Source organism: Pararhodobacter zhoushanensis (genome assembly GCF_003990445.1).
Taxonomy (GTDB): domain Bacteria; phylum Pseudomonadota; class Alphaproteobacteria; order Rhodobacterales; family Rhodobacteraceae; genus Pararhodobacter; species Pararhodobacter zhoushanensis.
In genome coordinates, this window is the sequence record NZ_REEZ01000013.1 from 55,172 (window position 1) to 112,093 (window position 56,922).

Below are 56,922 nucleotides of genomic sequence, written 5' to 3' on the forward strand. Positions count from 1 at the left end.
AGGGATTCTGATCACCACGAACATAGGGGCCAAAGCGGAATTGTTCGACCAGCATGACGGTGTCGCGAACCGGGTCATAGGGCATAACGGTCACGGCGTCGGCCATGACAAAGCCTGCCCGGTTGATCGGATCGCTGAGCGTGCCGTCAAACCGACGGTACTGCATGTCCGCTTCCTCAACGCCGAAAAACCACGTGTAGGGCGCATGATAGCGCGCGATCTTCACGTCATCAGGATGCGATGCGCGCCGCAGGGTCGCTTCGGGCGGCGTCGCCTTTGCCCGCCTGCGGCTCGCGACCCGAGCGGCGAGCATGCTGAAATGGTGGCGCACCTGAGCGGGCGACGCTTCGCGCAGCAAATCCATCACATCCGCCGCAATATCAGTTGTGAGCGCGCCGTGCTTCGCGGCCCAGCGATCCAGCGACCAGCCTTCACCCGCCGAAAAGCGACCGGGATGTGCCTGATAGATCAGCGCCTCAACCATGCCGGACCCCGTCGCAACGCGGATTGCCGAGGGTACATAGTCGAAAAGCTGCTCATACGCATCCAGCCGCGCGCGGGCGGCGGCATCCGGGCGGACCAACAGCCCTTTGGTCACCTGACCGGGCTGTGCCACGCACAGCGGAAACACCTGCACGTCGCTATGCGCGTCAACGGCATGTCGCACTGCATGGTCGGCCAGATCGGCGCTTTGGGCAGTCAGCGCTGTACCGGCAACGGCGGCGTAGAGCGGTTCATGTTGAAGCGTTCCAAACAAGAACAAGGGCTTATCGGTCATTCCGTCGCCTTTCGAGCGCGCTCATCATTCCATGCAAGATAAGGCCCAAAACCAGACCGCCGGTCCCCAACAGGATCAGAAAATCCCGGTCGAGCGCCTTGCCGAACCAGTCGGCCAGAATGTCAAAATACCCGTTGATGGCATCCATGACCTCAGGATAGCGCCGGCGATAGCCCAGGATGAATACCTCTCGGACCCCCATCACGGCACCGATGGTCAGCGCAGCAAGGCCAACCGACTGAACACCGATATAGAGGGAAAACCACAAGGCGCGCCCCATCCGGCCCCCCAGAAAGACCCAGCCGACGACGAAAGAAATCGCCGCCGCCCAGATCGGAAAATTGCCCAGATTGGCGTCTGGCCGGTAGAGCGGCTCATAGACCGTTGCGCAATAGCCCGCGAAGACAGCCAGCAGAATGCCCGCCAAGGGCCTGATAAGCGTGAACATCGCGCCTCCGTCTGTGCGGCGCGCGCGTGGGTCAGGCCGGGCGGCGCAGGGTGATCTGGGTCACGCCACAGATACCCGTGTGAAACGCGCCAGCGCAAGAGGTGAGGTAATAGTCCCACATCCGCCGGAACCGTTCGTCGTAGCCCATGGCATGGATCTTGTCCCATGTCTGGGTAAAGGTTTCGTGCCAACGACGCAGTGTCTGGCTGTAACTTTCGCCAAATTCGATGGAGGACAGGAACGCAAGCCCGGCGCGCTGTGCCTCTTGCGTGAAGCGCGCGGGCGAGATCAGCATGCCCCCCGGAAAGATGTATTTCTGAATGAAATCAACATTCTTCTTGTAGAGGCTAAAGCGTTCATTCGGCACCGTGATGACCTGAATCGTCGCCTTTGCCCCCTCTTTGAGCCGCCCGCGCACCGCGTCGAAGTACGTCGGCCAATAGGCTTCGCCCACCGCTTCGAACATCTCGATCGAAGCGATTCCATCGTACAGGCCCTGCTCGTCGCGGTAGTCCTGCATCTTGATTTCGACCTTGTCGGACAATCCCGCCCGCTCCATCCGGGCCACGGCGTAATCATGCTGCGCCTTGCTGATCGTCAGACCCGTGACCTTCAGGCCCCGCTTGCCCGCCGCGTATTCGGCAAACCCGCCCCAGCCGCAGCCGATTTCCAGCACGTGATCGCCGGGCTTCAGCTCGAGCGAGTCCACAAGGGCGGCGTATTTCTGCTCCTGCGCGCTCTCCAGACTTTCCTGCCCGGTTTTGAACAGCGCCGAGGAATAGGTCATGCTGTCATCCAGCCATAGCGAATAAAATTCATTCCCCAAATCATAGTGATGCGCGATGTTCTTGCGTGCCTGCGTCTTCGAGTTTCCGCGCAGCCAGTGCCGGACGCGCTCATACGCCCGCACTAAGGCCATGCCGGTGAATTCGTCCAGCAGCGCCGGGTTGTCGGTGAAAATCACGTCCATCAGCGCCTGCAGGTCGGGCGTGGACCACCAGCCCTCGAGATAGGCATCGGCAAAGCCGAGATCGCCTTCGCGGATCAGCCGGGCAAAGGCGTCAGGATTGTGTACCGTCACCTCGACGGCCTGCCCGGCCTTTGGTCCCTGCGCGCGAAAACGGCGACCGTCAGGCAGGATCACGTCCAGCCGTCCATAGGTCATCCGGCCAAGTTGGGCGAAAACCGGTTTGAAATACCGCGGCAAACCGCTTTGCCCTTGTGTCGTGGTCAGGATGTCCATGATCCCCCCTGTGCTAAGTTCTTCCTTTCTTTACGAAAGACTAGCCAAGATGGATGAGTGGTCAAACCAGAATTTTAACCTTTCCGTAACGACTCGTAGGCGGCGAGCGCGCGTTCGCGGCCGTCGGACAGGCTGATCAGCGGATCCGGATAGGGTTTTGCCGGGTCCAGACCCCAACTGCGCGGCACGGCGTCGAAATATGAAAGCGCTGTCGCGCCAGGTTTTGCGCTGAGTTCGGCGATGAAGGTCTTGCGGTACGTGGCTGTTTTATCGAACTTTTCTGCCTGAGTGGCGGGATTGAAGACGCGGAAATACGGCGCGGCATCGGGGCCCGAGCCCGCCACCCATTGCCACCCCATCGCGTTCGAGGCCGGATCCCAGTCGGTCAGACACTCGGCGAACCAGTCCATCCCGATTTTCCAGTCCGTCATCAGGTGTTTGGTCAGATAGCTGGCAACGATCATCCGTACGCGATTGTGCATCGTGCCCGTGACGAACATCTCGCGCAGTCCGGCATCCACGAAGGGCTCGCCGGTCAGGCCGCGCCGCCATCGTTCGGCACTCTCTGTGTCGCCCTGCCACGCGAACCCGTTCCATTCGTCGCGCCAGTTGCTGTCGAGCAAATGCGGCGTGTGGAACATCAGGTGATGGGCAAAGTCGCGCCACGCCAGTTCCTTGCGGAAATGCGTGGCGCCCTCGCCGGGAAGCGCCTTGGCGGCGTGCCAGATCCGGCGCGGGCCGATCTCGCCATAGGTCAGGTTTTCCGACAGGCCCGAGACCGCCTTCAACGCCGGGAAGTCGCGGTCGGTCCGGTAATTTTGCACGGTTTCAGCCAGAAAACGGTCCAGCCGCGCCTGCGCTGCGGCTTCGCCGACGACGGCATGAGAGGCCAGTACCGGCGCGCCCCGGTTCATTGCCGCGCCCAGTCGCCAGCCTGCCAAGGCTTCGCTGCCCGGCCAGTCGGACGGCGCGACAAGGCGTTCAGGCGCTGGCACCGCTTCGGCCACGCCCTGTGCGTCGAGCGACTTCCAAAACGGGGTATAGACCTTGTACGGCCCGCCGGTCTGAGTGGCGACATCCCACGGTTCTGCCAAGGTGTGCCCGTGAAAGCTGCGCGCCTCAAGCCCTTGGGATTTCAGGTAATCCTTGATGTCGGTGTCGCGCTCGCGCGAGAACGGATCGTAAAGCCGCGTCCACCAGACGCCGCTCGCGCCGGTCTGGCTGATTAGCTCCAGCAGCACCGGCAGCGCCGGTCCGCGCCGCAGGATCATGCGCGAGCCCTGCCCGGCCAGTCGCGTGCCGAAACTCTCGACCGCCTCGCCCATCCGCCAGCGCGCCGCCGCACCGATCCCGGTCACTGAGCCATCGGCGATGAACACGGGGATCAGCGGACGGCCCGTCGCGGCAGCGGCGGCGAGCATCGGGTTGTCATCAAGCCGCAGGTCGCGGCGGAACCAAAGGATCAGGGGCGTCATAGCACCCGATCTAGCGCGCCGATCAATTGGTCAACCTCGGCTGCGGTGGTGTAATGCACAAAACTCATGCGCAGCACGCCGCGGTCCAGATCGACCCCCTGCGCATGCAGCGCGCGGTCGGCGTAGAAGGTGCCGCCGCCGACCATCACGCCCTGCTCGGCCAGGGCCCGCGCCAACTCGTGCCCACTCTCGCCCGCCTGGACTGAGACCGTCGGCGCGCGCAGCGCAGCCGATTTCGGCCCCAGCAAGCGCAGCTCATTGCGGGTGCCAAGGTAGTCGAGCAACGGCTGCAGGATTGTCGCCTCATGCGCGCGCATCAGGTCATGCACCATCGCCGCGCGGGCTTTGGGGATCAGATCACCGGCCCCGTGGTGTTCGGCCAGCGCGTCGACGTAATCGGCCATCCCAGCGCACGCGGCGATCTGCGCGTGATCCGGCCCGGCGGGGGTGAAGCGTTTGTAGAGCACCTCGCCGTTGAAATAATGCCCCTGATTGGGCAGCGCCATGCCCAGCGGGCGGCGGATCACCATGATGCCCTGATGCGGCCCGTAAGTTTTATAGGCGGAAAACAGATAGATATCGGCCCCCAGCGCCCCGACGTCGGCAAAGCCGTGCGGCGCGTAGCTGACACCGTCAACGCAGGTTGCCGCGCCCGCCGCCTGCGCCATCGCGCAGATCTCGGCCACCGGATTGATCTCACCAACCACGTTCGAACAATGCGGAAAGCAGAGCAGCTTTGCCCCCTTGAGCAGCTCAGGCAGGCGGCCCAGCGGCAAGTGCCCGGTGGTCGGATCGATCTGCCACTCGCGTACCTCAATCCCGGCCTCGGCCAGCCGACGCCACGGGCCGGTGTTGGCCTCGTGGTCCTGATTGGTCACGATGATCGCATCGCCGGGCGTCAGATGCTGGCGAAACGCCTGCGCCAGAACGTAGGTGTTCGCGCTGGTCGAGGGGCCAAAGCTGACCTCGTCTGTAGCCACACCCAGCATCAACGCCAGACGCCCGCGCGCCTCATCCATCTCCTCGCCGCCAAGGCGGCTGGCCTCGAAAGGATAATACGGCTGGACCTTGCGCTGGTGGTAGAACCGGGTCAGCCGGTCGATCACCGGCTTGCAGGTATAACTGCCGCCCGCATTCTCGAAAAACGCCTGCCCTGCCAGTGATGGCTCGGCAAAAGCCGGGAACTGCGCCCGCACGAAATCCATATCCAGCTGCATAACGAATCCTTTCCGATTGAGGCAGCCTAACTGTGTCGCAAACCGCCCACCAGAGAGCGTTGCACTCGCCTTGCGATTGACAGTGCCAAGAGCCTCTGGCATCCTATTGCCAGACAATAAAAATGCACCAAAAGCAGTGGGTTGATGGTATGAGCAGCTTTCCGGCCCGTGATGGCCGTGCCCCAGACCGCGCGAGCGCCATCGCGACGCTTTTGCAAGACAACATTGTGTCGGGCCATTACGCCCCCGGTGATCGACTGCCATCTGAGGCGGATCTGTGTGCTCACTTCAAGGTGTCGCGTCCCACGCTGCGTGAAGCCCTGGGGCGCTTGACCGCGCGCGGGCTGATCACGTCGCGCCGGGGTGCCGGTGGCGGGGCTTTCGTCACCCGCCCCAGCCCAGAGATCGCGGGCGAGCAGATCGCCGCGCTGATCGCGCTGTCCACCCGCGCCGAGGATAACGCTCATCGCCCCCTGCTGACCGAAGCGCGCATCCAGTTGCAATTGGGCTGTGCCGAGCTGGCGACGCTGCGCAAGGCCGACATCACCGATCTGCGCGCCGAGATTGACCAGCAATCCGACTTCGCCATTTCGGATGCCGATTTCATCGCCTCGGTACGACGAATGAATCTGGCGCTGGCGCTGGCTTCGGGCAATCCGGCGCTGGCGATGCTGACCCAAGGGCTGATCGACGCAGAATTCGCGATTACCGCCGACACTGGCTATCCCACCCGCATCCGCGCGCGGTTCCTGTCCTACCATGTGCGCGTTGCCAACGGCATCGCCGGTGGCCGGACCGATGATACCCGCGCGGCTTTGATGGAGCTGTGGACCTTTGAATCCGAGCGCAGCAACGGCACACCGGACGACGCGCAACCGGTCGAACGCCCTCCCCGGATGCGCGATTTGCGACTGCCGCCGGTCCAGCGCTTGACCCCGCTGAGCGAGTAACCCTCCGGTGCCACAACGCCCTCAGGACCGAACGCTGCGCCGCCGTGTCTCTGCCGCCATCGATCCCGAGATGCGCGAAGGTCCGGGCCTGTCGCTCTTTAATCGTCTGGTTGTCGCCAGCATTTTGCTGCTGATCGTTGCAGCGGTGGTTGAAACCGAGGTCCATGTGATCCGGCGCTACGATTGGGCGATGGGCACGCTCAAGGCTGTGCTCTTTGTCTTCTTTGCCGTCGAGTTTCTGCTGCGGGTGTGGGTCGCCACGCTGAACCCGAAGGTGCGCAGTGTCTGGTCGTATCTTGTCTCGGTCTCGGCCCTTGTGGATCTGGCGGTGCTGGTGACGTTCCTGATGCCGTCTTTCGGATTTGAGGCGTTGGTGTTTCGCTTGTTGCAGATCACCCGGATCCTGCGGCTGACGCGGCTGGGACGCTACAGCCGGGCGCTGAACCTGCTCTTCGACGCCTTTCGCTCGCGCGCGACCGAACTGATGCTTAGCGCCATGCTCGCCCTCGCGCTGATGCTCGCGGCAGCGACTTTGCTCTATGTGGTCGAGGCCGACGCCCAGCCCGAAGCCTTCGGCTCGATCCCGCGCGCGATGTGGTGGGCGGTCGAGACGCTGACAACGGTGGGCTACGGCGATGTTGTGCCGATCACATCGCTGGGCCGGTTTCTGGCCGCGCTCACGGCGCTCTGCGGTATTGGCATCATCGCCTTGCCGACCGGCGTCTTGGCGGGCGCCTTTTCCGAAGCGATCCGCCGGGCGCGCGAAGACACGTCGCGTAAGAAGAACAACGAGTACCCCTCTTGAGAAGCCCTGCGCCCGGCCCTATATAAGAGGTGTTCCCGGCAACGGGATCTATGGACATAAACGCGCTCGTAATAATCGGATCGGACCCGGGGGCGGTACCCGGCGGCTCCACCAAACACCCGTATTGGCGGGTCATGGGGCCGAAACAGGATCGACGAACGTCTAAAGGGGTTTGCTTTGTCTCGGTGAGCTACCACCGTTACCGGTGCAAAACGTACAGTTGCCAATGACAACCGTGCTCCGGCAATGGCTCTGGCTGCGTAAGCAGTTCGAGTCGCCGAACTTAAGCCCTTGCGCCTAGCAGCGTAAGGCGGGGTCCGCAGGCACCTGGCAACAGAAGCCTGCACTTACTCCCCCCCTCTTGGAACGCCATCTGGACACGCCCAGCGTGAATCCGTTTGACTGGCGTCGCGCCGCTGATAACGTCAACGGCACTGACCCCTTTCTCACATTCTTCTATGAGGTTCCCATGGTTCTGCGTGCCCGGCTCGCGGCCTCTCTGTGTGGTCTTGCTGTTGCGTTCGCCTCGCCGGTTCTGGCCGAGGACGCACTGCCCAAACTCGGCCCTAACGCCGTGCCGCTCAGCACGGACAGCGCCTATCTGCGCGAGGCTCCGGCGCCCGATTACTGGGTCTTGTCGCCGTTCGCGCGCGCACAGTTCACCAGCTCGGCCTGCTCGATCGCCGCTGTGACGGCTGCCGTGAACGGGCTGGCGGGTCTCCCCGCGTTGGCCGAGGATACCATCCTGTCCCAGCCCGAGTTGCTGGAAGCGACCGGCCTGCCGCTCTGGGCCGAACTTTCCGCCGAAGGCGGCGACGGGGTGACCTTCGACCAGCTGGCAGAGTTCACCGCCGCTGCTTTCACCGCGCGCGAGATGCCCTACGCCGTCACCACGATGCACCCGTCAACCGACGACGCCGCCACGCTCGATGCGCTGCGCGATGCACTGGCTGCGAATGAGGCCAGCGCCGATGATGCCGTGCTGGTCTATTTCAACCAGGGCGTCGTCACCGGCGACTGGGACGGCCCGCATGTCTCGCCCATCGGCGCCTATGACGCGGCACGCGACCGGGTGTTGATTCTGGAAGTCGATCAGGACTGGTACACGCCCTACTGGACGCCCGTTCCGGTGCTGTTGCAAGCCATGCTGCGCCCGGCTCCGGCGGATCAGGGTGTGCTTGAAGGCCAGACCGGCGGCCTGGTGATCATCCAGCCGCAAGGCTAATCACGACTTCGTGATGTCTAATGCCGGCGTGCTGTGTCACGCTGGCGTGATGAAAGGGATCCTGTGCCTGACCCTGGCAGCCCTGCTCGCGCAACCGGCGCGGGGCTGCGACATCGCGCTGGTTCTGGCGATGGATGTCTCGGGCTCGGTGGATGCCTATGAATTCCAGCTCCAGGCGCAGGGCGTCGCCAATGCCCTGCGCGACCCCGATGTCGCCGACGCGTTGCTGCGCGGGCGTGTGGCTTTGGCGGTGGTGCAATGGTCCGGCGCGCTGGAGCAAAGCGTCTCGGTGCCCTGGACCCGGCTGTCCGAACCGGTCGAGGTCAACCGACTGGCGGGTCGGATCAGCGGGATGCCCCGTGCCCATGCAGGCGGCAACACGGCGGTGGGCGACGCGATGCAGGTCTCGGTCGATCTGTTCGCGCAGGTTCCTGACTGCGCGCATTGGGTCATCGATATGTCCGGCGACGGCGATGAAAACGAAGGCTTCACCGTCGGCCGTGAGCGCAGCGCCGCCTATGCACGGGGAATCACCATCAACGGACTGGCAATCGAGGGCGCGGCAACCGGCCAAAGCATCACCAATTTCTACCGCCGTCACGTCGTCACACCCGGTGGATTCGTCATAACTGCCCAGCAACACGATGATTTTGAACGCGCCATGCGCGACAAACTGCTGCGCGAGTTGATCCCGCCTGTGGCCTTTGACAGCAGCGGCCCGCCAGAGCCTGAGCAGACACAGCTTGCCGGGCTGTCGGGTTTTCTGCACCTGCAAACGCGCTGAAGGCTTTTCATCGCCGACGAAAACCCTATGCTGCGCGTAAGGAACCGAAGGGTAGCGAGGGCTGGCATGGACCGCGGAATCGACTATGGCAATCTGATGCATCAGGCCATGCGCAGCCTGATCCGCGAGGTGCTGACTCGAGTCGGCACCGACGGGTTGCCCGGCGAGCACCATTTCTTCATCACCCTGACCACCCAGCATCCGGGCGTGCAAATGGCCGACTGGCTGCGTGCGCGCTATCCCGATGAGATCACCATCGTCGTGCAGCACTGGTTTGAAAACCTTGAGGTTGACGAGAACGGCTTTGCGATCACGCTCAACTTCGGCAACCAGCCCGAGCCGCTGTATATCCCCTTCGATGCCATCTCGACCTTTGTCGATCCGTCTGTCGAATTCGGTCTCAAGTTCGAGACCCATTCCGACGAAGACGACGACGAGGATGACGACGACGAAGAAGCGCCGATGATCCATACCGACACAGATCCCGAGCCGCGCAAGGCCGGTGAGGTTGTCAGCCTGGACCAGTTCCGCAAGTAACGCACCCTGCCCGCCGCACAAATACCCGCGCGGGCTTGAGTCCGCGCCTGTCCCTGCCCATCTTGGCCGGGACTGGAGGACGATATGAGCAAATCTCTGGCGCGCGTCGCCAAAGCCATCGACGACATCGGCCTTGAGGCCGAAATCCTGAACCCCGGCGCCAGCCGCACGGCCGAGGATGCCGCCAAGGCCTGTGGCTGCGACTTGGACCAGATCGCCAAGTCCCTGATCTTTCAGGGCGAAAGCGGCGTGATCTATCTGTTCCTGACCGCAGGCGGCAATCGGTTGGACGGCGACAAGGCTGCAGTGGTGGCGGGTGAAACCCTGCAACGCGCCGATGCAGGCACCGTGCGCAAGGTTACCGGTTTCGCCATCGGCGGTGTCTCGCCCCTAGGCCATCTGACCGCGCCGGTGATCTTTGCCGACCCCCGGCTCAAGGATTTCCAGACCGTCTATGCCGCTGCCGGAACGCCCGACCATGTGTTCGCCGTCGCTCCGGGCGCGCTGTTCATGGCCTGCGGCGCGCAAGAAGCGGATTTCACCGCATGAGACTGCCTGATCCAGTCGAGAACCCGGACTTCTACGATCACCTCGTCGCCAAGCGCCTGTTGGCATGGGTGATTGATCTTATCGTCACGCTGGGCCTGATGCTGGTTGTGCTGATCGGCACAGCGTTTCTGGCGATCTTCATCTTTCCGCTGGTCTGGAGCGCGATTGCCATCGCCTACCGCACGGTGATGCTGACGCGCTACGGCGCGACACTGGGGATGATGGTTGCCTCGGTCCAGTTGCGCCAGCTCAATGGTCGCACCCCAAGCCGTGAAATCGCACTGACGCATTCGATCCTGTATGCGCTGTCGATGGTATTCGTGTTGCCGCAGATCGGCTCGGTCGCGATGATGATGCTCACGCCCTATCGGCAGGGGTTGAATGACTGGATCTTGGGAACCACAATCATCAACAAATATATGGAAGACTGATGTTCGCCAAAGCTTTGCGGAACCCTTGCACAAGCTCTTGGCGGATGGCGTTAGCCTTGTTACCTTGATGTCGCGCGGCAGCTGACATTGCCGCCATTTTGTTGATTTGCATGCCAGCCAGAAGGACGGGCGCCCATCATGCGCCATACGCTGCCCATAGCGCCGCAGTTCTACGTCACGGCGCCGCAGCCCTGCCCTTATCTGGCCGGGCAAAGCGAGCGAAAGCTGTTCACGGCTCTGACCGGGGATTCAGCGCGCGCGCTCAATGATACCTTGTCCAAACAGGGCTTCCGGCGCTCGCAGAATGTGCTCTATCGGCCTGCATGCTCGGAATGCGCCGCCTGCCTGTCGGCGCGCATTCGCGTTGCCGATTTCGAACCCTCGCGCAGCCAGCGCCGAAACCTCAAGCGCAACGGCCACCTGAACCGCGAGGCGACGAGCCCCTGGGCAACCGACGAACAGTTCAGCCTGTTCCGGCGCTATCTGGACAGCCGCCACGCCGATGGCGGCATGGCCGACATGGACATCTTCGAATTCGCCGCGATGATCGAGGAAACGCCGGTCCGCTCACGCGTTATCGAGTATACCGAGAAGCCCGAAAAGCCTGTGCCCGGCACCAAAGGCTCGGGTCGCACGCTGGCCGCTGTCTGTCTGACCGATGTGCTCGAAGACGGGTTGAGCCTGGTTTATTCCTTTTATGACCCCGACCGGATCAAGGACGGTCTGGGAACTTATATGATCCTCGACCATGTGACACTGGCCCGCCAGGTGGGCCTTCCTTACGTCTATCTGGGCTATTGGGTGCCCGGCAGCGTGAAGATGGCCTACAAGGCCAGCTTCGGCGCGCTTGAGGTTTACCGCGATGGCGAGTGGCGCGAACTGGGCGATCCGGCCGAATACGGCCGCCAGCCGCACCCGCTGTCTGTGCGCCCGATAACCGAGCAAGTCGCCGCGATTACCCTGCCCCCGACCGAGTCGAAAAACGGGCGCGGGTGACCGGACTCGTCAGGTTTGCGCCCGCCGATCCGCCCTGATTTCTGAAAATTGCGATATTCTGGCTTTGACGGCAATATTCGCAAAGAAAATCGCCCTTTTGCGACCGGAATCTCTGCCGTTCCCTGTTGACGCTGCTCTGCGGCGCACGTAATGTCCGCTCGGAAGCGAAAGGATCAGCGATGAACGCGGTACTTATCAGTTCTGGGGTTGGTAACGGATCGGTCTGAGACCGGCACCGAACGACCCCCATGACCCCCCTGACCGGGGGTTTTTTGTTGCCCAATTGGCTGGCCTGGGGCAAAGGCTGGCGCGAGATAGAGGTGGAGAAGATCATGTCCCAGCAGATGACCGGTGCGAAGATGGTCGTTCAGGCGCTCAAGGACCAGGGTGTCGAAGTGGTCTTCGGCTATCCCGGCGGCGCCGTGCTGCCGATTTATGATGAGCTGTTCCAACAGAACGAGATCCGCCACATCCTCGTGCGGCACGAACAGGGTGCTACGCATATGGCCGAAGGCTATGCGCGCTCGACCGGCAAGCCCGGCGTTGTTCTGGTGACCTCGGGGCCCGGCGCGACCAATGCGGTCACCGGCATGACCGACGCGCTGATGGACTCGATCCCGCTGGTCGTGCTGTCGGGTCAGGTGCCGACCTTCCTGATCGGCAATGACGCCTTCCAGGAAGCCGATACCGTTGGCATCACCCGCCCCTGTACCAAGCACAACTGGCTGGTCAAAGACCCCGACAAGCTGGCCGAGACGATCCATCAGGCGTTCCATGTCGCCACCACGGGCCGCCCCGGTCCGGTGCTGGTCGACATCCCCAAGGACGTCCAGTTCGCCGACGGCACCTATACCCCGCCGCAAAAAGCCCGGATCTCGCATTATGCGCCCAAGGTGAAGGGCGATCTCGACGCGATCACCCAGCTGGTCGAGATGCTGGAAGTGGCCGAGCGCCCGGTGTTCTACACCGGCGGCGGCGTGATTAACTCAGGGCCAGCTGCCGGTCAGCTGCTGACCGAGCTGGCCGAGGCAACCGGAATTCCCGTCACCTCGACCCTGATGGGTCTGGGGGCCTATCCGGCCAAGGGCAAGATGTGGATCGGCATGCTGGGCATGCACGGTCTCTATGAAGCCAACATGGCGATGCATGATTGCGACCTGATGGTGAACATCGGCGCGCGCTTTGACGACAGGATCACCGGGCGGGTCAACGCGTTCAGCCCCGGCTCGCGCAAGGTGCATATCGACATCGACCCGTCGTCGGTCAACAAGGTGATCCGCGTCGATCTGCCGATCATCGGCGATGTCGGTCATGTTCTGGAAGATCTGCTGAAGATCTGGAAATCGCGCGGTCGCAAGACCAACTCGCCGGCGCTGGCGGCGTGGTGGAAACAGATCGAGGAATGGCGCAAGGTCAATTGTCTGGCCTATCGACAGGAAGGCCCGATCATCAAGCCGCAATACGCGCTGCAACGGCTCGAAGCGCTGACCCGCGACTATGACCGCTACATCACCACCGAGGTGGGCCAGCACCAGATGTGGGCCGCGCAATACCTGAACTTCGACGGCCCGAACCGTTGGATGACTTCCGGCGGTCTGGGCACGATGGGCTATGGCCTGCCCGCCTCGATCGGCGTGCAGGTCGCGCATCCCGAAGCGCTGGTGATCAACGTCGCCGGTGAGGCCTCGTGGCTGATGAACATGCAGGAGATGGGCACGGCCGTTCAGTTCCGCGCCCCGGTCAAGCAGTTCATCCTGAACAACGAACGTCTGGGGATGGTCCGCCAATGGCAGCAACTGCTGCACGGCGAGCGCTATTCGCAATCGTGGTCCGAAAGCCTGCCTGACTTCGTCAAGCTGGCCGAGGCCTTTGGCTGCAAGGGCATCCGCGTCGACCACCCCGACGATCTGGACGAGGCGATCAAGGAAATGCTGGCCTATGACGGGCCGGTGATCATGGATTGCATGGTTGAAAAGCACGAGAACTGCCTGCCGATGATCCCCTCGGGCAATGCGCATAACGAGATGCTGCTGCCCGACGGCGATGTCGGCAATGCCATCCAGGGTGCCGGCGGCGCGCTGGTCTGAGGCTGGGCCAAGGGGTCGGCGCGGGAGACCGCGCTGACCTGCTCGACGTCAAACATCTATCAGGCGCGGCTGATCTGCCCGCCGCACAGAGTGAAGGGTTCCCCATGTCCCCGCTACACATCTCGCAAGGCTCGTCCAAGCATTCCGCCTATGAACTCCGCGATCCCTATGCCGAAGTGATCGAAAGCCACACGCTGGCCGTCATCGTCGATAACGAACCCGGCGTTCTGGCGCGGGTGATCGGGCTGTTTTCCGGGCGCGGTTACAACATCGAAAGCCTCACCGTCGCCGAAACCGACCACAAGGGCCACCGTTCGCGCATCACCATCGTCACGACTGGTACGCCGCAGGTCATCGACCAGATCAAGGCGCAGCTGGGCCGGATTGTCCCGGTACACGAGGTCCACGACCTGACGGTCGAAGGGTCGGCGGTCGAGCGGGAGCTGGCGCTGCTGAAAGTGTCGGGCAAGGGCGATGCGCGCATCGAGGCGCTGCGTCTGGCCGAGATTTTCCGCGCCAATGTCGTTGATTCCACACTGGAAAGCTTCGTGTTCGAGATGACCGGCGCGCCGTCCAAGATCGACGCCTTCGCCGAATTGATGCGCCCGCTGGGCCTGAGCGAAATCGCCCGCACCGGCGTGGCGGCTTTGGCGCGCGGAGCCTGAATGGCCCCGACGCTGGCCCCGTTGACGCGGATCGCAGGCCATGACGTGCTTTTCGTCATGGCCGCCCGCGCCGAATACGGGCCTGCGCTGCAAGCGCGCATTACGCCGCTGATCACCGGCGTCGGGCCGGTTGAGGCTGCGGTTGTCACCGCCTCGGCGCTCACCCGGCTGGCGATTGCCGGAACGCTGCCCGATCTGGTGGTGTCGCTCGGCTCAGCCGGTTCCGCGCGGCTCGATCACTGTGGTCTGTATCAGGCCAGTCACGTCGCGTGGCGCGACATCGACGCGTCGCCCTTGGGGTTCGCCAAGGGCACCGTGCCCTTCCTTGATCTGCCCGAGACCATCGCCCTGCCCCATACCCTGCCCGGCGTCGCCACGGCGACCCTGTCCACCGGCGGCAATATCGTCACGGGTGCGGCCTATGACAGCATCGCGCAGGATATGGTGGATATGGAAACTTACGCCGTCTTGCGCGCCTGCATGCAGGCGAATGTTCCACTGATCGCGCTGCGCGGGATCTCGGACGGCAAGGCGGATCTGACCGGCCTGCACGACTGGACCGAGTATCTGCACATCATCGACGAAAAACTGGCAAGCGCGCTGGACCCGTTGGCCAGCGCGCTTGAGGATGGTCTGCTGCGTCAGATGTGAATCGCGCGGCCGTAGGCTTCCAGCACGCTTTCGTGCATCATCTCGCTCAGCGTCGGATGCGGGAAGACCGTGTTCATCAGGTCTTCCTCGGTCGTTTCCAGAGTCCGGCCGATCACATAGCCCTGGATCAGCTCGGTCACTTCCGCACCGATCATATGCGCGCCCAGCAACTCGCCGGTCTTGGCGTCGAAGACGGTTTTCACAAAACCCTCGGCCTCGCCCAGAGCAACCGCCTTGCCGTTGCCGATGAACGGGAAGCGCCCGACCTTCAGCTCATAGCCCGCCTCTTTCGCCTTGGCTTCGGTCAGTCCGACCGAGGCGACTTGCGGATGGCAATAGGTGCAGCCGGCAATCGAGTTCGGCTTGATCGCATGCGGATGCCCGCCCCCGATCAGCTCGGCGACCATCACACCCTCATGGCTGGCCTTGTGCGCAAGCCATGGCGCCCCGGCGATGTCACCGATGGCAAAGATCCCCTCAACCCCGGTGCGGCAGAATTCGTCGGTCACCACATGGGTGCGGTCGACCTTGATGCCCAGCTCTTCCAGACCCAGACCTTCGACATTGCCGACAATGCCGACGGCGGAGATCACCGTGTCGAAATCTTCGGTCGTGGTCTTGCCACCGGCTTCCAGATGCGCGGTAACCTTGCCTTTAGAGCGGTCGAGTTTCTTGACCGTGGTCTTCTCACGGATCACCATGCCTTGCTTGGTGAATTGCTTCTTGGCGAAGGCCGAGACCTCGGCATCCTCGACCGGCAGCACACGGTCCATGACCTCAACCACCGTGGTCTTGGCGCCCAGCGTGTTGAAGAAGCTGGCAAATTCGATACCGATCGCGCCCGAGCCGATGACCAGCAGGTTCTTGGGCATCCGCTTGGGCACCAGCGCGTCGCGGTAGGTCCAGACCAGATCTCCGTCGCCTTCTAGCCCCGGCAATTCGCGCGCCCGCGCGCCGGTGGCCAGAATGATGTTCTTTGCCGTCAGCTCCTGCATCCCGGACTGCGTCTTGACCGAGACCTTGCCCTTGGCCGGAATGCTGGCCGCGCCCATGACGACCTCGACCTTGTTCTTCTTGAGCAGGTGCTTGACCCCGCCCTCCATCTGCTTGGCAACCCCGCGCGAGCGTTTCACCACCGCGTCCAGATCATAGCCGATCTTGTCAGCGCTCAGGCCATAGTCCTTGGCCCGCTCCATCAGATGAAAGACCTCGGCCGAGCGCAGCAGCGCCTTGGTCGGAATGCAGCCCCAGTTCAGGCAAATCCCGCCCAGGTTCTCGCGCTCGACGATGGCGACTTTCTTGCCCAGCTGTGCGGCGCGGATCGCGGCCACATAGCCACCGGGACCGGCGCCGATAACGACGACGTCAAAGCTCTGATCTGCCATGGAGACCTCCCACTGAAAATATAGTTGAGCACTAAACTACTTTTGACCGAAAGGCAATCACCCAGCCTTTGCGTCCCGGCTCAGCGGCTCATCCGCCCAGCGAGCGCACGATTTCACCATAACCACCGTTCTCAAGGAAGGCGATTTCATCAGGCGAGCTTTCACGGCTCAGCGCTTCATTGCGGAAGGGAAAGCGGCGGAACTTGCGAATGATGTCGCGGTGCGCGCAAGCATGGACCACGTTGCTGGCGCCGGTTTCGGGCAGTCGCGAGATCATCAGCGCAACCGCGCGATCCTGATCGAACGAGCTTTCAGAATGCATCAGCGGCAGGTAGAAAAACTGCCGCACCGGCTCGTCGATGCGCAGATCGGCCTTGTTCTGCCAGGCGTAATGCGCGACCCGGCGCGCGCGCTTGTCTGTGGCAAAGGCCTTGGCCTGACCACGGAACATGTTGCGCGGGAACTGATCGGTCAGCAGCAGATAGGCCAGAATACCCTCAGGGCACGACATCCACTCAATCAGCGCCCCGGCGTTGGCCTTGTCCCAGTCCCCCTCGAACTGATCGCGGATTTCGGCATCCAACGCCTCGCCGCCCGCATACCAACCCTCGGGGCCAAGATCGTTCCAGTAGTGCAGAATGGCGTCGGCGCGGGGGCTGGTTGTCATAGCGGTCTCCTTTCCCTCAAGCCTGCGACGGGTGCAGCGGGTGGGTCAACCCCCACCCGCCCGGCTCAGCTGGATTCCGCGTCGTTTTCATGCCGTTCGAGCGCTGCCTCAACCGTGACCGCCGAAGCGGTCGGCGACAAGGCAGTGTAGGTACTGCTCGCATCCGGCGTGACCCGGCGCTGCGTCATCCGCCAGGCGGCATAGCTTGCCAGCACGGCGAAAATGATCGCCATGAACAGGAAGAACCCCGAGGGCCCGATCGCGCCCATCATCCAGCCGGTGATGATCGGCCCGGAGATCGCCCCCAACCCGTTGATGAACATCAACCCGGCCGATGCCGAGGCCATGTCGGATTTATCCAGATAGTCGTTCACGTATGCCAGCAGCAGCGAATAGAGCGGGTTGGAAATCCCGCCCATCAGCACGCCGACGACCAGCAAGAACAGGTACGGCACGTCGATCACAACCGGCACCGTCAGCACAACAGCCCCGGCGGCAGACAGCCCCAGGATCAGCTTGCGGCGGTCCATGCGGTCGCTCAACCAGCCGATGGGGAATTGCAGCACCAGCCCGCCGACATAGATCGAGGCAACAAAAACCGATAGGTCGCGGATGTTCAGCTCGGCCTGCGTGCCCCAGACAGCCGCCATGCCGAACTGCGCCGAAAACACCCCGCCCAGCAGGAACATGCCCACGCAGCCCAGCGGCGAGGCGCTGTAAAGTTGCTTGAAGTTCAGCGGCTTGGTCGACTCAAACGCCGGTGCGGGGGAAATCGCCAGCAGGATCGGCGTGAACGCCAGCGACACCAGCACCGAGGGAATGACAAACAGGATATAGCCCGACGGGTCGGCGAAGTTCAGCAAGACCTGCGCGGCGATGATGCCGATCATCTGCACGATCAGGTAAAGCGACAGCGCCTGCCCGCGCGTCTCGTTGGTCGAGGCGTTGTTCAGCCAGCTTTCAGCGGTGATATAGACGCCCGAGAACGAGAACCCGATCAGCACGCGCATCAGCGTCCAGGCCATCCAGTCTGGCACGGCGGCGTACAGGATCAGCACGGCCGAGATCATCGACCCCAACGCAGCAAACACCCGCACATGCCCGACGCGCCGAATCATCTCGGGCGCAAGGCGCGAGCCGAACAGAAACCCAAGGAAATAAGCCGACATCACGATCGACATTTGCGTCGTGGTGAAATGCTCTATGGCGCCCCGGATACCCAGCAACGTGCCCTGCATGCCGTTGCCGAGCATGAGCAACATGAGACCCAGCAGCAGCGCCCAGGTGGAGGAAAATACTTTAATCATCGGGTCATTCCGCTTTGGTCGGCCATTCGGGCGTGACCTAACACGTACCCGGCTTGGGGAGGTTGCGAAAGCGGCATGTTCGTGTCGGAATAAGCCGTTTGCCGCTCATTCGATAAAACCTGTCAGCATGGCGCTGCACCTGCGCGCGGGACCGGTCAGCGAAAGGCCGGTTGACCGCCCGACCGGCCGCACGATTTCACGCCGATCGACTTGCGGCATCGCAGCATGAATTTGCTGCCGCAGCGATGGTTTACCTTTTGTTCTTACTTTCGCATTGGAGACTCGAGACAAACGCACTATGTTCAGCGCCAAAGGGCCTTTCGCGCCGGGTGAGAGATATGGCTGAGCAGAAGTTCATCGAGATCAGAGGCGCGCGAGAGCACAACCTCAAAGGCATTGACGTCGACATTCCGCGCGACCAGCTGGTCGTGTTAACGGGGCTTTCGGGCTCGGGCAAATCATCGCTGGCGTTCGACACGATCTATGCCGAAGGCCAGCGCCGCTATGTCGAAAGCCTGAGCGCCTACGCCCGGCAATTCCTTGATATGATGCAGAAACCCGATGTGGACCATATCGCGGGGCTCAGCCCGGCGATCTCCATCGAGCAAAAGACCACGTCCAAGAACCCCCGCTCGACCGTCGGCACCGCGACCGAAATCCACGACTACCTGCGCCTGCTCTTTGCCCGCGCCGGGACGCCCTATTCCCCTGCGACCGGCCTGCCGATCGAGGCGCAGCAGGTGCAGGATATGGTGGACCGCGTGTTGTCGCTTGAAGAGGGAACGCGCGCCTTTCTGCTGGCGCCTATCGTCCGCGACCGCAAAGGCGAGTACAAGAAAGAGATGCTGGAACTGCGCAAGCAGGGTTTCCAGCGCGTCAAGGTTGATGGCGTGTTTCACGATCTGGATTCGCCGCCCGATCTGGACAAGAAATTCCGCCATGACATCGACGTTGTCGTCGACCGTATCGTCGTGCGCCCGGGCACCGAAACGCGGCTGGCCGACAGTTTCCGCACCGCGCTGGATCTGGCGGATGGCATTGCGCTCTTGGAGATGGCCTCGGCTCCGGAAGGCGAAGCGCCTGAACGGATCACATTTTCCGAGAAATTCGCCTGCCCGGTCAGTGGCTTCACCATCCCTGAGATAGAGCCGCGCCTGTTCTCCTTCAACGCGCCCAACGGCGCCTGCCCGGCCTGCGATGGTCTGGGGGTTGAGCTGTTCTTCGATGAACGCCTCGTTGTCCCCGATGCCATGCTGCGGCTTGAAGACGGCGCCATCGCCCCCTGGCGCAAGGGCAAGACGCCCTATTTCCTGCAAACGATCGAGGCACTGGCCAAGCACTATAAGTTCAGCGCCAAGAAACCGTGGCGCGACCTGCCGGATACGGTCAAGAATGTGTTGCTGCACGGTTCGGACGGCGAAGAAATCCCCTTCCGCTATGACGATTCCGGCCGCGTCTATTCGGTGACCCGCGCCTTTGAAGGCGTCATCCCCAATATGATGCGCCGCTACAAGGAAACCGACAGCAACTTCATCCGCGAAGAGTTCGAGCGCTATCAGAACAACCGCCCTTGCTCGACCTGCGGCGGCGCGCGTCTGAAGCCTGAGGCGCTGGCGGTCAAGATCGGCGGCGACCACATCTCGCATGTCTCGGAACTGTCGATCCGCGACGCGCTTACGTGGATCACCGCAGCGCCGGACCATCTGAGTGTGCAGAAAAGCCAGATCGCCGTCGCGATCCTGAAAGAAATCCGCGAACGGCTTGGCTTTCTGGTCAATGTCGGCCTCGATTACCTGACCCTCAGCCGTGCAGCCGGCACGCTCTCAGGCGGCGAAAGCCAGCGGATCAGGCTCGCCTCGCAGATCGGTTCGGGCCTGACCGGCGTGCTTTATGTGCTCGATGAACCCTCCATCGGCCTGCACCAGCGCGACAATGACCGCCTGCTGGTGACCTTGCGCAACCTGCGCGACCAGGGCAACAGCGTGCTGGTCGTCGAACATGACGAAGACGCCATCCGCAGCGCCGATTACGTGCTCGACATCGGCCCCGGTGCGGGCGTTCACGGCGGGCGTATCGTGTCTCAGGGCACCCCCGACCAGATCGCCGCCGACCCGGGCAGCCTGACCGGCCAATACCTGTCCGGCGCGCGCCGGATCGAGGTTCCGGGCCTGCGGCGTGAGGGCAATGGCAAGGCGATCACCATCGTCAAAGCCACCGGCAACAATCTGCAAGAGGTCACCGTCGACTTCCCGTTGGGCAAATTCGTCTGCGTGACCGGCGTTTCCGGCGGTGGTAAATCCACGCTGACCATCGAGACGCTGTTCAAAACCGCCTCGATGCGTCTGAACGGCGCGCGCCAGACCCCGGCCCCCTGCGAAACCGTGCAGGGCCTGCAGCACCTCGACAAGGTCATCGACATCGACCAGCGCGCCATCGGCCGCACCCCGCGCTCGAACCCGGCCACCTATACCGGTGCCTTCGGCCCGATCCGCGACTGGTTCGCCGGCTTGCCTGAATCGAAAGCGCGTGGCTATAAGCCCGGTCGCTTCAGCTTCAACGTCAAGGGCGGGCGCTGCGAGGCCTGTCAGGGCGACGGCGTGCTGAAAATCGAGATGAACTTCCTGCCCGACGTCTACGTCACTTGCGAGACCTGCAAAGGAAAACGCTATAACCGCGAGACGCTCGAGGTTTTGTTCAAGGGTAAATCAATTTCCGACGTGCTAGAAATGACGGTAGAGGAAGCGCAGGATTTCTTTACCGCCGTGCCCTCGATCCGCGAAAAAATGGACGCGCTGATGCATGTCGGCCTTGGCTATATCAAGGTTGGCCAGCAGGCGACGACGCTTTCGGGCGGCGAGGCGCAGCGCGTGAAGCTGTCCAAGGAACTCGCCCGCCGCTCGACCGGCCGCACGCTCTATATCCTTGATGAACCGACCACCGGCCTGCATTTCGAAGACGTCCGCAAACTGCTCGACGTGCTGCACGAGCTGGTGGATCAGGGCAATACGGTGATCGTGATCGAACACAACCTTGATGTCGTGAAAACCGCCGACTGGGTGATCGACATCGGCCCCGAGGGTGGCGACGGCGGCGGCAAGGTCGTGGCCGAGGGAACACCCGAAGACATCGCCAAGGTCGCCGGCTCCCACACTGGCCACTACCTCGCCCCCCTGCTCAAACGCCGCCGCTCCGCCGCCGAATAGCCCTCTCACCTTGTTTCAAATACTCAAAAGCGGCGCGCCCAACAGGACGCGCCGCTTTTCATCGTGCCCGAAATGCGCACCGGGGGGGGGTCAAGGGGGGAGCGTGCTCCCCCCTTGAAGCAGGGGGCCCGGGGGGCGGCAGCCCCCCGGAACCGGTAATCAAAAGAACGCCTGCAATCCGGTCTGCGCCCGACCCAAAATGAGCGCATGCACGTCATGCGTGCCTTCATAGGTGTTCACCGTCTCCAGGTTCACCATATGGCGAATGACCTGAAATTCCTCGGAAATCCCGTTGCCGCCATGCATATCCCGCGACACCCGCGCAATATCCAGCGCCTTGCCGCAGTTGTTGCGCTTGATCAGGCTGATCATCTCGGGCGCCGCCTGTGCCTCGTCCATCAGCCGCCCGACCTGCAGCGCCGCCTGCAGGCCCAGCGTAATTTCGGTCTGCATATCGGCCAGCTTCTTCTGATAAAGCTGCGTGCCCGCCAGCGGCTTGTCGAACTGCTTGCGGTCCAGCCCGTATTGCCGCGCCGCGTGCCAGCAGAACTCGGCCGAGCCCATCACGCCCCAGGCAATGCCATAGCGCGCGCGGTTCAGGCAACCGAAGGGCCCTTTGAGCCCTTCGACGTAAGGCAGCAGTGCATCCTCGCCGACCTCGACGCCGTCCATGACGATCTCACCCGTGGTCGATGCGCGCAGCGATAGCTTGCCCTCAATCTTCGGCGCGCTCAGCCCCGGCATGCCCTTGTCCAGAACAAAGCCGCGAATGCGCCCGCCATGGGCCTCGGATTTCGCCCAGACGACGAATACATCGGCAAACGGCGCGTTCGAGATCCACATCTTCGAGCCGGTCAGCTTGTACCCCGTCTCGGTCTTCACCGCGCGGGTCTTCATGCCCGCCGGGTCCGACCCCGCGTCAGGTTCGGTCAGCCCGAAACACCCGATCAGATCGCCCGAGGCCAGCCCCGGCAGATATTTCATCCGCTGCTCTTCCGACCCGTAGGCATAGATCGGATACATCACCAGCGAGCTTTGCACCGACATCATGCTGCGATAGCCGGAATCGACCCGCTCGATTTCCCGCGCGACCAGACCATAGGTCACATAGCCCGCGCCCAACCCGCCGTATTCCTCGGGGATCGTCGTGCCCAAGAGGCCTGCATCGCCCATCAGCTTGAACACAGACGGGTCCGACAGCTCTTCGCGGTAGGCCTTTATCACGCGCGGCTGCAGCACCGATTGCGCGAATTCCCGCGCGGCGTCGCGCAGCATGCGCTCGTCCTCGCTCAGCTGGCTGTCCAGACGCAGCGCGTCATCCCATTGGAAACGGCCCAGATCGGGGGCGTCCTTGGCTTTCAGTTTCGGGCGGTCGGTCATGGGGTTCTCCTGTCGTTGCGCCTGAAATACCATGCGACAGCGGCGCGAAAAACCGCTATATCGGCATAAAACCATGCGGAAATGGAATGATACAGCGCCGCCTCCTGCCCAATACCCCGGCACTTCTGGCCTTCGATGCGCTCGCCCGCACTGGCAGCTTCACCGCCGCCGCGCGTGATCTCGGCCAGACGCAGGGGGCCATTTCGCGTCAGGTGGCGCAACTGGAGGGACAGCTCGGCGTGCCGCTCGTCGATCGCAGCTCCCGCGCCGCCGGCCTGACCGAGGCCGGCACCGCCTATGCCCGCGCCACCCGTGCTGCCCTCGACATCCTCGGTCGCGGCGCGATGGAGGCTTTGGGGCGGACGCAGGAACAAGGCCTGCGCCTCGCCATCCTGCCGACCTTTGGTACGCGATGGCTGATGCCCCGCATCCCCCGATTCGTGCGCCGCCACCCTGAAGTCACGCTGCATTTTACCACCCGCATCGGCCGCTTCGACCTGCGCGCCGAAGGCATCGACGCCGCCATCCACTCGGGCCGTGGCGACTGGCCCGGCGCGCGCCTCACCCTGCTGATGGCCGAGCACCTGCTTCCAGTTGCCGCCCCCGGCACCCCTGCCGTGCTCGGCCAGCCGCTGCTCGCCCTGACCAGCCGCCCGCAAGCATGGTCTGACTGGTGGGCGCATGAAAACCAGCCCGGCTCCCTGCCCGCCCCGTCGATGCGGCTGGAACATGTGGCGACGCTGGCGCAAGCCGCAGCCTCAGGCATGGGCGTCGCCCTGATGCCGGCTTTCCTGATCCGCCCCGAACTCGACAGCGGCGCGCTCATCGCCCTCGGCCCCGAAACCCCGTCCGGCTTTGGCTACTACTTCGCCGAACCAGACCCGACACCGGGCCACAAACCCAACCCCGCCGTCGCCCAGCTCCGCGACTGGCTGCTGACCGAGACCGACCGCGACACCGTCGTCTGATCCTCACCTTGTCGCAAATACGCACCTTTTTTGGTGAAGGGGGAGGTCCGGAGGGGGAGCCTGCTTCCCCTCCGGGAGGGTGCGGGTGGCAACCCGCGCGGGCGCGAGGGGGGTCAATCCCCCCGAGCGCCCGCCCCTCCCGGGATCAACAGCGACGCATCGCCATAGGAAAAGAACCGATACCGCCCGGCAATCGCATGGGCATAGACCGCCATCACCGTCTCGAACCCCATCAGCGCCGAGACCAGCATCAGCAGCGTCGATTTGGGCAGGTGGAAATTGGTCATCAACCCGTCGACCGCGTGGAAGGTGAAGCCGGGATAGATGAAAATATCCGTCTCACCCCGCCACGGCTCGACCACACCCGAGCGCGCCGCGCTCTCGATCAGCCGCAGCGCTGTGGTCCCCACGGCGATCACGCGCCCGCCTGCCGCTTTCGTCGCGTTGATCTCGGCGGCGGCCTGAGCCGTCACCTCGCCCCATTCAGCGTGCATCCGGTGGGTCGTCACATCCTCGACCTTGACCGGTAGGAACGTCCCCGCGCCGACATGCAGGGTCACTTCGGTGAACGCCACGCCCTTGGCGCGCAGAGCCGTCAGCAGATCATTGTCGAAATGCAGGCTGGCCGTGGGGGCCGCGACAGCGCCGCGGGTGCGGGCAAAGACCGTCTGGTAATCCTCGGCGTCCTGCGCATCGGCGGGGCGGCGGCTCTCGATATAGGGCGGCAGCGGCATGCGCCCCGCCAGATCGACCGCCGAGTCAAAATCAGCGCCGGTCAGATCGAACGCCAGCACCGCCTCGGTCTCTTCCTTGCGCGACACAGTCGCATCCAGCCCCTGCCCGAACGACACCCGGTCCCCCACCGCCAGCTTGCGAAGCGGGCGGGCCAGCACGCGCCAGCCGCCGTCCGGCTCGGGGTTGAGCAGTGTCGCCTCGATCCGCGCGCGGCCTGAGCCGTCTTTGGTTTCGCGTACCCGCTCGCCAAACAACCGCGCCGGGATTACCCGCGTGTTGTTCAACACCAGCCGGTCACCGGGTTGCAGGATCTCCAGCAGGTCCGACACATGCCGGTCGCGCATCGTGTCGCCCTCGACGTGCAGCAAGCGCGCCGCCGGGCGGGGTTTGACCGGCCGCGTCGCGATCAGCTCTTCGGGCAGGTCGAAATCGAAATCACTCAGTTTCATGCACGTCCCGCTCCACGTTCGCCCGGCAGACCATAAACCGTTTCCGTGCCGCTGCTTTCCAGATGTAGGCTACAGTTTCAACCCGAAGCGACACAGGCTGCACCATGCACCCCACCATCCAAGCCTTCCACGACGCAGTTCTGACCAAGGACGATACGGGCCTTCTGCCGCTCTTTGCTCAAGATATCCGCTTTTTGCCGCCAACCTACTGGAAGACATGGACCGGCAACCGCGCGGTGGCCGCTGTGCTCGGCCATGTAAATGCGATCTTTACCGATTTCACCTATCGCCGTGTACTGGGCGACGGGCGCGACTGGATGCTGGAGTTTCACTGCAAGGTTGAGGGGCTCGATGCCGTCGGCGTCGATTTGATCACGCTGAACGATGACGGTTTGATGCAGGAATTCGAGGTGGTCATGCGACCCTACAAAACAGTCGGCGCTCTGCGTGAGGCGATGATGGCCCGTATCGCAAAAGACCCGGGCTTCGCCGCCTTCCGCGATGCCATGCGTTAGGCGGAAACCCGACGCTTTGCGCTTAAAGTGCTCGGCTACCCCTTTAACCCTGACCCGCAGGCACTAAAATTAAGCCCAAGGCAACAGGAGTTCCCTCATGATTATCGGCGAAACCGCCCCCGACTTTACCGCCCCCACCCAGAATGGCGAGGATCTGACCCTGTCGGATCTGCGCGGCCAACCTGTGGTGCTCTATTTCTATCCCAAGGACGACACCCCCGGCTGCACCCAGGAAGCCAAGGATTTCACCGAACTGGGCCATCAGTTCGAAGCCGCCGGTGCCAAGGTGATCGGCGTCAGCAAGGACACCGTCGCCAAGCACGAAAAATTCGCGCTGAAATACGATCTGGGGGTCACGCTGGTCTCGGATGCCGAGGGTGAGATCTGCGAGCAATACGGCGTCTGGGGCGAAAAGAAGAACTACGGCAAGACCTATATGGGCATCACCCGCGCCACCTTCCTGATCGACGGCGAAGGGCGGCTTGCGCGCGAGTGGCCCAAGGTCAAGGTTGCAGGCCACGCCGAAGAGGTGCTGGACGCCGTCAAGGAGATGGTCAGCCCCGCCTGATCCCCCTGCCCACCCTTGCCTGCACAGCAAGGGCGTTATATCAGACCGAGCAACGTGTGGGGGCCAAATCGGCCCCCTCCGCTTTGAGACACAGGTGACCGAATGCGCGCAGAAACCCAGACCACCATCGAGGCGATCCGCAAGTCTCTGAACCTGCTGGCGCAGCGTATGGACTGGGAAACGGCCAAGCACCGGCTGGAAGAATTCGACGCGATGATCGAAGACCCTAACCTGTGGAACGATCAGGAGCGGGCACAAAAGCTGATGCGCGACCGCCAACAGCTGATGGAAGCCCTTGGCACCTACGAGAGCATCGCGCGCGATCTGAGCGACAATATGGAGCTGATCGAGCTGGGCGAGATGGAGGATGACGACACTGTCGTCGCCGAGGCCGAAGCGGCGCTCAAGAGTTTGGGTGAGAAAGCGGCGGCGAAAGAGCTGGAAGCCTTGCTCGATGGCGAGGCCGACAGCAACGACACCTTCCTTGAGATCAACGCCGGTGCTGGGGGGACAGAAGCCTGCGACTGGGCCTCGATGCTGCAACGGATGTATGTGCGGTGGGCTGAGAAACGCGGCTACAAGGTCGAGCTGCAATCCGAGGAAGCCGGGTCAGAGGCCGGGACCAAGTCCTGCGCCTACAAGATTTCCGGGCATAACGCCTATGGCTGGCTTAAATCGGAAAGCGGCGTGCACCGGTTGGTGCGGATCTCGCCCTTCGGTAAAGGCACGCGCGAGACGTCTTTTGCCTCGGTCTGGGTCTATCCGGTGGTCGATGACAACATCGAAATTGAAGTCGCCCCCAACGACATCCGTATCGATACCTATCGCTCATCCGGTGCGGGCGGTCAGCACGTCAACACCACCGACTCGGCGGTGCGGATCACCCACCACCCCACCGGCATCGTCGTGACCAGTTCGGAAAAGTCACAGCACCAGAACCGGGACATTGCCATGAAGGCGCTGAAGTCGCGGCTGTATCAGATGGAGCTGGACAAGCGCAACGCGGCGATCAACGAGGCGCATGAGAGCAAAGGCAGCGCGGGCTGGGGCAACCAGATCCGCAGTTATGTTCTGCAGCCCTATCAGATGGTCAAGGATCTGCGGACCAACCACGAAACATCGGATACCCAAGGCGTGCTCGACGGCGCACTGGACGGCTTCATGGCCGCCACGCTGGCGCAGCAGGTCTCAGGCAAAAGCCGGGCTGACGCGCGCGACGCCGACTAAGGCACGCTTACAGCTTGATGCCGGGCAGATGACGGGCAAGGCGCGAGTAGTCTTGCACTTTCGGCGCCTTGCGGCGGTCGCCCAGCGAGATCGTGGCTTCGATGCGGGTGATGGCCATCAGGTCATCATACAGGTCCAGAGCGGGGCGGGCGGTGTCTTGGCGAAACATGGCAGCGTCTCCGATTTTGGCGCCACCAATCTGGCGCTTGTACCGTAAGAACGTTTGAGAACGCCAAAAGGTTCAAAAAAACTGTCACATCGGTGTCAAGGTCTTGTGCGCCCTGCCCGTCAGACCCCCAACATCCCCCGTATGTCCGGCAGTAACGACGCCGCGATAGCACCGATCACCACCCCCAGAATGATCCGAACCATGCCCGAGCGCAGCTTGCCCGCCGCAAAGCTCAGGGCTGCGCAGATCGTCGCGTAGTACACGGCGGTGACGGGATCCATTGGCGCTCTCCTTGAAACGGTGACGCTGCCCAGCTTGCCACGCCCTGCCCGGTTGGCAAAGCTGATTGCGCCCTCTCGGCGGTGTGGTAGCCTTCTGTCGCGCGCGACTGACCGAGGGAGGCTTCATGACCGACACCCCACACCCCGACCCCAAGCTACGGCCCGTCGAGGCGTCCACCATCCCTGACCCCGAGCGCATCACGCTGACCAGCCTGCGCGACGTGCTGGTGTTGGGATGGCGCGATTTCGCCCGTGCGCCGCTCTATGGCATCCTGTTCAGCGCGTTCTATGTGCTGGGCGGGATCATTCTGTATACGATCTTTTACGCCTCGGCGGCCGAATACTGGTTCATTCCCATCGCCGTGGGCTTTCCCATCCTCGCCCCCTTCGCCGCGACCGGGCTCTATGAGGTCAGCCGCAGGCTGCACGCGGGCGAGGCACTGGGCCTGACCTCGGTCGCCTCGATCGTCTTTGCACAAAAGGACCGGCAGGTGCCGTCGATGGCGATGTTCATCCTGCTGGTCTTCATGTTCTGGGTATTCATGGCGCACACGATCTTTGCGCTGTTCTTTGGCCTGTCGCCGATCACCGGCTCGACCCTGAGCATGCTGTTCAGCGGCAACGGGCTGACGATGCTGCTTGTCGGCTCGGTCATCGGCGGGGTGATGGCGTCGCTTTTCTTTGCGCTGACCGTGGTCAGCCTGCCACTGCTCTTGGACCGCGAGGTCGATTTCATCAGCGCGATGATCGCCAGCTTCGCCTGCGTGACGACCAATCCGCTGGTTATGGCCCTGTGGGCAGCGATCATTGCGGGGTCGCTGTTCCTCAGCATGGTGCCGCTGTTTCTGGGCCTGTTCATCGCCCTGCCGGTGTTTGGCCACGCGACGTGGCATCTCTACCGGCGTTTGTTGCCGCAAGACGCCTGATCCAATGCAAAACGGAGGGCCATCAGGCCCCCCGTTTCAAACTCTGCAAGTCGGAAATTACTGGCCGGGCTTGGCATCCATCGGCGCCTTGGGCGCTGCCGGGCGCGACGACTCAGCCGGGGCCTGCGGGCGCGACTGCGGAGCCGCAGCGGGCTGCGGGGCTGGTGCTGCGGGGCGCGGAGCTGCCGATTGTGCCGACGACGCCGACGACTGCGAGCCTGCGGCCAGCGGATCGTCCTGACGCTGCACGGAACCCTCGAAATGGGCACCCGATTCGATGGCGATGGTCTTGTGGATGATGTCGCCCTCAACCCGAGCGGTCGAGGTCAGACGCACCTTGAGACCGCGCACGCGGCCAATGACGCGGCCGTTGATCACGATGTCATCGGCGACGATCTCACCGCGGATCGTGGCGCTTTCGCCCACGGTCAGCAGATGGGCGCGGATATCGCCATCAACGACACCTTCGATAACCACGTCACCCGAGGTGCGCATGTTGCCCGAGATCTGCAAATCAGCCGACAGGACAGAAGCCGCGGGCTTGGGTTTCGGGGCCGACGAGCTGCCGGCATTGCTGCCCATCTCCATCGAGGGACGCGGAACCGGCGTCGAGGTCGGCGCGGGGCCAGCCTCTGGCGCGCGGGCATTGTCGCTGCGACCCGTGGATTCGTTGATCCTGCTCTTAGAAAACATTCTGTGCTGCCCTTATGTAAGTCATGGGGTTTATGGGGTTGCCGGCAACGCGGATCTCATAGTGCAGGTGCACACCCGTGGATCGGCCCGTGTTTCCCATAGCACCAACCCGCTCCCCGCGCGAGACCCTTTGGCCAACGCTCACGGCGATACTACTCATATGCGCATAGCGCGTCTCAAAACCAAAGTCGTGCTGGACGATGACGATGTTGCCATACCCGCTCTGACGCCCGGCGAAACTGACCGTGCCGTCGGCGGTGCTATGGATCGGCGTCCCGCGCGAGCCCCCGAAATCCTGACCCGCGTGCAACCGGCGGCCGCCGGTGATCGGATCACGCCGATAGCCAAAGGGCGAATTGACGCGAACATGGTCCACCGGCAGCGCAAAAGGCGTGCGCCGCAAGGCGATGCGGTAGGTGTCGATCTCTTCGAGCGCGGCCAGAACCGAGTTGGCGCGCACCTCATCCGACAGCGGATCCAGCGTTCCCGATGTCGAGATCGAGATCGGCCGCAAGGACGCCGAGCGCGTCTGATAGCCCGCGCGCACCTGCCGCAGCAGCGTTTCGGTGGACAGGCCGGCCGCGCTGAACATGCGTTCGAGCGGCTGCATCGACGTCTCGACCGCTTGCTCAAGTTGCGTAAAAATGCGCGTATTACGATCCTGGATCAGCCGGTATTCCATCGCCAGATGCTGGGCTTCGCGGGTGGCGTCATCGGCCACCGCGCCCATCGATTCGCGCTCAAGCGCGGTACGGTCCAGCGCGGCCAGCACGAAGTCGAGCGTTTGCTCGACCTCTTCCAGATGCGCGGTAGTGTCTTCCAGTTCGGAATCGGAATCGCGGGCCTCAAGCTCGGCCAGTTCGGTCGTCGCCGCATCGCGCTGTTCATTGGTCGTGCGCAGGGTCGCCTGCAACGCGTCGATACCGCGTGCCAGTTCCGCATTGCGCTGCTCGCCTTCCAGCAAGCTGGTCTGCATATGCCCGACACGGTCCATCGCTTCGCCAAAGCGCTGATGGGCCGCCTGTGCCTCGGACAAGGCCCGGTCACGCTGCGCGGCCATGTCGTTGAGCCGGGTTTCGAAATAGCTTTGTTCACGCCGCGCACTCTCGCGCAGATCGTTCGATCCGATCACCGAGTAGAACAAGATCGAGGTCGCGATCAGGCTCCACGCCATATAGCCAGCAGTCCCGGTCAAGATCACGGCCTGGGCAGCGGGTTTCAATCGGACAAAGCGCGTGCTCGTTTCCGAACGCAGGAACAGCCGTTTTTCAGGCAGATACCGCTCCAGCGTGAGGTTAAGACGGTCGATAAAGGCCCTCACGGGTCCCCCTACAGCTTGTTCGCCATTGACAATCCCCCGCAGTCACGGCGCGGGTTATTTCGCGTTTTTGTTAACGACCGCACCACCCGCAGGCAACAACTTAACCCCGGGGTTCCCTGCTCGTAGGCGAATGATCGCCGTATCGGCAAAAAACCGCCGACTTTGAGTCCCTTACGGACGATCACGCAGGTGTCAGACCCGCGTGGGGTTAACGGGTGAGTCGCGCGGCGTTGGCGGGGTGCTCGTCGGCAAGGGGCCAGTAAAAGTCGGGGGGTATGCCGGCCTCGGCGCGTTTTTCCTCGTTGAACGGCGGCTTCAGCGCGCCGTGGAAATAGCGCCGGACCAGATCATGGAAGGCTTCTTTTGGGTCGATGTCGGCACGCCCGCACAGAAAGTGGAACCACTTTGACCCATAGGCAACGTGGCTGACCTCTTCGGCGTAGATGGTCTCAAGCGCGGCAACGGCAGACTCGACACCCGCCTTGCGGAAAATCTCGATCATGCCGGGGGTCACATCGAGACCGCGCGCTTCCAACACCATGGGCACCACGGCAAGCCGCCCAAGGAAGTCATCCTTGGTATCTGCCGCCGCCCGCCACATGGAAGCATGGGCAGGCAGCGCGCCATAATGGCTGCCAAGGCTTTCCAGAACATCGCAGACAAGGTTGTAATGCTTGGATTCCTCGGCCGCCGATTTCACCCAGTCATCATAGAACCCCATCGGCATCTTGGTGCCGGTGAAGCGCGCGATGATGTCCCAATGCAGATCGACCGCGTTCAGCTCGATATGCGCAACCGCATGCAGCAGCGCGATCCGCCCGGCAAGCGAGCCTGTCCGGCGCCGCGGCATGTCGCGCGGGTCCAGCAATTCAGGCTGCGCAGGCCGCGCCGGGTTGAGCGGCGGGTTGCCATGCCCGATCGGCATCGGCGTGCCTGCAGCGCGCGCGGCGAACCACGCCTCGGCGCAGCGTTTTGACAGCGCGGTTTTCTCGCGGCCGTCGGCGGTGTTCAGCACCGCGTCGGCGCAGGCGGCGAGGGTCTGCGGCAGGTCGGTCATTCTTCCTCGGCCAGCGCGATCAGGGCAGCCCCGGCTTCGACCTGCTGGCCCGCCTTGGCCAGCACCTCGGCCACCGTGCCGTCGCGGCCTGCGGTCAGGGTGTGTTCCATTTTCATCGCCTCCAGAATCGCCAGTCGTGCGCCCTTTTCCACGACATCGCCCGCGTTGACAAACACCGCCTTCACCATGCCCGGCATCGGTGCCAGCACGATACCCGCCCCTGCCCCGGCGTCGGCATCCACGGCCAGCGGATCGGGCCGGGTGAACTGCACGGTATGCGCGCCGAAGACCGAGACCGTGTTGCCAACCACCTGCGCGTCGCTGGCGGCGCGCTGGCCGTCGATCCACCACGCACCGGCGCGGCGTTCTGCACTCAGCGTGGCGTCGCCGACGCGCACGGCCCACTCCTTCCCGACGCGGGCCACGGCGCAGTCCCAGCGCGCCTCACCGCGTTCCAGCACGACCGTCTGCCAGAGCGGTGTCCACAGCGCGAAGCCCTGCAGATCGCCCTGCCCTGCGCCCATCGCGGCTAGCGCCGCCAGTGCCACGGTCGCATCGGCAATCGCAGGCTCGGCGGTCAGGGCATCCAGATCGCGCCCGATCAGCCCGGTATCCACCTCACCGGCGCGGAACCCTTGGTGCCGGGTCAGCGCACCCAGAAACGCGAGGTTCGTCACCGACCCCGCAACCTGCGTACCCTCCAGCGCTGCGCGCAGTTTGGACAGGGCGATGGCGCGCGTCGCGCCGTGGGTGATCACCTTGGCGATCATCGGATCGTACCACGGACTGATCGTATCACCCTCGCGCACGCCGCTGTCGATGCGCGCGTCCGCCGGGAACCGCAAATGCGAGAGCGTGCCGGTGGCGGGCAGAAACCCGGCGGGGACATCCTCGGCATAGAGCCGGGCTTCGAACGCGTGACCGGTGATCGTCAGATCATCCTGAGCACAGGGCAGGCTCTCGCCCGAGGCCACGCGCAGCTGCCATTCCACCAGATCGACGCCGGTGATCGCCTCGGTCACCGGATGCTCGACCTGCAGGCGGGTGTTCATCTCCATGAACCAAAACCCGTCGGGCCGCAGCCCGTTGGAACCATCGACGATGAACTCGACCGTGCCCGCGCCCTTGTAGCCAATCGCTTCCGCCGCACGCACGGCGGCGGTGCCCATCGCGGCGCGCATCTCGGCGGTCATGCCGGGCGCTGGCGCTTCTTCGATCACCTTCTGGTGGCGGCGTTGCAGCGAGCAGTCGCGCTCGAACAGATGCACCGCGTTTGTGCCATCGCCAAATACCTGCACCTCGATGTGGCGCGGCTGCTGGATGTATTTCTCGATCAGCACGGCGGCGTTGCCGAAAGCCGTCGAGGCCTCACCCTGCGCGCTGGCCAGTGCGTCGGCGAAGTCCTTCGAGCGCTCGACCAGCCGCATGCCCTTGCCGCCGCCGCCCGCGACCGCCTTGATCAGCACCGGATAGCCGATCTTATCGGCGGCAGCTTGCAGATGGGCAGGCTCTTGATTGCTGCCCATATAGCCCGGCACAATCGGCACGCCCGCTTTTTCCATCAGCGCCTTGGCGGCATCCTTGAGCCCCATGGCCCGGATCGCGCTGGCCGAAGGGCCAATGAAGACCAGCCCCGCCGCCTCGACTGCGTCGACGAACTCGGGGTTCTCGGACAAGAACCCATAGCCCGGATGGATCGCCTGCGCGCCGGTATCGAGTGCCGCCTGAATGATCCGCTCACCGCGCAGATAGCTGTCAGCCGGGCGCGGGCCACCGATGAGCACCGCCTGATCGGCCATCGCCACATGCGCGGCCCCGGCGTCGGCCTCGGAATACACCGCGACGCTGCGCAGGCCCAGAGCACGGGCGCTGCGGATCACGCGGCAGGCGATCTCACCCCGGTTGGCGATCAGGATCGTGTCGAACATGGCGTTGCTCCTTGGCGGATACCGGACAAAAGGGCGTTGCCCCCCGGCGCTGTGATGCCGTGGTCCGTTCGGGATGTGTCAGGGGAAAAGACGCGCAACGGCGCGGTGCAGCGGCTTAACCGGCGCAGTGATCGTGGGGCGTTCGGCGCAGAGCGTGGTTGACCGAGTGCCCGTCGGCATAGGCGATCGCGACATTGGCATTGGCATTGGGCCGGATGGTGAAATCCAGATCGTCCGCGAACCAGACGCGCAGGCGCAGCGCCGTTTGGGCGCGGATCCCCGCCCAGGCCTCGGGCAGGCAGCGTGCGCCCAGAATGGGCGCTGCGGGCACGCCCAGAAGCTGGACCGTCACCACGGCATTCGTCAGCACCTGCGGCTGTTCGCGCGGCGGGGCGACGATGGAGGCAAGGCTGATATCCGTCCGCGTGGCAGGCTCGGGTTCGCCGCATTGCACCAGCAGCGTGTTGCCGTTGACCACCGACAGCAGACGGCACTCCCGCCCGGTCGATCCGCGCAGTCCGGCCATGAGGTCCAGCAAGGGCGGTGCCACCAGCAGCAACACAGGGACGAGCAGAAACCAGCGTCGTGACGGTCGCCAGCGAAGAAAGCGGAGCCTTTGGTTGTGAGGCGCATAGCCTTGCCCTGCCGGTCCCCCGCGCGGATCGAAGGGATCGCCCCGCCCGACTAGCCGGGGTTTTGAGCGTTTCCAAAAGAAGCGGGGCACAAGGGTCATGATAGCTTTGCTGCCCCGAGTCTTCGGCGAAAATACGGCGCAAACTGCCTGAAATTTCGAACGCGCCACTCATTGTCGATAAATTCGGTTTAGTGAGCGAGTTATCCGGGGATTTAACCACGACGCCCGACAGCGGAGACGAGCGCCAACGCCCGCTGCGCTGCGCGCCGGTTCCGCCTGCAAAGCAATCATTCCATAAGAACCGAGGCTGCTCCATGCCCCTTCCCTTACATGCGGAACACGCCAAAGCGCGTGTCCTCAATCGGTGCATTCAGCGCGGCGCTCAGCGACAGTGAGAGCACATCACGGGTGCGGCGCGGGTCGATGATCCCATCGTCCCACAGCCGGGCCGAGGCATAGAGCGGGTGGCTCTGACGCTCGAACATCTCGATCGTGGGGCGCTTGAACTCCGCCTCTTCCTCGGCCGACCAGCTGTTTCCCGCGCGCTCGATCCCCTCACGCCGCACGGTGGCCAGCACGCCTGCCGCCTGCTCGCCGCCCATCACCGAGATCCGGCTGTTGGGCCAGCTCCACAGGAATCGCGGCTGATAGGCGCGCCCGGACATGCCATAGTTGCCTGCCCCGAACGAGCCGCCAACCATCAGCGTGATCTTGGGCACCGAGGTCGTCGCCACCGCCGTCACCAGCTTGGCCCCGTGGCGCGCGATGCCCTCGTTCTCATATTTCCGACCGACCATGAAGCCGGTGATGTTCTGCAGGAACACCAGCGGGATCTTGCGCTGCGAGCACAGCTCGACGAAATGCGCGCCCTTCACGGCGGCCTCGGAAAACAGCACACCGTTGTTGGCAATGATGCCGACCGGGCAGCCCTTCACATGGGCAAAGCCTGTAACCAGCGTCTCGCCAAAGCGCGGCTTGAACTCGTCAAAGCGCGAGCCGTCGACAGTACGGGCGATGATCTCGCGGATGTCATAGGGCGTGCGCAGATCTGCGGGAACGGCACCGAGGATTTCATCGGGATCATAGGCCGGTTCTTCAACGCTCGCCCATTGGACCGTCTCGGGCTTGCGGCGGTTAAGATGGCCGATGGCACGGCGCGCCAGTGCCAGCGCATGCGCGTCATCCTCGGCCAGATAATCCGCCACGCCCGACAGCCGCGTGTGCACATCGCCGCCGCCCAGATCCTCGGCCGTGACCACCTCACCCGTCGCCGCCTTGACCAGCGGCGGTCCGGCCAGAAAGATCGTGCCCTGGTTCTTGACGATGATCGTCACGTCCGACATCGCGGGCACATAGGCCCCGCCTGCGGTACACGAGCCCATCACCACCGCGATCTGTGGGATGCCGCGCGCCGACATATTGGCCTGATTATAGAAGATGCGGCCAAAATGGTCACGGTCGGGGAAGACCTCGTCCTGATTGGGCAGGTTCGCGCCGCCGCTATCGACCAGATAAACGCAGGGCAGATTATTTTCCGCCGCGATCTCCTGCGCGCGCAGGTGTTTCTTGACGGTCATCGGGTAATAGGTGCCGCCCTTCACCGTGGCGTCGTTGCACACGACCATGACCTCATGACCCATCACCCGGCCAATGCCCGCAATCACCCCCGCACCGGGGGCCGCACCGTCATAAAGCCCATGCGCCGCCGTCGCGCCGATCTCAAGGAAGGGCGAGCCGGGGTCCAGCAGGTTGGCCACCCGATCACGCGGCAGCATCTTGCCCCGGCTGACATGGCGGGCGCGGGCTTTCTCGCCGCCGCCCTGCCCGGCGGCCTCGGCGGCCGCCTGCACCAGCGCCAGCGCATCCAGATGCGCGGCACGGTTGGCGCGGAAGCTTTCGGAGCCGGTCGTGATTTTCGATGACAGCTTCATTGGTCAAGCCCCTTCAGATCCAGTCGCGTTTCAGTCGGTGTGGCGGGTGCGCGGGTCATGGGTGCTCCTCCATCGCCCTGCGCTTCAAGTCCTTGCGGATGATCTTGCCCGTTACAGTCATCGGCAACTCACGCTCAAAGCGGACATCGCGTGGGACTAGGTGCGCGGACAGGCGGGTGCGGATATGGGCCTGCAGGTCGGCCTCGGTCGCCTCAGCCCCGTCGTTCAGCACGACATGGGCGCGGATGCGTTCGGTGCGCTCAGGGTCGGGCACGCCGATCACGGCGGCCATGGCAACGGCGGGATGGCGCAGCAGGCAATCCTCGATCTCGGCCGGGCCGATGCGGTAGCCGGCCGAAGTAATCACGTCATCCTCGCGCCCGACAAAGCGCAGATAGCCCTGCCCCCACAGCCCCCGGTCGCCGGTCAGCATCCAGTCACCGCGGAACTTCTCGGCGCTCGCTTCTGGCCGGTTCCAGTAGCCCAGAAACATCGAGGCCGAGCCGCGTTTGACCGCGATGTCGCCCTCGATCCCATCGCCAAGCGGGCCGTCTGGTCCCAGCACGGCCAGCGTATGCCCCGGCACCGGCTTGCCGATGCAGCCTGGGCGCGGCGGGAACAAAGACCCGGCGGAGGAAGCGATCATGTTGCCTTCGGTCTGGCCGTAGAACTCGTTGATCTGCAACCCGAACGCCCGATGGCCCCAGTCGAGCATCTCTGCCCCCAGCGGCTCGCCGCCCGAGGCCACCGAGCGCAACCCCGGCAGCGCGATATCCGCCGAGCGCAGCAGTTTCAGCGCGGTTGGCGGGAAGAACACGTTGCGCACGCCGCCCTCACGGATCACCTCGCGCGCGGCCTCAGCTGTAAACTTGGGCAGACGGGCAGCCACCACCGGCACCCCCAGCGCCAGCCCCGGCATCAGCACGTCGAACAACCCGCCGATCCACGCCCAGTCGGCTGGGGTCCAGAGCACATCGCCGGGCTGGCCCAGCCGGTCGTGGCTGATCTCCACACCCGGCAGATGGCCGGTCAGCACGCGGTGGCCGTGCAGCGCGCCCTTCGGTGCGCCCGTGGTGCCCGAGGTGTAGATCAGCACGGCGGGGTCGTCGGGGCCGGTATCAACGGGCTCAAGATCGGTGTCGTGCAACGCGATCAGCTCGGGAACATGGGCGGTCACATCAAGCGCGCTTAGCAGCGCAGCCCCTTCGCCATCGGTGACCACATGCCTCACACCGGCATCACCCAGCCGAGTGTGCAGCGCGTCAGGGCCAAAGAGTTTGAACAACGGCAGGCTGATCGCGCCCAGCGTCCAGATCGCCAGATGCGCAGCGGCGGTCCAGGGATCTTGCGCACGCAGCACGCCAACCCGGTCACCGCGCGTGACGCCCCGGTCGGCCAGATAGCCCGCCAGCGCCCGCACCCGCCACGCCAGATCGCCATAGCTGACATCGCGCCGCTCGCCCTGCGACAGGTCAATGAGCGCCAGCCGTTCGGGCTGATCCAGCCAGTCGAAACAGGCCTGCCGCGCCATGTTCAGGCGCGCGGGCAAGGCCCAGTCGAAACCGGCACAAAGGACGTCATAGCCGCCGACAGCCGGAAGCGTCGGACCCCGGCTCATCCTGCCTGCTCACTCAGCCACGCGGCGCGCATTGCCCTGTCACCCTTCGGTCAGCATCTGGCGAAGGCTGCGCAACTGAATCGTGCGCTCGGCGGTCATCTGCATCTGGCAATCCGCCCCGGTGATCTGGCGCATGCTTCCGCCACCCCAGACCGCGTATTCCATCGCACAATTGGCGTCCCGGAACGCAATCCACGCGCGCTGCGCATCGCGCAGGCGGTCCGCGCGAACGGCGAATTCCGGGTTGGCGGGCTGTTCGGCGGCGTCCATCTGGCGCGCAGCGGTGCGTGCGCTTTGGTATTCCTCGTTCAGAAGCACATCCCACGCGTCGCGCTCGGCCAGCAGGCAGGACATCATCCCGACCGTGCTCTGCCCGCCCGGCGCCCCGTCCATGCAGGCACCTGATCCGACCCCGATGCAGGCGCGCGCCGCAGCCTCGTCTTCGCTTGCATCAAGGCAGGCAGCAACGCCGGTCATGAAGCCGGCAAAAGGCTCTTCAGCCTGCGCGGCGGCAGGCATGATCATGGCAACGGCAAGGGCGAGCGCTTTCATGCCATCGCCCCCATCAGCTCGCGACCTACCAGCATGCGGCGGATCTCGGAGGTGCCCGCGCCGATTTCCATCAGCTTGGCGTCGCGGAACAAGCGGCTGACAGCGCTGTCATTCATGAACCCCGCCCCGCCCATAGCCTGCACAGCCTGATGCGCCTGCACCATCGCCTGTTCGCTGGCATAAAGGCAGCAGGCGGCGGCATCGGCGCGGGTAACCTCGCCCCGGTCGCAGGCCTTGGCGACCTCGTACACATAGGCGCGGGCGGAATTGAGCGCGGTGTACATATCGGCGATCTTGCCCTGCATCAGCTGGAAATTCCCGATGGGCTGGCCGAACTGCTTTCGTTCGGTGACATAGGGCATGACCTCATCCAGACAGGCCGCCATGATCCCCGGCCCGATGGCGGCCAGAACGACACGCTCATAATCCAGCCCCGACATCAGCACCCGCACGCCACGGCCCTCTTCGCCGAGGATGTTCTCGAACGGCACTTCGACGTCTTCAAACACCAGCTCGGCGGTGTTCGACCCCCTCATGCCCAGCTTGTCGAAATGCGCGCTGGTCGAGAAGCCTTTCATGGTTTTCTCGATCAAGAAGGCCGTGATCCCCTTCGATCCCGCCGCCGGGTCGGTCTTGGCATAGACGACCAGCGTGTCGGCATCGGGGCCGTTGGTGATCCAGTATTTCGTGCCGTTGAGAACAAAGCGGTCGTTCTTTTTCTCGGCCCGCAGGGTCATGGACACCACATCCGAACCCGCCCCTGCCTCGGACATCGCCAAAGCACCGACGTGCTTGCCGCTGACCAGACCGGGCAGGTATTTCGCCTTCTGCTCGTCCGAGCCGTTCAGTTTGATCTGGTTCACGCAGAGATTGGAATGCGCGCCATAGCTCAGGCTGATCGAGGCCGACGCGCGGGCGATTTCCTCGACCGCGACGGCGTGGGCCAGATAGCCCATGCCCGCGCCGCCGTATTCCTCGGACACGGTGATGCCCAGCAGACCCATCTCGCCCAGCTCGCTCCAGAGCGCATTGGGGAAGGCGTTGGTGCGGTCGGTCTCGGCCGCCAGCGGTTTGATGCGGTCTTGCGCGAAACGGTGCACGGCGTCGCGCAGCGCGTTCACATCCTCGCCCAGGTCGAATTTCATTGATGCGGTGAACATGGTCGCTTCCCTCCCCGGAATTGAACGCTTGTTCATTAAATACCGGGATGCCCGGATTCGGTCAAACTAATTCCCGTCCCCCTCGGCGGATGGCACGCCGTGACGTAGCGACGCGCGGCGGCGTCCGGGGCGTTCGCCCTCACCAATCGGGGTGGCATCAAGCCAGGCGCGCTCGTCCGCACGGTCAGCCCGGCGCGCGGCGGCGTTGTCGGTGCCCCAGGCGCGGGGCCGGGTTTTCAGACCTTCGGGCTGCAGCGCCGCGTCTTCCGGGGCGACGGCCAGCGCCGCCTTGTCCAGACGCCTGAGACTGCGGTTGCCCGCCGCCTTGATCCGCGGGGCATTCTTGCGCGAGGCCTTGTCGGACGAATTGGAACAGATCTTGCGCTGGCGAGCGTTGGTCTTGGCCTTTTCGCGGGCCGGATCGCGGGGTTTGTCACGCATCTATGTGCCTCCTCGCCCCTCAAAAAGCCATGCTGCACCCGGCGGCGCAACCAACGATTGCGTCAGCGGAAGATCAGCAGGGTCGTGACCGCCAACAACACCGCCATGATGCGCAAGAACACCTTCCACGCGGTAGGTGCGGCCAGAAGCGCGGTCAGCAGCGATCCGGCGGCGGTCCAGAACAGGCAGACCATCAGGTTGAGCGACGAAAACGCCGTAGCAAGGCGCGCGGCCTCGAACCACGCTTCCTGCCCCGCGCCGTAACCGGCCGAGGCGGCGAAGGCGACGGCCCAGACCTTGGGGTTGATCCATTGGAACAGCACCGCGCCGAAGAACGACAGCGGCTTTTCATCGGGGTCTGCGGCTTTGCGCGGCTTGGACGAGGCTTGCCAGAGTCCCCAGGCCATCCACAGGATGAACCCGCCTGCCCCCAGCCTGAGCAACAGGTTCAGAAGCGACGACGCCTGCACCGCCGCACCCACCCCCATCGCCGTGACACCGGCGGTGATGCCGACGCCGACCACGACACCGAACAGATGCGGCAGCGTGCGCAGGAAGCCAAAGCGCGCACCCGAAGCGGTGAGCATGATCACATTCGGCCCCGGCGTGAACAGGCCGAGAAAGACGAAGCCATAGAGCAGCGGGTCGAAAAACATGGCAGGCTCCATGGAAAACGGGCGGCAGGGTGTCTGCCGCCCGGATACTGCGTTCAGTGCCCCAAGTTCTAATCGCCCAGCACGAAACTTGGCAACCACAGAACGATATGCGGGAAGATCACACACAGGATAAGCCCCAGGACCTGCAGCATCACGAAGGGGATGATGCCTTTGTAGATCATCTGGATCTTGACCTCGGGCGGTGCGACACCTTTGAGATAGAACAGCGCAAAGCCGAACGGTGGGGTCAGGAAGCTGGTCTGCAGGTTCACCGCGACAAGGATCAGGAACCAGATCACGATCGGCTCGGAAATCCCCGCCCACGCACCGACATGCCCGCCGAAATCGAGCAGGGCCACGATAGGCGCAAAGATCGGCAGCACGATCAGCGTGATCTCGATCCAGTCAAAGAAGAACCCCAGCGCAAAGACCATCGCCATCAGCACGAACAGGATCGACCACGGACCCGCCGACGAGTTCTGGATGAACTCGACGATCAGATGCTCGCCGCCGGTTGCCTTGAACACAAAGCTGAACGCCGTGGCGCCGACGAAGATGCCGAACAGCATCGCCCCGGTCAGGGACGAGCGGTAGCACACATCCTTGAACGTCTCCCAGGTCAGGCGGCGGTTGAACGCGGCCAGCACCACCGACCCTGCCGCGCCCACGCCCGAGGCCTCGGTTGGCGTGGCAAGCCCGGCAAAGATCGAGCCCAGCACCGCGGTGATCAACAGGATCGGCGGCAGGAACGAGCGGAAGATCATCTTCCACAGCTCGGCCCGCGTCGAAGGCCCAATGTCATCGGGCATCGGCGGGGCCAGATGCGGCTTCCAGCGGCAGAGCAGGAAGATATAGACGGTGTAGAGCACCGCCAGCATCAGACCCGGCAAGACGGCGGCAATGAACACCGTGCCGACAGGCACCGACAGCAGGTCGGACATGATGACCAGCATGATCGACGGCGGGATCAGGATCCCCAGCGTGCCCGAGGCGGCAATGGTGCCGGTGGCCAGCGGGATCGAGTAATTCGCCTTCATCATGACCGGCAGCGCCATCAGCGTCATCATCACGACCGAGGCCCCGATGATGCCCGTTGTCGCGGCCATGATCGTGCCCATCAGCGTAACCGACAGCGCCAATCCGCCCGGCACCCGGCGCAGCAGCACTTGCAGGGCTTCCAACAAATCCGCCGCGACGCCGGATTTCTCCAGCATAGTGCCCATGAAGGTGAACATCGGGATCGCCACCAGCACCAGACTGGCCATCGTCCCACCGTAGATCCTGAGCGGGATCAGCTGGATCTGGTCCAGCCGGAAAACCCCGGCCCAGTCGCCCAGCACCGCAAAGAGCAAGGCAACGCCACCAAGAATGAAGGCGACCGGGTAGCCGGTGAAAAGCACCACGGCCAGCACGCCGAACATGATCAGCGGCATGAGGTAAATGAGAGTGTCCATGCTTTTCCCCGATCAGGCCTCGGCCGCCTGGCCGTGTTGGGTGTCACCCGCGTACTGCCCCGATTCAGCGCGCATACTGGCCGGGCCGAACAGATAGACCACGCATTTCAGCGCCGCCGACAGGCCCGCGAGAGCCACGAAGACGAAGCCGAGCGGCAGCATCCCCTTGATGATGAAGCGATACGGCAAGCCGGTCAGCGCATCCGACCCCTCGCCGATGTTATAGGCGCGCAGGGCATTCTCGCTGCCGTATTCGATGACCACGTAGCAATAGGGCACCATGAACAGCAGCGCCCCGAACAGCTCGATCCATGCCCGTGTGCGCGGGCGCAGCACGTCGCGCACCAGCTCGATGCGCACATGCGCGTCATGGACATAGCCATAGCCCAGAGCCAGCAGGAACAGCGTGGCATGCAGATGCCATTCCATTTCCTGCAACCGGGTCGAGGTGAAGGTCTTGTACCAGTCCGTGCTGGTGAAATCCGGGCTCCAGCCAAGGTATTTGCGCTGGATCACGTCATACAGGATGATCAGCATCATCGGCAGGAACAAAAACGCCGCCGCCTTGCCGACGGTCGTGCAGGCCTTCGCCAGCCCGCGCGAGGCGTCCATCATATAGCGAAACGTGCCCTGAGCCGCGCCGCGCAAGGCCAGCACGGCGAGCACCAGAAAGAAAATCGTCGCCGCGATCAACAGCGGCGTGGCATAGGGCACCAGCGGCTCGAAGAAATCGAGCGTGACCTGCGCCTCTTCCCAGCCATCGCGCTGGCGGCGCACCAGTCGGGCCAGCTGGTTCAGCTGGGTCGTGGTCAGGGCCAGCGGCGTGGAAATCATGATCGACGACCAGCCCAGCAGCGATGCCGCCATGAACCAGCCCGGGGTCGATTTGAGCAACCAGGCCCCGATGTGAGAAACGATGATCACACCCAGAGCGTAGAACACCAGCATCGACGTCGGATCGAGGACGACGATGACGGCGGACGCCATCAGGGTAATGATCGACAGTAGCGTGCCCATGGCGTGCCTGCCCCTTCGATGTCTGCAGAACAGTCAGGGCGTCCCGTGACCGGGACGCCCTTCGGTGTCAGATCGGCAGGCGATCAGTCCAGATAGGCCAGATCGCGCCAGCGGACATAGTTCTGGCGGAAGGTGGTGTAGCTCTCGTAGACGCGGGCGAAGTCTTCGTCCTCAGCGACCAGCTCGGCGGCAACCTCGTCCCAGGCGGCTTGCAGCCCGGCCAGTTCCTCATCCGTCCAGCGGTGGATCTGCACGCCGTGCTCTTCTTCCAGCTCGCGCAGCGCGTCGACCTGAATCGCTTCGCCCTCGGCCAGACCATAGGCGATGTTGGCGTCGCAGACGGTGTTGATCATCAGCTGCGTGCGCTCGTCCAGGCTTTCCCACAGGTCGAGGTTAATCATCAGATCAAAGAAGGTCGACTGCTGGTGCCAGCCCGGGAAGTAATAGTGCGAGGCAACCTGATAGAAGCCGAGGTTAAGGTCGATGGCGGGCATCGAGAACTCGGTCGCATCAATGGTGCCCAGTTCCAGCGCCGGGAAGATGTCACCGCCAGCCAGGAGCTGCGTCGACACGCCCATGCGCTCCATGACTTTGGCACCAAGGCCAAAGAAACGCATGCTCAGACCGCGCAGATCCTCGAGCGAGGTGATCTCTTCGCGGAACCAGCCCGAGGCTTCGGGCGCGATGACGGCGCAGATGATCGACTTGATGTTGTGCGGCTCGTACAGTTCTTCAAGGAATTGCTCGCCGCCGCCGAACTTCAGCCAGGCCAGATATTCCGAGGCGCGCGGACCAAAGGGCACAGCCGCCAACAGTTGCAGCGCAGGCACGCGTCCCGCCCAGTAACCGGGGGTGGACCAACCGGCTTCAACCGCGCCCGAGCCAACCGCATCGAACACTTCGAGCGCCGGCACCACGCCGCCCGGGTTCTGGAAGTTCACGGTGATGTCGCCGCCGGTGATCGCGGTGATCTGCTCGGCAATGCGGATGCCCAGCGTGCCCAGTTGCGGCAGCGAGCCGGGATAGGTGGATTGCAGGTTCCAGGTCTGCTGAGCCTGCGCGCCACCGGCGAACAGGCTGGCGACCAAGGCAGAAGTGGTCAGAATTTTTTTCATGTCTCTCTCCCTGAGAGCGGTCATTGTCCAGGCGGAGTTCCCTTCTCCGTCCCAGCGGCCGCCTTTTTTAACGACTGTGAAGGCAAACCTTGAGTGATCACCGCCGTGCCCCTCCTCAGGGTGCGCCCGCGTCACAGCCGTCCTCCACACTCAAAGAGGTAAAACTTTCTTACCAATCTGTCCAAGAAAAAATTGGCTGTGGTCAGGCTTTCTGACTCAACAGCTGCGCGGTGCCAGCGACAGCCAGATCCCGTCTTGCGAGCGCACGGTCAGTTGCGCCACGGGGCGGGGTGTTTTGCCCTCAACCGTCGCCACGCGCAGTGCCCGCACGATCATTGCCAGCAACAGCGGTCCCTCGACCATGGCGAACCCTGCCCCCGGACAGGCGCGTGGCCCTGCGGAGAACGGTATGAACCCGTCCCGCGCCGCGACCCGCCCTTCAGGCGTTTGCCAGCGATGAGGGCAAAACGCGTCGGCATCCTTCCAGATCAGCGGATTGCGCCCCAGATGCCACGGGCTGAGGACCACCTGCGCGCCGGCCTCGACCTTGCGCCCGCGAAATTCCACCGGGCACGACGCTTCACGCACCATCATCGGCACGGGCGGATAAAGCCGCAGCGCCTCGCGGAACACATCACGCGCCAGTTTCAGGCGGCTGACCGCGCTGAAATCAGCGGGCCCGCCCAGCTCTCGCTGCGCTTCCTCGGCCAAACGGTCCTGCAACGCGGGGTCAAGCGCCAGCATGTACAGCGCCCAGCCAAGGGCCGAGGCTGACGTCTCGTAGCCCGCCAGAAAGAACACCGCCACCTGATCGATCATCTCGGCATCGTCGAAGGGCTTGCCGTCGACCGGGTCCACGGTTGTCATGATCTTGGTCGCCAGATCGTCTGGCGCCACCCCCGCCGCAATCGCCGCGCGGCGCGCCGAGACCAGCTCGCGGGTCAGCGCGCGGATACGCTGCGCCGCTTTCACCGTCGCACGGCGGTGAAACTTCGGCATCCAGCGCGGCAATGGCAGGAAGGCGGCAAGGTTCAGCAGCGGCTGCGTGCCCTGATAGGCGCGAAACGCCTGAAACACCGCTGTGGCCGTAGCGTCCTCGATCGGCACGGAAAACAGGGTGCGAAAGATCACATCCGCCGTCGAATGGCTCATCTGCGCTTCGATATCGAGCGGTCCCTGCCCGGCCTGTGTTTGCAACCGCGCCACCGTTGCCTCGCCCGCCGCCCAGATCGCAGGGTAGGTATCGCGCAGCCGACCGCCTTCGAACGCCGGGTCGATGATGCGGCGCTGCCGCTGCCACGCCGCCCCGTTGGTCAGAAAGACACCCTGCCCCAGCAGCGGCTCCAGCCCCGCCACCATGCGCGGGGATTTGGGGAAGTTGAGCGGCTCTTCGGTCAGAACCCGCCGCCACAGGGACGGCTCGTTTACCAGAAACGTGTGCAGAAACGGGATGCGAAACTCGGCCATCTTGGCGCGGTAGAGACGCTCGGGGTTCGCCGACAGAATGTCGCGCCGGAACGCGCGCAGATAGCGCCAGAAGGCAAACCGCCCCTCGCGCGCGGGCGGCTTGGGCGGGATGATCAGGCTCACGCAACACTCCGATGCGGCGAGAATGCCCGGCGCTCGACCTGCGGTGAAGGCGCTCGGTCCCGGTAGCGATCGGCCAACAACACCGGGCCTGCGGTGATCTGGAAATAGTCGTAGTCGCGGGGCCGGTCGAAGGCCGCAAGGTATTGGAAATGCACCTGAAAGAACTTGCGCCGGATGCGTTGCCATTTCTCGGCGCTCAGCGCCTCCGAGAACGCGGCCGAGAAGACCAGCGGCTGATGCGTCTGGGCATTGGCCACGCCGCAAACCCGCGCCGGATCGGTCAGCCAGAAGCACACGCCATCGCCCTTGGCGCTCACATCAACCCAGGTGATCGCGGCACTTCCGGCCACCTGCTGCACATCCGCCCGCAACCGTTGCGCATCGGGCAGGAAGGCCTGCATCGGGATCGCCTGACCCAATGTGAGCAGCGCCAGCTGCGCGCCGTTCGCGGGCAGCCCCCGCCGCTCGACCGCCGCCGCCAGCGTCACCGCCAGCGCGGCCCCTGAGGAATGGCCGATGATCAACACCTCGTCGGTGCCGTCCGTCAGCGCCTCGGTGACCAGATCCGCGAAATGGTCGAGCCGGGCCTGCAGCTCAGGGCTGTATGCGCCGTTATGCGCGGCGACCTCGGCGAAATCATAGAGCAGGTAATAGGCGTAGAACTTGGCATCCAAGCGACGGAACGCCGCAAGCAGGCTGCCGACGATCCCCGCGCCCAAAACCGCGCCCAAAAGATGCGCAACCCAGCCCCCGACAAAGGCCGCAAGCCCCCACCACACCATCGCCGCCATAAACAGCGCGAGCAGCAACTGCCCCAGCAACATCCCCACGGGCCAGGCCGCCGTGAGCATCGACAGGGGCCGGAACCGCAGCATCGCCGGGATCGCGCCGGTACGCAGGAAGGTCCACAAAGTGCGCACCAAAAGCAGGTAGGTCGCAACGATCCCGCGCTCCATGCTGGCACGGACCAGATCGGCCCAGACCATAACCTCGATCTGCGCCTCGGTTTCGAAACCGTCGATACTGGTGTGAACCTGCCAGGCGTAGCGCCCTTCGGCCTTGGGCCCAGGGTGCAGAGTGAGCGAATAGCCCGAGATTGCCGCCTGCGCCGGTCCCTCGCGCCGGTACAGCTCGCGGTAGCGCCGGGGGGGGAACGGGTCGTACCCGGGCACATAAAACACCCGTCGTCTGCGCACTTGTCCCGTCGTGCCGCTCATACTCGCCCCACATTTTGACAGCTACGCTACGCCAAACACCTGCCGCTGGGAACCCGGAAGCGACGCGAGGGGGCCAGCCCCCTCTGCGCTGACGCGCATTCACCCCCGGGATATTTCAGGAGCAAAGAGGCGCATGGTTAACAGGTCGCTAACTAGCATTTTCTGTCTGTAAATATCCACGGGAGGAGTCCAGAGGAGGGGGCGTGCCCCTCCTCTGGCGACGGGGCGCGCAGCCCCCCGCCTTACCCGATCTGGCCGAGAAACGGGAACACATCCAGCAGCCAGAACGAGAACGAGGCCATCGCGCCCGTGATCAGCGCAATCCCGACAACCACCAGCAGCACGCCCATGACCTTTTCGATCACGCCCATCCACGGCTTGATCCGGTTCATCAGCCCGATCGCGCGGGTGATGAAGATCGCGGCCAACAGGAACGGCAGCCCCAGTCCCACCGCATACGCCGCGAGCAGCGCGGTGCCGCGGGTGACCGAGCCTTCGGAGGCCGCGAGCGAAATGATCATGCCCAGAATCGGGCCAATGCACGGCGTCCAGCCAAAGGCGAAGGCCAGCCCCAGCACATAGGCGCCAAAGGCCGAACCGCCGCGATTGCCCGCGTCCAGCCGGGCCTCGCGCATCAGGAAGCCGATCTTGAACAGCCCGAGGAAATGCAGCCCCATGACGATCACCACCACCCCGGCGATCTGGGCGAAGGTCTCTCGGTATTCCAGAAACAGCCGCCCAAGGCTAGACGCCGTGAAGCCCAGCAGCAAGAACACCGTGCTCAGCCCCATCACGAAGAACAGCGCGGGCACAGTCGCTGCACTGGGGCCCTTCTTGCCATCGGTCAGCTCGCGCATCGAAATGCCCGACATATAGGCCAGATAGGGCGGCACGATGGGCAGCACGCAGGGGCTGAGGAACGACAACAGGCCCGCCAGCAGCGCCACGATGAGTGAGGGCAACAGGGCTGCGTCGAAAAGGTCGATGCCGAACATGGGCCAGACTCCGCTTGTGGCTTCCACCAATAGAGCCGCGCCCCCCATTCGTCACGGGGGGCGCGGCTCACGTTCGTATCAGTGCGTCACCGCGTCGCGGTTCAGCTTTTGCGGGCCCACCAACCCGCCCGGCGCGGGCGCGCCGGGTCGGTCGCAGGCTCTTCGGTAACCTCGGCGGGTTTCGGCTCTGCGTCGGCTCCCTTGGCGACCGGCGCCTCGACAGCGACCTCCGCTGCGGGTGCCTCAACAACCGGCACTTCGACAACGGTCGTTGCCGGGGCCTCAACGGGCGCTTGCGCTGGCACCTCGACCGGTGCTTCCACCGGGGCCTCGGCCGGGGCTTCAACGGGTGCCTCGACAGGCGTTTCGCCGGGCGCTTCAACCGGGGTTTCCACGGGCGTTTCAACCGGCGCGTCAGTCGCTGCGGCAGCAGTTACCGCCTCTGCCGCTTCCGTCTCGGCCTTGGGCTTGCGGCGCGTGCGCGTCCGTTTGCGCGGCGCAGCCGTCTCGCCCTCTGCGGTGGCGTCAGCCGGGGCAGCTTCGGCAGCCGGAGCTTCGGCCACGGTCTCGGCGGCGGTTTCGCCCTCAGCCTCGTCCACCTTGGGTTTGCGGGCCCGCGACCGGCGCTTGCGAACCGGCTTCTCAGGCTCGGCCGGCGCTTCAGCCTCAGCCGGAGCGGCCTCGACCGTTTCGGTGGGCGCCTCGGCCGCTACCGGCTCATCGCCCGCCGCGTCCGCACCCTCGGCGTTGCCTGACTCGTCGTCACCGTTCGACTCATCATCTCCCGTCGACTCGCCGTTCTGACCGCCGCGCCGACGACGCCGACGGCGACGCTTGCGCTTGCTGCCATCACCATCGCCGCGTGCATCACCTGACTCGTCCGTCGCATCGTCACGGGCCTCCGCGACGGTCTCGGCTTCACCCTCAGCCTCGATCTCATCCTCGACGTAATCCGCCATGGCGTCATCGACCGAGGACATGGTCAGAGCATCCAAAGACACCACCGGCGTCGAGGGAACACTCACGATCCGCGTAGCGGTCTTGAACTTCTCGATCGAGTAATCCGGACTGACCAGCGACGCGTCGCCCTCGATCCGGATCGCCATGCCGTAGCGCAGCTCGATCTGGGCCAGATGCTCGCGCTTGGCGTTGAACAGATAGTTCACGATGCCATAGGGCGCTTTGACCAGCACTTCCTTCGAGCGGTTGCGTGTGCCCTCTTCTTCCAGAGCGCGCAGGATCTGCAGCGCCAGAGAGTTGTCCGAGCGGATCAGGCCCGTGCCGTGGCAATGCGGGCACGGCTGGGTCGTCGCTTCGATCATGCCGGGGCGCAGGCGCTGACGGCTCATCTCCATCAGGCCAAAGCCCGAGATGCGGCCAACCTGAATGCGCGCCCGGTCACTGCGCAGCGCGTCTTTCAGACGCTTTTCGACGGCGGCGTTGTTCTTGCGCTCTTCCATGTCGATGAAGTCAATCACGATCAGACCGGCAAGGTCACGCAAACGCAACTGGCGGGCGACTTCGTCCGAGGCCTCAAGGTTGGTCTTCAGCGCCGTGTCCTCGATGGACCCTTCACGCGTCGACTTGCCCGAGTTGACGTCGATGGCAACCAGCGCCTCGGTCACGCCGATGACGATATAGCCGCCCGATTTCAGCTGAACCGTCGGGTTGAACATCGCGGCCAGATAGCTTTCCACCTGGAAGCGCGCGAAAAGCGGCATCGCTTCCTGGTAGTGCACAACGCTCTTGGCGTGGGACGGCATGATCATCTGCATGAAGTCCTGCGCGGTGCGGTAGCCCGCCTCGCCTTCGACCAGAACCTCGTCGATGTCCTTGTTATAGAGATCGCGGATCGACCGCTTGATGAGGTTGCCCTCTTCATAGATCGGTGCCGGAGCGATCGAGCGCAGGGTCAGATCGCGGATCTGCTCCCAGACGCGGAACAGGTATTCATAGTCGCGCTTGATCTCGGGCTTGGTGCGGTTGGCACCCGCCGTGCGGATGATCAGGCCCGCGCCCTCGGGCACGTCGAACTCACCGGCGATTTCCTTGAGCTTCTTGCGGTCGGCGGCATTGGTGATCTTGCGGCTGATGCCGCCACCGCGCGCGGTGTTGGGCATGAGCACGCAATAGCGACCGGCCAGCGACAGATAGGTGGTCAGGGCAGCGCCTTTGTTGCCGCGCTCTTCCTTGACGACCTGCACCAGCATGATCTGCCGGACTTTGATGACTTCCTGAATCTTGTAGCGGCGTGCGCGCGAGCGGCGTTGCGGGCGCACTTCGTCGGACACGTCCTCATCAGCGACCGACTCGATCTGGTCGTCGCGGTCGCTGGCGTTGTCCGCGGCGCGGAACGGCTTCTCGTCGTCGTCGTCGCTGTGGTCTTCGTCGTCGCCGTCGGCCTCTTCTTCCAGCTCGACGATATCCATGGCGCCATAAGTGCGCAGCTCGGTGCCTTCGGCTTGAGCCGCCATCGGTGCCTTGGGTTCTGCCGGCGTTTCGGGCTCGGCCTCAGCGGCAGGCGTTTCAGCCGCCGGCGTGTCAACGGCTGCGGGCTCGGCGACGGGGGTCTCTTCCACCACCGGCGCTTGCGTCACGACCGCAGCGCTTTCGACGGTAGCTTCAGACGGACCCTCCTGCTGGGCGTCCGCGACGGGCTGATCGTCGGCCTGATCCTCGGTGGTGGCGTCGGCGTTCGCCTCGCCTTTGGCAGGCTTGTCATCGCCACGACGGCGGCGCGACGAGCGGCGGTTGCCCTCATCGTCCTGATCGCGGGCCATGGCGCGCTCTTCTTCAAGCAGCGCTTTGCGGTCGGCGACGGGGATCTGGTAGTAATCCGGGTGGATCTCGGCAAAGGCCAGAAAGCCGTGACGGTTGCCGCCGTAATCGACGAAAGCCGCTTGCAACGAGGGTTCGACCCGCGTGACCTTGGCTAGATAGATGTTACCGGCAAGCTGCCGTTTGTGGATGGTCTCAAAGTCAAATTCCTCGACCTTGTTGCCGTCCAGAACCACGACGCGGGTTTCTTCCGCGTGCGTGGCGTCGATGAGGAGTTTCTTTCCCATGGTGTCTCGCTGCCCCGCGCGCCACATCGCCCGGCCCGGAGGGACCGCGCGCCTGAGCATCGGGGGGTAAGGTGGGGGCAATGCCATGCGACAGCGGACGGAGGGCGGCGATTTCGCGCGTCCCGTTCACGTTCCAAGCTGATGCGCACTCTGGCATCGCGGTTGCAGGCTCCGACGCTGCCTGTGCAGGCAGCGCCCTTTAAAGTCCGGGCCGACACGAGGGTCTGACCGGGCAATCCGACGGCTTTGAGGGCCGATCCCGCCCAAATCTCACCTTGCGGGAGAGTTGAGCCATGAATTTCGCGCAACAGTCGCGTGACATGTCGCTAACTCAGCATAGGGGGGAAGCGGACTACTGTTCAATGGGTAAAATGCGACAGGTCCTGCTGTGGCCGCGCATCTCGCGCCGCGACAGCTGAGAAAAGAAGGGGGGCCAGCCCCCCTCTGCGCAAAAGCGCATTCACCCCCCGGGATACTTGGAGACAGAAAATGAACATGGTTAACGTTACGTTAAGCGCATTTTCTGTCTGAAAATATCCACGGGGGGTGTCCAGAGGGGGGCGCGTGCGTCCCCCTCTGGCGACGGGGGGCGAGCAGCCCCCCGCCTACCCGTCAGACGTAATCGGCCCGGCTGAGCCCGTATTTCGCCATCTTCTCGTTCAGCGTCCGGCGCGGGAGGCAGAGCTCTTCCATAACCGCGACGATGGACCCCTTGTGGCGCCGCATCGTGTTGTCGATCAGCGTGCGCTCGAAAGCCTCGACATAGTCCTTCAGCGGCTTGCCTTCGGTTGTCAGCGCGCCGCCGGACGCCTCGTTCTCGGCCATGACCAGCGACACGACCGAGCCCGAACCACGCCGGTTCTGCAACACGGCCTGTTCGGCAATCGAGATCAGCTGGCGGATGTTGCCCGGCCACGGAGCCTGCAGCAGATAGGCCGCGTCCTGCGCGCTCAGATCGGGTGCGGGGCAGCCGTACTCTTCCGAATAATCCGTCGCATAGCTTTTGAACAGCGCCAGAATATCCTCACCGCGCGTGCGCAAGGGCGGCAGGGTCAGCTTCATCGCAGCCAGCCGGTAGTACAGATCCGGGCGCAGCACGTCTTCCAGAGTTCGTCCCGGCCCGTGGTCATTGCAGATCGCCACGATTCGCGTCGCGGGCGGAGCGGGCTGGTCGTTGATGAAGGTCAGCAGCCGCCCTTGCAGCGCAGGGCTCAGCGCCTCGACATCCTCAAGGCACAGCGTACCGCCACGGGCTTCTTCGACCAGCGGCAACCCTCCCAGCGCAACCGGGCCGAACAGACGCGCGGCCAGCGCGTCATCCTCGACCCCGGCGCAGGAGACGCTGACGAACTTGCGCCCGGCGCGCGGGCCGACAGCGTGCAGCGCATGGGCGACCAGCGTCTTGCCAGTGCCGGTCTCGCCGTCGATCAGCACGTGACCGTCAGCCTGCCCGTAGTCCAGCAGATCCTCGCGCAGGCGCACCATTTCTGTTGAGTTACCAACCAGCCGGCGCATCAGCGTGCTGCCATCAGCCAGTTCGTTGCGCAGCGCGCGGCTTTCCAGCGCCAGCGCGCGCGCTTTCAGCGCAGCGCGGGCCAGATCGGCCATCCGCTCGGGGTCGAAGGGTTTCTCCAGGAAATCCCACGCCCCCAGCCGCATCGCCTCGACCGCCATGGGCACGTCGCCATGCCCGGTAATCAGGATCACCGGCAGCGTCGCATCCAGCCCCATCAGCCGCTTGAGCAGCGCCATGCCGTCCATGCCGGGCATGCGGATGTCGCTGACCACGATGCCGGGGAAATCCGGCCCCAGCACCGACAGCGCCTCTTCGGCACTGGCGTAGGTTTCGGGCTGGAAACCCGACAGCGACAGCCATTGGCTGATCGAGGCGCGCATGTCCTGCTCGTCGTCGATGATGACAATCCGCGTGGGGCTGCGCAGGGCCTGGGCCGTGGCGGGCGCGACGGCGCTCTCTGGGGCGCTCATGAATGGTCTCCGTGTGATCTCAAATTCATAGTCTCTCTGTCGGTCAGTGCTTACAGGGTGCCAGCGCTCAGGCTGTGTGTATACCACGTCATGCAACACTTTGTCCGGCGTTCACCAGCACGGGTAACGCAATCTCGAACGCGGCGCCGCCTTCGGGCAGGTTATGGGCGGTCAGCCGTCCGCCATGGTCGGCGATAATGCCCGACGAGATCGCCAGCCCAAGGCCAACCCCCTCGCCCGGTTTCTTGGAGGTATAGAACGGCTCGAAGATCTTTGCGATCTCGGCGATCCCTGCCCCGTTGTCGCGGATGGTCAGGGTGACGGTATCGCCCTGCGTCAGCAGGATCTCGATCTGTGGCGCGTTGGCCTGACGCGTGGCATCAACCGCATTGCGCATCAGGTTGATGATCACCTGCTCCAGCCGCAGCCGGTCGCCCATCACCATGGTCGGGTCTTTGGGCAGCGTGCGCACCACCAGCACCCGGCGTTCGCGCAGGCGCGGCTCCATCATCGCCAAGGCCTCGGTCACCGAGGAGCGCAGGTCCAGGGGGGCAAAGGCGTCGCCCCCCTTGCGCGCGAAGCTTTTCAGCTGGCGGGTGATCGCGCCCATCCGGTCGATCAGGTCGTCGATGCGCTGGAAACTGACCAGCGCCTCTTCCGAGCGCCGCCGGGTCAGCAACAGCCGTGCCCCGGCCAGATAGGTCTTCATCGCTGCAAGCGGTTGATTGAGTTCATGACTGACCGCTGCCGACATCTCGCCCAGCACTGCCAGTTTCGAGGATTGCACCAGCGTCTGTTCCGCGACGTGCAGTTCTTCCTGCACCTTTTCGCGCGCCGCAATCTCGCGTTGCAGGCGCAGGTTCAGCTGGCGCAGCTCGACCGATTCCTGCTCGAACCGCGCGGATTGCGACCACGCGCGGCGCGAGAAGATATAGAACACCATCGCCAGCAGCAGCGCGAAGCCCATGATGATCAGCGCCAACACGCCGTTCACCTTCTCGCGCACGCCGTCATAGGTGGTGAAGCTGATCAGCCGCCAACCGCGATGCTGCACGCGGCTCTCGGACCGCAGAACCGCCTCGTTCGACAAGAACGCATCCGGTCCGCGGCCGGCCAGATCGGCGGTATAGCGCAGCGCCCATTCGATGGCCGAGGGCGCGTCACGCAGTTCCAGCGCCTCGGCCTCGGTCCGGCCGCGCCAGCGCGGCTCGGTCGCCAGAATAATCCGGCCTTCGCTGTCCAGAAGTGCGACGGCATCCGAGAACCCGGCCCACGAGCGTTCGAACTTGGCCAGATCGACCTCGACCGTGACCACGCCCAGCACCTGCCCATTCGCGCGCAGCGCCCGCGAGTAGCCAAAGCCGTAGCCGCCGGAATCGCGGGGCTGAACGGCGAAGATCGTGTCATTGGCGCGGCGTGCTTCGATGAACAGCGTTTCCGAGGTACGGGTCACGCCAAGCCGGTTCCGGTCTGTCGCAGCAACGACCCGGCCCGAGATATCGAGAAGTTCGATCGACGCGGCACCAACCTCGGATTGCAGGCCGATCAGCAGTTGCGAGATCGAGGCGTAATTGCCGTTTTGCAAGGCTTCGCGCAGCACCGGGTCGCGGGCCAGCAGGATCGGCACGATCTGCGTGCGCTGCATTTCGGCTTCGATGTTGCCCGCATAGAGAACCAACCGCAATTCGGCGCGGTTGCGCGTGTCGACGGTGAAGCTTTCGCTCAGCCAGTCGTCCATCACCCAGACGACGGCGACTGCGATCACCAGCAATAGACCAACGACGGCCTTGCCCCATGCTGGCATGCCGCTGCGCAATGCTGCCAAGGGGGCAGATAGTCGTGTCTCGTCCGTCATAACGCCAATCTATGCGGCGAAACGGGCGGCCTCAAGCCGCGCCGGGGCGCGCGCGCTTCAGGTAAGCGCCAAGGCGCCCATCAAGCCGTCGAACATCGCCATGCCATCCGTGCCACCATGCTCGGAGCTGATCGCACGTTCAGGGTGCGGCATCAGGCCCAGCACGCGACGGTTTTCCGACAGAATACCGGCGATGCTGTCCATGGACCCGTTGATGTTCTGCGCATAGCGGAACGCGACGCGGTCTTCACCTGACAGGCGCAGCAGCGTTTCGGGGTCGGCCTGATAATTGCCGTCATGATGCGCAACCGGGATCACCGCGGTATCGCCAAGGCTGTAGCCCCGGGTAAAGGCACTGTCAGTGGTGGTCACACGCAACTCGACAGGCTTGCAGATGAACTTGAGCCCGGCATTGCGCATCAACACGCCCGGCAGCAGACCGGTTTCCACCAGCACCTGAAAGCCGTTGCAGACACCCAGCACATAGCCGCCACGCTCGGCGTGTTTGATCACGGCCTTGGCGATGGGGGAATGCGCCGCAATCGCGCCGCAACGCAGGTAGTCGCCGAACGAGAAGCCGCCGGGAATGCCGACGATATCAGTGCCCTCGGGCAGCGCGGCATCCTTGTGCCAGACCCGCGTGACCTCGGCCCCTGCCGCCTCGAAGGCAACGGCAAGGTCGCGGTCGCAGTTGGAGCCCGGGAAGGTGATGACGGCAGCTTTCATGCGCGCCTCCGCTGGTGTGATGATGGCCTTCCTTACTGCGCCGGGACGCCGGGGGAAAGAGGGTTTGGCCCGCTTTGCTCAGGCATAGGCACGCCCTGCCCCGCAGTTTCCCTGTGTGGCGCGCATATCAGTGTGACTGTCACGTTGCGAACGCCTCAGATAGTCCTAAGGTGGCATATCGCCACTTTTTGCAGCGTGCTTACATGCTGCCATCCTAAGGGAGGGATTCATGACCAAGGTTACTTTGACCGTGAACGGCAAGTCGATGTCGGGCGAGGCCGAAGGCCGCACGCTGCTCGCCTCGTTCCTGCGCGACACGCTGGGCCTGACCGGTACCCATATCGGCTGCGACACCAGCCAATGCGGCGCGTGCGTCGTGCATCTGGACGGCAAGGCGGTGAAAAGCTGCACCCTGCTGGCGATGGATGCCGATGGCGGCAATGTCACCACGATTGAGGGCATGGCCAACGCCGACGGCTCGCTGAACACGATCCAGCAGGCGTTTCAGGACCACCACGGCCTGCAATGCGGCTTTTGCACGCCGGGCATGGTGATGTCGGCCTCGGCTTTGCTGGCTGAGAACCCGAAACCGACTGAATCCGAGATCCGTCATTACCTCGAAGGCAACATCTGTCGCTGCACGGGCTACCACAACATCGTCAAGGCGGTGCTGGCAGCGTCAGGACAGGATGCCAACGTCATGGCCGCCGAGTGATCGCCATGCGCAAACTCGCCCTTGCCGCAGCGTTTGTCTGTTTGCCCGCGCTGGCACAGGCCGACGGGTTTTACACCAGCGACATGGGCGAAGGCGGTGCACCGGAGGCCTGCATCGCGCGGGCCGAGCGTTCGTTGAGCGCCTATATCAGGGTAGCGCAAAACGCCGGTGCGACGATGGCCACGGGCTCGTGGTCGGTGGATGCTTACCATCTGCAACCCGGCGACGTGTCGGTGCAGATCGCCTGCCCTTACCGCGATTCGCATGTCTCGGCTGCGCTGGTAACCGCGTTCAGCACCGGGCCGGAAGCCGACCGCATCACTGCCGTTGAAGCCATTGTACAGCGCTGGAATGCGCCCGGTCAGCAGGGCGACGGGCGCGATCCGGGCTCTCCGGGCAAATGATCCCGGCCCCGGCTGCGCCCCACGCGGGAAGGCCGGCGCCGACAAGACGTGAACCGTAGGCCTCAGGCCTGCACGCAGAGTTTCAGGGAGGAAACTATGCCCAAAGACGGTGGCATTGGCGCCAGCTCCAAGCGGCGCGAGGATATTCGCTTTTTGACCGGTCGCGGGAAC

Annotated in this window: 53 protein-coding genes and 1 other RNA gene (2 of these 54 only partly in view); 21 read left to right on the top strand and 33 right to left on the bottom strand. The window is 64.0% G+C overall.

Annotated elements, in window-relative coordinates; translation table 11 throughout:
- The 5 genes from EAE28_RS20410 to EAE28_RS20430 all read right to left on the bottom strand — a co-directional run.
- Positions 1-778, bottom strand: the 5' portion of a protein-coding gene (locus EAE28_RS20410; RefSeq protein ID WP_127109725.1) for an NUDIX domain-containing protein. Its footprint begins 362 nt before the window's first position; the window shows 778 of its 1,140 coding nt (coding positions 1-778); the start codon lies at positions 776-778; its stop codon lies off the left edge, out of view.
- On the bottom strand, positions 768-1,226 hold the full coding sequence (locus EAE28_RS20415; protein WP_127109727.1) for a TrgA family protein: 459 nt from the start codon (positions 1,224-1,226) through the stop codon (positions 768-770). The genes EAE28_RS20410 and EAE28_RS20415 overlap by 11 nt, the downstream gene beginning before the upstream one ends.
- Before the next feature lie 31 nt (positions 1,227-1,257).
- Complete coding sequence (locus EAE28_RS20420; protein ID WP_127109729.1) at positions 1,258-2,469, bottom strand: SAM-dependent methyltransferase; 1,212 nt, start codon at positions 2,467-2,469, stop codon at positions 1,258-1,260.
- A gap of 74 nt (positions 2,470-2,543) precedes the next feature.
- Positions 2,544-3,944: a cryptochrome/photolyase family protein gene (locus tag EAE28_RS20425; RefSeq protein WP_127109731.1), complete on the bottom strand. Its 1,401-nt coding sequence runs from the start codon at positions 3,942-3,944 to the stop codon at positions 2,544-2,546.
- Positions 3,941-5,161, bottom strand: coding sequence for an aminotransferase class V-fold PLP-dependent enzyme (locus tag EAE28_RS20430; protein ID WP_127109733.1), 1,221 nt, complete (start codon positions 5,159-5,161; stop codon positions 3,941-3,943). The genes EAE28_RS20425 and EAE28_RS20430 overlap by 4 nt, the downstream gene beginning before the upstream one ends.
- A gap of 149 nt (positions 5,162-5,310) precedes the next feature.
- Between EAE28_RS20430 and EAE28_RS20435 the strand changes: the two genes are divergently transcribed.
- The 12 genes from EAE28_RS20435 (at position 5,311) to EAE28_RS20495 (ending at position 14,841) form a co-directional block, all read left to right on the top strand.
- Positions 5,311-6,111, top strand: coding sequence for a FadR/GntR family transcriptional regulator (locus EAE28_RS20435; RefSeq protein WP_164736717.1), 801 nt, complete (start codon positions 5,311-5,313; stop codon positions 6,109-6,111).
- Positions 6,112-6,118: 7 nt separating this feature from the next.
- Complete coding sequence (locus tag EAE28_RS20440) at positions 6,119-6,916, top strand: ion transporter (RefSeq protein WP_220443973.1); 798 nt, start codon at positions 6,119-6,121, stop codon at positions 6,914-6,916.
- Positions 6,909-7,264: a transfer-messenger RNA gene (gene ssrA, locus EAE28_RS20445) on the top strand. Before EAE28_RS20440 ends, ssrA begins: the two co-directional genes overlap by 8 nt.
- A gap of 121 nt (positions 7,265-7,385) precedes the next feature.
- Positions 7,386-8,141: a phytochelatin synthase family protein gene (locus EAE28_RS20450; protein ID WP_127109737.1), complete on the top strand. Its 756-nt coding sequence runs from the start codon at positions 7,386-7,388 to the stop codon at positions 8,139-8,141.
- A gap of 13 nt (positions 8,142-8,154) precedes the next feature.
- Complete coding sequence (locus EAE28_RS20455; protein WP_246022512.1) at positions 8,155-8,925, top strand: DUF1194 domain-containing protein; 771 nt, start codon at positions 8,155-8,157, stop codon at positions 8,923-8,925.
- 66 nt (positions 8,926-8,991) lie between these two features.
- Positions 8,992-9,462 carry an SspB family protein gene (locus tag EAE28_RS20460; RefSeq protein ID WP_127109739.1) on the top strand — a complete coding sequence of 157 codons (471 nt, stop codon included), beginning with the start codon at positions 8,992-8,994 and terminating at the stop codon, positions 9,460-9,462.
- An 84-nt stretch (positions 9,463-9,546) separates the two neighbouring features.
- Positions 9,547-10,011: a YbaK/EbsC family protein gene (locus tag EAE28_RS20465; RefSeq protein WP_127109741.1), complete on the top strand. Its 465-nt coding sequence runs from the start codon at positions 9,547-9,549 to the stop codon at positions 10,009-10,011.
- Entirely contained in the window at positions 10,008-10,442 is a 435-nt protein-coding gene (locus tag EAE28_RS20470; RefSeq protein ID WP_127109743.1) for an RDD family protein, read from the top strand. The genes EAE28_RS20465 and EAE28_RS20470 overlap by 4 nt, the downstream gene beginning before the upstream one ends.
- A gap of 138 nt (positions 10,443-10,580) precedes the next feature.
- Positions 10,581-11,438, top strand: a complete 858-nt coding sequence (locus tag EAE28_RS20475) for an arginyltransferase (protein ID WP_127109745.1) — start codon at positions 10,581-10,583, stop codon at positions 11,436-11,438.
- Positions 11,439-11,770: 332 nt separating this feature from the next.
- Complete coding sequence (locus tag EAE28_RS20485) at positions 11,771-13,525, top strand: acetolactate synthase 3 large subunit (protein WP_164736718.1); 1,755 nt, start codon at positions 11,771-11,773, stop codon at positions 13,523-13,525.
- A gap of 104 nt (positions 13,526-13,629) precedes the next feature.
- Positions 13,630-14,190, top strand: a complete 561-nt coding sequence (gene ilvN, locus EAE28_RS20490) for an acetolactate synthase small subunit (protein WP_127109747.1) — start codon at positions 13,630-13,632, stop codon at positions 14,188-14,190.
- Positions 14,191-14,841 (top strand): 5'-methylthioadenosine/S-adenosylhomocysteine nucleosidase, encoded by a 651-nt coding sequence (locus tag EAE28_RS20495; RefSeq protein WP_127109749.1) that lies wholly within the window; start codon positions 14,191-14,193, stop codon positions 14,839-14,841.
- Here EAE28_RS20495 and lpdA read toward each other — a convergent pair.
- The 3 genes from lpdA to EAE28_RS20510 form a co-directional block, all read right to left on the bottom strand.
- Complete coding sequence (lpdA, locus tag EAE28_RS20500; protein WP_127109751.1) at positions 14,832-16,226, bottom strand: dihydrolipoyl dehydrogenase; 1,395 nt, start codon at positions 16,224-16,226, stop codon at positions 14,832-14,834. The two genes, EAE28_RS20495 and lpdA, sit on opposite strands and share 10 nt — an antisense overlap.
- 88 nt (positions 16,227-16,314) lie before the next feature.
- Positions 16,315-16,893 carry a DUF924 family protein gene (locus EAE28_RS20505; RefSeq protein WP_127109753.1) on the bottom strand — a complete coding sequence of 193 codons (579 nt, stop codon included), beginning with the start codon at positions 16,891-16,893 and terminating at the stop codon, positions 16,315-16,317.
- A gap of 65 nt (positions 16,894-16,958) precedes the next feature.
- Complete coding sequence (locus EAE28_RS20510; protein ID WP_127109755.1) at positions 16,959-18,200, bottom strand: MFS transporter; 1,242 nt, start codon at positions 18,198-18,200, stop codon at positions 16,959-16,961.
- A gap of 338 nt (positions 18,201-18,538) precedes the next feature.
- On the opposite strand from EAE28_RS20510, the gene uvrA reads away from it, so the two are divergent.
- Entirely contained in the window at positions 18,539-21,403 is a 2,865-nt protein-coding gene (gene uvrA / locus EAE28_RS20515; RefSeq protein ID WP_127109756.1) for an excinuclease ABC subunit UvrA, read from the top strand.
- Positions 21,404-21,562: 159 nt separating this feature from the next.
- On the opposite strand, the gene EAE28_RS20520 is transcribed toward uvrA, so the two are convergent.
- Positions 21,563-22,783, bottom strand: coding sequence for an acyl-CoA dehydrogenase (locus tag EAE28_RS20520; RefSeq protein ID WP_127109758.1), 1,221 nt, complete (start codon positions 22,781-22,783; stop codon positions 21,563-21,565).
- Positions 22,784-22,869: 86 nt separating this feature from the next.
- Here EAE28_RS20520 and EAE28_RS20525 point away from each other — a divergent pair, with 86 nt between their 5' ends.
- Positions 22,870-23,751, top strand: coding sequence for a LysR family transcriptional regulator (locus tag EAE28_RS20525; protein ID WP_127109760.1), 882 nt, complete (start codon positions 22,870-22,872; stop codon positions 23,749-23,751).
- A gap of 113 nt (positions 23,752-23,864) precedes the next feature.
- Here the strand turns inward: EAE28_RS20525 and queA are convergent, their stop codons facing one another.
- Positions 23,865-24,935 carry a tRNA preQ1(34) S-adenosylmethionine ribosyltransferase-isomerase QueA gene (queA, locus tag EAE28_RS20530; protein ID WP_127109762.1) on the bottom strand — a complete coding sequence of 357 codons (1,071 nt, stop codon included), beginning with the start codon at positions 24,933-24,935 and terminating at the stop codon, positions 23,865-23,867.
- A gap of 104 nt (positions 24,936-25,039) precedes the next feature.
- On the opposite strand from queA, the gene EAE28_RS20535 reads away from it, so the two are divergent.
- The 3 genes from EAE28_RS20535 (at position 25,040) to prfB (ending at position 27,245) form a co-directional block, all read left to right on the top strand.
- Positions 25,040-25,450 (top strand): nuclear transport factor 2 family protein, encoded by a 411-nt coding sequence (locus EAE28_RS20535; protein WP_127109764.1) that lies wholly within the window; start codon positions 25,040-25,042, stop codon positions 25,448-25,450.
- A gap of 97 nt (positions 25,451-25,547) precedes the next feature.
- On the top strand, positions 25,548-26,018 hold the full coding sequence (bcp, locus tag EAE28_RS20540; RefSeq protein WP_127109766.1) for a thioredoxin-dependent thiol peroxidase: 471 nt from the start codon (positions 25,548-25,550) through the stop codon (positions 26,016-26,018).
- A 102-nt stretch (positions 26,019-26,120) separates the two neighbouring features.
- Positions 26,121-27,245 (top strand): peptide chain release factor 2, encoded by a 1,125-nt coding sequence (gene prfB / locus EAE28_RS20545; protein WP_127109768.1) that lies wholly within the window; start codon positions 26,121-26,123, stop codon positions 27,243-27,245.
- A 7-nt stretch (positions 27,246-27,252) separates the two neighbouring features.
- Here prfB and EAE28_RS23880 read toward each other — a convergent pair whose 3' ends face one another.
- Entirely contained in the window at positions 27,253-27,414 is a 162-nt protein-coding gene (locus EAE28_RS23880; protein ID WP_164736719.1) for a hypothetical protein, read from the bottom strand.
- A gap of 119 nt (positions 27,415-27,533) precedes the next feature.
- On the bottom strand, positions 27,534-27,695 hold the full coding sequence (locus EAE28_RS23885; RefSeq protein ID WP_164736720.1) for a hypothetical protein: 162 nt from the start codon (positions 27,693-27,695) through the stop codon (positions 27,534-27,536).
- Between the two features lie 125 nt (positions 27,696-27,820).
- Here EAE28_RS23885 and EAE28_RS20550 point away from each other — a divergent pair, with 125 nt between their 5' ends.
- Positions 27,821-28,621 (top strand): DUF2189 domain-containing protein, encoded by an 801-nt coding sequence (locus EAE28_RS20550; RefSeq protein WP_127109770.1) that lies wholly within the window; start codon positions 27,821-27,823, stop codon positions 28,619-28,621.
- A 57-nt stretch (positions 28,622-28,678) separates the two neighbouring features.
- On the opposite strand, the gene EAE28_RS20555 is transcribed toward EAE28_RS20550, so the two are convergent.
- The 21 genes from EAE28_RS20555 to purQ all read right to left on the bottom strand — a co-directional run bounded on the left by EAE28_RS20555 (position 28,679) and on the right by purQ (position 55,632).
- Complete coding sequence (locus EAE28_RS20555) at positions 28,679-29,314, bottom strand: bactofilin family protein (RefSeq protein ID WP_164736721.1); 636 nt, start codon at positions 29,312-29,314, stop codon at positions 28,679-28,681.
- Entirely contained in the window at positions 29,304-30,635 is a 1,332-nt protein-coding gene (locus tag EAE28_RS20560) for a DUF5930 domain-containing protein (protein ID WP_127109772.1), read from the bottom strand. The genes EAE28_RS20555 and EAE28_RS20560 overlap by 11 nt, the downstream gene beginning before the upstream one ends.
- A gap of 208 nt (positions 30,636-30,843) precedes the next feature.
- The gene (locus EAE28_RS20565) at positions 30,844-31,692 is read right to left on the bottom strand and encodes a ferritin-like domain-containing protein (protein ID WP_127109774.1); all 849 of its coding nucleotides are present in this window, start codon (positions 31,690-31,692) and stop codon (positions 30,844-30,846) included.
- Entirely contained in the window at positions 31,689-33,620 is a 1,932-nt protein-coding gene (locus EAE28_RS20570; protein ID WP_127109776.1) for an acetyl/propionyl/methylcrotonyl-CoA carboxylase subunit alpha, read from the bottom strand. The genes EAE28_RS20565 and EAE28_RS20570 overlap by 4 nt, the downstream gene beginning before the upstream one ends.
- A gap of 115 nt (positions 33,621-33,735) precedes the next feature.
- Entirely contained in the window at positions 33,736-34,170 is a 435-nt protein-coding gene (locus EAE28_RS20575) for a hypothetical protein (protein WP_164736722.1), read from the bottom strand.
- Positions 34,171-34,580: 410 nt separating this feature from the next.
- Positions 34,581-36,185: a carboxyl transferase domain-containing protein gene (locus EAE28_RS20580; RefSeq protein ID WP_127109780.1), complete on the bottom strand. Its 1,605-nt coding sequence runs from the start codon at positions 36,183-36,185 to the stop codon at positions 34,581-34,583.
- Between the two features lie 55 nt (positions 36,186-36,240).
- A complete protein-coding gene (locus EAE28_RS20585) occupies positions 36,241-37,803 on the bottom strand; it encodes an AMP-binding protein (RefSeq protein ID WP_127109782.1) in 1,563 nt (520 codons plus the stop codon).
- Positions 37,804-37,842: 39 nt separating this feature from the next.
- The gene (locus EAE28_RS20590) at positions 37,843-38,355 is read right to left on the bottom strand and encodes a lysozyme inhibitor LprI family protein (RefSeq protein WP_127109784.1); all 513 of its coding nucleotides are present in this window, start codon (positions 38,353-38,355) and stop codon (positions 37,843-37,845) included.
- A complete protein-coding gene (locus EAE28_RS20595) occupies positions 38,352-39,515 on the bottom strand; it encodes an isovaleryl-CoA dehydrogenase (protein WP_127109786.1) in 1,164 nt (387 codons plus the stop codon). Before EAE28_RS20595 ends, EAE28_RS20590 begins: the two co-directional genes overlap by 4 nt.
- 66 nt (positions 39,516-39,581) lie before the next feature.
- Complete coding sequence (locus tag EAE28_RS20600) at positions 39,582-39,956, bottom strand: hypothetical protein (RefSeq protein ID WP_127109788.1); 375 nt, start codon at positions 39,954-39,956, stop codon at positions 39,582-39,584.
- A 62-nt stretch (positions 39,957-40,018) separates the two neighbouring features.
- Positions 40,019-40,612, bottom strand: coding sequence for a LysE family translocator (locus tag EAE28_RS20605; protein WP_127109790.1), 594 nt, complete (start codon positions 40,610-40,612; stop codon positions 40,019-40,021).
- Between the two features lie 68 nt (positions 40,613-40,680).
- A complete protein-coding gene (locus tag EAE28_RS20610) occupies positions 40,681-42,066 on the bottom strand; it encodes a TRAP transporter large permease (protein ID WP_127109791.1) in 1,386 nt (461 codons plus the stop codon).
- A gap of 12 nt (positions 42,067-42,078) precedes the next feature.
- A complete protein-coding gene (locus tag EAE28_RS24050) occupies positions 42,079-43,083 on the bottom strand; it encodes a TRAP transporter small permease subunit (protein ID WP_220443974.1) in 1,005 nt (334 codons plus the stop codon).
- Positions 43,084-43,166: 83 nt separating this feature from the next.
- Positions 43,167-44,198 carry a TRAP transporter substrate-binding protein gene (locus EAE28_RS20620; protein WP_127109793.1) on the bottom strand — a complete coding sequence of 344 codons (1,032 nt, stop codon included), beginning with the start codon at positions 44,196-44,198 and terminating at the stop codon, positions 43,167-43,169.
- A 216-nt stretch (positions 44,199-44,414) separates the two neighbouring features.
- A complete protein-coding gene (locus EAE28_RS20625) occupies positions 44,415-45,779 on the bottom strand; it encodes a cytochrome P450 (protein ID WP_127109849.1) in 1,365 nt (454 codons plus the stop codon).
- 5 nt (positions 45,780-45,784) lie between these two features.
- Positions 45,785-47,005 (bottom strand): hypothetical protein, encoded by a 1,221-nt coding sequence (locus tag EAE28_RS20630; RefSeq protein ID WP_127109795.1) that lies wholly within the window; start codon positions 47,003-47,005, stop codon positions 45,785-45,787.
- Positions 47,006-47,247: 242 nt separating this feature from the next.
- On the bottom strand, positions 47,248-48,000 hold the full coding sequence (locus EAE28_RS20635) for a cytochrome c biogenesis CcdA family protein (RefSeq protein ID WP_127109797.1): 753 nt from the start codon (positions 47,998-48,000) through the stop codon (positions 47,248-47,250).
- Between the two features lie 101 nt (positions 48,001-48,101).
- The gene (locus tag EAE28_RS20640; protein ID WP_127109799.1) at positions 48,102-51,065 is read right to left on the bottom strand and encodes an Rne/Rng family ribonuclease; all 2,964 of its coding nucleotides are present in this window, start codon (positions 51,063-51,065) and stop codon (positions 48,102-48,104) included.
- 612 nt (positions 51,066-51,677) lie between these two features.
- Positions 51,678-53,051, bottom strand: coding sequence for a sigma-54-dependent transcriptional regulator (locus EAE28_RS20645; protein ID WP_127109801.1), 1,374 nt, complete (start codon positions 53,049-53,051; stop codon positions 51,678-51,680).
- 88 nt (positions 53,052-53,139) lie between these two features.
- Positions 53,140-54,855: a sensor histidine kinase gene (locus EAE28_RS20650; RefSeq protein ID WP_246022514.1), complete on the bottom strand. Its 1,716-nt coding sequence runs from the start codon at positions 54,853-54,855 to the stop codon at positions 53,140-53,142.
- A gap of 108 nt (positions 54,856-54,963) precedes the next feature.
- Positions 54,964-55,632 (bottom strand): phosphoribosylformylglycinamidine synthase subunit PurQ, encoded by a 669-nt coding sequence (gene purQ, locus EAE28_RS20655; protein ID WP_127109805.1) that lies wholly within the window; start codon positions 55,630-55,632, stop codon positions 54,964-54,966.
- 229 nt (positions 55,633-55,861) lie between these two features.
- On the opposite strand from purQ, the gene EAE28_RS20660 reads away from it, so the two are divergent.
- The 3 genes from EAE28_RS20660 to EAE28_RS20670 form a co-directional block, all read left to right on the top strand.
- Complete coding sequence (locus tag EAE28_RS20660) at positions 55,862-56,347, top strand: (2Fe-2S)-binding protein (RefSeq protein ID WP_127109807.1); 486 nt, start codon at positions 55,862-55,864, stop codon at positions 56,345-56,347.
- Between the two features lie 5 nt (positions 56,348-56,352).
- A complete protein-coding gene (locus tag EAE28_RS20665) occupies positions 56,353-56,751 on the top strand; it encodes a hypothetical protein (protein ID WP_127109808.1) in 399 nt (132 codons plus the stop codon).
- A 96-nt stretch (positions 56,752-56,847) separates the two neighbouring features.
- Positions 56,848-56,922, top strand: partial view of a xanthine dehydrogenase family protein molybdopterin-binding subunit gene (locus EAE28_RS20670; RefSeq protein ID WP_127109810.1) — the 5' portion only. 2,307 nt of this gene lie beyond the right edge of the window; 75 of the gene's 2,382 nt are visible here — the first part of the coding sequence; it begins with the start codon at positions 56,848-56,850; the stop codon falls past the right edge of the window.

What these genes read in the sequence shown, in the direction of transcription:
- EAE28_RS20415 (WP_127109727.1), bottom strand. Translation starts at nt 1,226, where the DNA reads ATGTTCACGCTTATCAGGCCCTTGGCGGGCATTCTGCTGGCTGTCTTC.
- EAE28_RS20420 (WP_127109729.1), bottom strand. Translation starts at nt 2,469, where the DNA reads ATGGACATCCTGACCACGACACAAGGGCAAAGCGGTTTGCCGCGGTAT.
- EAE28_RS20425 (WP_127109731.1), bottom strand. Translation starts at nt 3,944, where the DNA reads ATGACGCCCCTGATCCTTTGGTTCCGCCGCGACCTGCGGCTTGATGAC.
- EAE28_RS20430 (WP_127109733.1), bottom strand. Translation starts at nt 5,161, where the DNA reads ATGCAGCTGGATATGGATTTCGTGCGGGCGCAGTTCCCGGCTTTTGCC.
- EAE28_RS20435 (WP_164736717.1), top strand. Translation starts at nt 5,311, where the DNA reads ATGAGCAGCTTTCCGGCCCGTGATGGCCGTGCCCCAGACCGCGCGAGC.
- EAE28_RS20450 (WP_127109737.1), top strand. Translation starts at nt 7,386, where the DNA reads ATGGTTCTGCGTGCCCGGCTCGCGGCCTCTCTGTGTGGTCTTGCTGTT.
- EAE28_RS20455 (WP_246022512.1), top strand. Translation starts at nt 8,155, where the DNA reads ATGTCTAATGCCGGCGTGCTGTGTCACGCTGGCGTGATGAAAGGGATC.
- EAE28_RS20460 (WP_127109739.1), top strand. Translation starts at nt 8,992, where the DNA reads ATGGACCGCGGAATCGACTATGGCAATCTGATGCATCAGGCCATGCGC.
- EAE28_RS20465 (WP_127109741.1), top strand. Translation starts at nt 9,547, where the DNA reads ATGAGCAAATCTCTGGCGCGCGTCGCCAAAGCCATCGACGACATCGGC.
- EAE28_RS20470 (WP_127109743.1), top strand. Translation starts at nt 10,008, where the DNA reads ATGAGACTGCCTGATCCAGTCGAGAACCCGGACTTCTACGATCACCTC.
- EAE28_RS20475 (WP_127109745.1), top strand. Translation starts at nt 10,581, where the DNA reads ATGCGCCATACGCTGCCCATAGCGCCGCAGTTCTACGTCACGGCGCCG.
- EAE28_RS20485 (WP_164736718.1), top strand. Translation starts at nt 11,771, where the DNA reads ATGTCCCAGCAGATGACCGGTGCGAAGATGGTCGTTCAGGCGCTCAAG.
- ilvN (WP_127109747.1), top strand. Translation starts at nt 13,630, where the DNA reads ATGTCCCCGCTACACATCTCGCAAGGCTCGTCCAAGCATTCCGCCTAT.
- EAE28_RS20495 (WP_127109749.1), top strand. Translation starts at nt 14,191, where the DNA reads ATGGCCCCGACGCTGGCCCCGTTGACGCGGATCGCAGGCCATGACGTG.
- lpdA (WP_127109751.1), bottom strand. Translation starts at nt 16,226, where the DNA reads ATGGCAGATCAGAGCTTTGACGTCGTCGTTATCGGCGCCGGTCCCGGT.
- EAE28_RS20505 (WP_127109753.1), bottom strand. Translation starts at nt 16,893, where the DNA reads ATGACAACCAGCCCCCGCGCCGACGCCATTCTGCACTACTGGAACGAT.
- EAE28_RS20510 (WP_127109755.1), bottom strand. Translation starts at nt 18,200, where the DNA reads ATGATTAAAGTATTTTCCTCCACCTGGGCGCTGCTGCTGGGTCTCATG.
- uvrA (WP_127109756.1), top strand. Translation starts at nt 18,539, where the DNA reads ATGGCTGAGCAGAAGTTCATCGAGATCAGAGGCGCGCGAGAGCACAAC.
- EAE28_RS20520 (WP_127109758.1), bottom strand. Translation starts at nt 22,783, where the DNA reads ATGACCGACCGCCCGAAACTGAAAGCCAAGGACGCCCCCGATCTGGGC.
- EAE28_RS20525 (WP_127109760.1), top strand. Translation starts at nt 22,870, where the DNA reads ATGATACAGCGCCGCCTCCTGCCCAATACCCCGGCACTTCTGGCCTTC.
- queA (WP_127109762.1), bottom strand. Translation starts at nt 24,935, where the DNA reads ATGAAACTGAGTGATTTCGATTTCGACCTGCCCGAAGAGCTGATCGCG.
- EAE28_RS20535 (WP_127109764.1), top strand. Translation starts at nt 25,040, where the DNA reads ATGCACCCCACCATCCAAGCCTTCCACGACGCAGTTCTGACCAAGGAC.
- bcp (WP_127109766.1), top strand. Translation starts at nt 25,548, where the DNA reads ATGATTATCGGCGAAACCGCCCCCGACTTTACCGCCCCCACCCAGAAT.
- prfB (WP_127109768.1), top strand. Translation starts at nt 26,121, where the DNA reads ATGCGCGCAGAAACCCAGACCACCATCGAGGCGATCCGCAAGTCTCTG.
- EAE28_RS23880 (WP_164736719.1), bottom strand. Translation starts at nt 27,414, where the DNA reads ATGTTTCGCCAAGACACCGCCCGCCCCGCTCTGGACCTGTATGATGAC.
- EAE28_RS23885 (WP_164736720.1), bottom strand. Translation starts at nt 27,695, where the DNA reads ATGGATCCCGTCACCGCCGTGTACTACGCGACGATCTGCGCAGCCCTG.
- EAE28_RS20550 (WP_127109770.1), top strand. Translation starts at nt 27,821, where the DNA reads ATGACCGACACCCCACACCCCGACCCCAAGCTACGGCCCGTCGAGGCG.
- EAE28_RS20555 (WP_164736721.1), bottom strand. Translation starts at nt 29,314, where the DNA reads ATGTTTTCTAAGAGCAGGATCAACGAATCCACGGGTCGCAGCGACAAT.
- EAE28_RS20565 (WP_127109774.1), bottom strand. Translation starts at nt 31,692, where the DNA reads ATGACCGACCTGCCGCAGACCCTCGCCGCCTGCGCCGACGCGGTGCTG.
- EAE28_RS20570 (WP_127109776.1), bottom strand. Translation starts at nt 33,620, where the DNA reads ATGTTCGACACGATCCTGATCGCCAACCGGGGTGAGATCGCCTGCCGC.
- EAE28_RS20580 (WP_127109780.1), bottom strand. Translation starts at nt 36,185, where the DNA reads ATGAAGCTGTCATCGAAAATCACGACCGGCTCCGAAAGCTTCCGCGCC.
- EAE28_RS20585 (WP_127109782.1), bottom strand. Translation starts at nt 37,803, where the DNA reads ATGAGCCGGGGTCCGACGCTTCCGGCTGTCGGCGGCTATGACGTCCTT.
- EAE28_RS20590 (WP_127109784.1), bottom strand. Translation starts at nt 38,355, where the DNA reads ATGAAAGCGCTCGCCCTTGCCGTTGCCATGATCATGCCTGCCGCCGCG.
- EAE28_RS20595 (WP_127109786.1), bottom strand. Translation starts at nt 39,515, where the DNA reads ATGTTCACCGCATCAATGAAATTCGACCTGGGCGAGGATGTGAACGCG.
- EAE28_RS20600 (WP_127109788.1), bottom strand. Translation starts at nt 39,956, where the DNA reads ATGCGTGACAAACCCCGCGATCCGGCCCGCGAAAAGGCCAAGACCAAC.
- EAE28_RS20605 (WP_127109790.1), bottom strand. Translation starts at nt 40,612, where the DNA reads ATGTTTTTCGACCCGCTGCTCTATGGCTTCGTCTTTCTCGGCCTGTTC.
- EAE28_RS20610 (WP_127109791.1), bottom strand. Translation starts at nt 42,066, where the DNA reads ATGGACACTCTCATTTACCTCATGCCGCTGATCATGTTCGGCGTGCTG.
- EAE28_RS24050 (WP_220443974.1), bottom strand. Translation starts at nt 43,083, where the DNA reads ATGGGCACGCTACTGTCGATCATTACCCTGATGGCGTCCGCCGTCATC.
- EAE28_RS20620 (WP_127109793.1), bottom strand. Translation starts at nt 44,198, where the DNA reads ATGAAAAAAATTCTGACCACTTCTGCCTTGGTCGCCAGCCTGTTCGCC.
- EAE28_RS20630 (WP_127109795.1), bottom strand. Translation starts at nt 47,005, where the DNA reads ATGAGCGGCACGACGGGACAAGTGCGCAGACGACGGGTGTTTTATGTG.
- EAE28_RS20635 (WP_127109797.1), bottom strand. Translation starts at nt 48,000, where the DNA reads ATGTTCGGCATCGACCTTTTCGACGCAGCCCTGTTGCCCTCACTCATC.
- EAE28_RS20640 (WP_127109799.1), bottom strand. Translation starts at nt 51,065, where the DNA reads ATGGGAAAGAAACTCCTCATCGACGCCACGCACGCGGAAGAAACCCGC.
- EAE28_RS20645 (WP_127109801.1), bottom strand. Translation starts at nt 53,051, where the DNA reads ATGAGCGCCCCAGAGAGCGCCGTCGCGCCCGCCACGGCCCAGGCCCTG.
- EAE28_RS20650 (WP_246022514.1), bottom strand. Translation starts at nt 54,855, where the DNA reads ATGCCAGCATGGGGCAAGGCCGTCGTTGGTCTATTGCTGGTGATCGCA.
- purQ (WP_127109805.1), bottom strand. Translation starts at nt 55,632, where the DNA reads ATGAAAGCTGCCGTCATCACCTTCCCGGGCTCCAACTGCGACCGCGAC.
- EAE28_RS20660 (WP_127109807.1), top strand. Translation starts at nt 55,862, where the DNA reads ATGACCAAGGTTACTTTGACCGTGAACGGCAAGTCGATGTCGGGCGAG.
- EAE28_RS20665 (WP_127109808.1), top strand. Translation starts at nt 56,353, where the DNA reads ATGCGCAAACTCGCCCTTGCCGCAGCGTTTGTCTGTTTGCCCGCGCTG.